Below are 56719 nucleotides of genomic sequence, written 5' to 3' on the forward strand. Positions count from 1 at the left end.
CGGCACAGAGGTTGTAAGCTGGTATGTGATGATGGGGATTGGGCAGGTCGTCACCCTGCGCCTGCCGGCGTCCCGGCTGCGCGAAGTGAACCGCGTGCTCGAGGACACCGCCTGGGGCGTCTATCATACCGAGTTCTTCCCGACCTACGATTACAAGGCGGTCGGAGTTTCACAGCATGAACACGCGAAGTGATCCCTTCCAAATTCCCTCTCTCACGTCTCAAGATGAGGCTCGGGGCAATGACAGGCAGGCGGTGAGCGAGATGCTGGCGCAAGGCGGGCAAAGTGGCGCCGGTGCGCGGACTGTTCCGGAGATTCTCGCCGCATCGCAATTGTCCGTGCTCAGATCGGCATCGTCCCGCCTGGGTCCGTATTGGGAACGCCGGCGCCATCCGCCTCGGGCGCTTCCTCCGGCAGCCGCTCGCCCAGCAGCGCGCGGCGCTGTCCGAGCCAGACGCCGTCGAGGAGATGGTCCCGGCGCGGGAACCGGGTGTTCGGATGGATCAGGACGCTCAGGCCCTGATGATTGAGCATCAGCCAGGGCACCAGCGTCGCGAACCGCGCGGTCTCGAAGGCGATCTGATACATCGGCAGCGTATGCGGCCCGACCGGAACCTCGTGCCAGCGTCCGAGCCGCACCACGAAGCGATCGGCGATGGCGGCGCGCAGGCGCTCGGCGGCCGCGCGCTCGTCCGGGCCGTCGAAATAGACATGGGCATGGTAGCTGCCGATCGTCCCGATCGGCCGGATCGGTGCGGGCATCGGCTTCATTTGGCCTTCCACTGCGCGGTTCGTTCGGGCCGCGCATCCGCGAGCGCCTGTTTTACGCCCGCTGCGTCCAGATCGGCGGCATCGACGGGCGTGCCGGGCTGCTGCCGCCAGGATTCGTCAAGCCCCCCGGCATCGACCGGATCGAAGCCGAGGTCATTCACCAGATCCCGCACGATCGCCTTCGCGGCAGGATCGTCGCCCGCGACCGGGAGGGCGATGCGTCCCGGTGTCCCTTGCGACTTGCCCTTCTCCAGCAGGTGGCGGGCGTAGATGTTGTTGAAAATCTTGATGACCGGATGTCCGATCGCCTTCTCGACCCAGCGGCTTTCCGGCAGGCCCATTTCGATCGCCGCGATCCGGCCGTCCCGCTGTTGCGGATAATAGTTCCCGGTATCGATGACCGGCACCGCGCGCGGTACATCCGCGAAGAGATCGTGGGGCAGGTCCGGAATGTTCTTCTCCGGGATCGTCACCACGATCAGGTCGACGCCCTTCACCGCTTCGCGCGGCGTCACGGCGGTCGCCCCGGTCTCTGCCTCGAGATCGCGCAACGTCGCCGGACCTCGGGAATTGGCGACCAGAACCGTGTGCCCCAGCGCCGTCAGGCGCCGGGTCAGCGTGCCGCCGATCTGGCCGGCGCCGATAATGCCGATCTTCATGTGCGTCCCCGTTGGCTGATCGTCCGTCGTATCCGTTGAGCTATGAACGATTCACCGGTGGGGCAAGGGCCGCCTGGCATCCGGCATTCCGGCCGAGGATGGCTCGCTGGCCGCAAATACCCAACGCAGCCCCGCTGTGCCCGCTCGACCGCCCCTGCTGCTGCCGGCCCGCGATGCGCGCCTCCGCGACCGACCATCCAAACTGGCATGCATCGGACCTGGCTGGCGCCCCAGGGCGTTTTCCCGGCTTATCGTCGGAGGAGCCAGAAGATCAGCGAAAGGACCACGCTGACCACGACGCAGGTTGCGATCGGGGCGTAGAAGGTGAAATTCGGCCTCTGGATCACGATGTCTCCCGGCAGTCGGCCAAGCGGCAGCCGCGACAGGACTGGCCATAGTACTCCGGCCAGGACAAGAACGACGCCGAGGGCGATGAGGGCTCTGGACATACTGGTCTGTTATCGCTGCGCGAGTTGGCCTGCGAGCTTTTTCTGCTGGGCGGCGACGCGAGCAGGAGCCTGCGCCAGTGCACCGAGCGGAGTGGGATCGAGGCCAGTCGCTGCGCAGGACGTTGCGCGCTTCCCGCATTGCCGGGCGAGGGAGAGGGCGGCGTCAGCCGCGCCGGGCCTGCAATGGCGGAGACCGGTTATTTTCCGCTGTGCGCCCACCATCGGCTTCAGCGGAGAAACGGGAAAATCCATAATCTCGGCCAGCCGATCGGAGGCCCATTGCTGCCGGTCAAGGCGAATGCCGGTGTCGATGCCGTAGAGCACCTTCATCGCGTCCGGCGACAATGCGCTGGTCGAGTCCATCAGATCCAGTCGCGAGGCGCGCGCCGCGATGGCGACGTTGCAACCACGGATCATCGATTCGAAGTCCCGTCGGCCAGCCGGTGACAGACAGCGTCGATTGCGCTGCCACACCATCCTCAACGGGTGGTTCAGTGAAACAAGAAGATGAAATAGTGCCTGACCGGGCCTGCCCGATCACGTACTCCCCAGCAGCTTGTCCAGCGTTATCGGCAGGTCGCGGATGCGGCGGCCCGTGGCGTTGTAGACGGCATTGGCGACCGCCGCGCCCACGCCGGTGATGCCGATTTCGCCGATGCCATGCGCGCCGAGCGGCGCACGGGGATCGGGGGTGTCGGTCCAGATCACGTCGATCTCGGGCACGTCCAGATGGACCGGCACATGATATTCCGCGAGGCTTGCGTTCATGATCCGGCCCGTGCGCTCGTCAAACAGCGTTTCCTCGGTCAGCGCGAGGCCAAGCCCCATGATGATGCCGCCGCGAAACTGGCTGGCGGCGGTGCGGGGGTTGACGATGCGGCCGGTATCGAACGCGCCGAGGAAGCGGCTTACCCGCGTTTCGCCCGTTACCGCGTTGACCCGGACCTCGCAGAACTGCGCGCCGTAGGAATGCATCGCGTATTTCTGGACCTCGAGGGGCATCGGCGCTTCGGCCTCGGCCGAAACCTGGTCGCGGTTTGCGCGCGACAGGATGGACACATAGCTTTCGAACCGGTCGGCGAGGGCCCTGTGGCCCAGGCCGCCGTCGCGGGCCACGATGTCGCCCGCTTTCAGGCCGGCCAGCGGCGAGGCATTGCCGACCAGCTTCAGCAGTGCGGAAACCAGCTTCTCGCCGGCGGCGGTCACGGCGGCGGCGATGGACGCCGTCTGTGACGAGCCGCCCGCGATGGTGCCCGGCGGCAGCGCCGTATCGCCATAAGCGAAGGTGACGTGCGTGAGGGGCAGGCCGAGCCGGTCGGCCGTGGCCTGTACCTGCACGGTGGCGGTACCCATGCCCATCTCGTGACTCGCCATCGCCACACAAGCGTGACCGGCGCGCGTCAGCGTGATCCGTGCGGTGCCGCCGGGCATGCGGTAATAGGGGTAGGTCGCGGTGGCGACGCCCATGCCGATCAGCCATTCGCCCTCGCGGCGCGCGCGGGGCGTGGGGCTGCGCGCCGACCAGCCGAACCGCTCGGCACCCCGCGCATAGGCGTCGAGCAGATGACGCGAGGAAAAGGGGTGATCGGATGTCGGGTCTTTCGCGGGTTCGATGCGGCGCCGCAGTTCGATCGGGTCCAGCCCCATGTCGTCGGCCAGCTCGTCGATCGCGGATTCCAGCGCGAACGTGCCGACGGATTCGCCCGGTGCGCGCATGAAGGTGTTGGCGACCATGTCGATGTCCGCCACCTTCTGCTCCAGTTTGAAGCTGCCGGCGGCGTAGAGATGCCGGGCAGGGAAGCTGAACTGTTCGGGGCAGTTGTTATAGGCCGTCATCGCGGCGATGCCGGTGTGGATCAGCGCCGAGAGCGTGCCGTCGGCCCGGGCGCCCAGCGCCACGCGCTGCCGCGTCGTGGTGCGGCCGCCGGAGACACGAAACACGCCTTCGCGCGACAGGGCGACCCGTACCGGCCGGCCCGAAAGCCGGGATGCGGCAATGGCCAGGATCTGGTGATTCCACAGCGCCTTGCCGCCGAACCCGCCCCCCACGAACGGGGAGAGGATGCGGATCTGCTCTTCCTTCAGCCCGAAGATGCCGGCGAGGGTCCAGCGCGTGCCGTTGAGCATCTGTGTCGCGTCATGGACGATCAGTTGCCCGTCCGCCTCCCACCACACGGTGGCGGCGTGGGGTTCGATCGCGGCATGGCTGTAGCGCGGGGTATGGTAGGTCCGGTCGATCTTGTGCGCCGCTTCGGCCAATGCCGCCTCGGCGTTCCCGATTTCGATCACCGCGGGTTCGCCCAGCACATTGTCGGGACGATGCGCGTGGGCGGCGGCGTATTCGAACGACGTGCTGGCCGCCTCCTCGGTGTACGTGACGCGCACCAGCGTGGCGGCATGGTCCGCCTGTTCCTGGGTTTCGGCCAGGATCACTGCGATCGGCTCGCCATTCCAGTGGATGGCGTCGTCCTGCATGACCGGCAGGCTGCTCGCGCCCGCCGCGCGCGGATCGGACATGAAGACGGCGGGCGGCGCCATGCGCGGCGCGTTGCGGTAGGTCATGACCAGCACGACGCCGGGCGCCGCCTGCGCCGCGTCCGTCTCGAGGGTCGCGATGTGGCCGCGCGCGATCGTCGAATAGACCAGCGCCGCATAGGTCATGTTCCTCGCCGGAACCTCGGCGGCAAAGGGCGCCTCGCCCTTCACCTTGCGCGGGCCGTCGACGCGCGGCACGGAACTGCCGATCGCGCCGTGCCGGCCGATCAGCGGGTCGGGCGTGCCGCCGGGCAGCCAGCGTTCCGGCGCGAGGCCGATGGCGGTCTGCATGATTTTCTGGGCGGCGTCCCGGATCGTGGTCATGCCGCCTCTCCCGCCAGCTCGTTCAGCACGGCGACAATGGTCCGTCTGGTAAGTTCGATCTTGAAGCCGTTGTCGCGCAGGGGGGCGGCGTCCGCGAGTTCGGCCTCCGCCGCGGCCCGGAAGCAGGCTTCATTCGTCGGCCTGCCGCGCAACGCGGCCTCGGCGGTGAAGGCCCGCCACGGCTTGTGCGCGACGCCGCCCAGCGCCAGCCGCACGTCGCGGACCATCCCGTCGTCGGACCGGTCGAGTACTGCGGCAACCGACACCAGCGCGAAACTGTAGCTGGCCCGATCACGCACCTTGCGATAGGTCGAGCGCACCGCGCAGGGCAGCTGCGGCAGTTCGATCGCGGTAATCAGTTCGCCCGGCTCCAGCAGCGTCTCGACCTCGGGCCGTCCGGCGGGCAGGCGGTGCAGATCGACCAGCGGCATGGTGCGTGCGCCGGTTGCGTTTTCAAGGTGGACGACCGCGCCCAGAGCGGCGAGGGCCACGCACATATCGGAAGGATGCGTCGCGACACAGGTGGGGGAGGCGCCCAGGATGGCATGGGCGCGGTTGAACCCGTCGATGGCATCGCAGCCCGCCCCCGGCGTCCGCTTGTTGCACCGCGCGGCGTCGTCGTAGAAATAGAGGCAGCGCGTCCGCTGGAGGATATTGCCGCCGACGGTCGCCATGTTGCGGATCTGCCCGCTGGCGCCTGCAAGAATCGCGCGGGCCAGCACGGGATAGCGTTCCCGGACCGCGCGATGCTCGGCCACGGCGGTGTTGCGGACCGCCGCCCCGATCATCAGGCTGCCGTCGCCGCGTTCTTCGATCGTGCGGGAAAGACCCGTCACGTCGACCAGCGTGTCGGGCCGTTCGATCGTCTCGCGCATCAGGTCGACAAGGTTGGTGCCGCCACCAAGATATTTGGCCCCTGCGGCGACCCCCAGATGGGTCGCGGCGGTGGTATCGCCCGCGCGGGCGTAGCTGAAGGGAGTCATGCCGCCGCCTCCGTCGTGCAGATTTCGGTGATCGCGTCGATGATGCCGTTATGCGCGCCGCAGCGGCACAGGTTACCGCTCATCCGCTCGCGCAGTTCGTCGCGGGTGGGCAGGATGGTTATGGCGGCAAGGTCGGGTGTGACGGCGCTGGGCACCCCGCGTGCGATTTCGGCCGCCATCCCGATCGCCGAACAGATCTGCCCCGGCGTGCAATAGCCGCACTGGAAACCGTCATGGTCGATGAAGGCCTGTTGCAGCGGATGGAGCGTGCCGTCGCGGGCCAGCCCTTCCACCGTGCTGATGGATCGGCCCTCGTACTGCACGGCCAGCGCCATGCAGGACAGGATGCGCTCGCCATCCGCCAGCACGGTGCAGGCGCCGCAGGCGCCCTGGTCGCAGCCCTTCTTGGTGCCGTGGAGTTCGAGGTGCTCGCGCAGCAGATCCAGCAGTGAGGTGCGCGGATCCAGCGCGACCTCCATGCCCCGTCCGTTGATGGTGATGAGCATGATGCCTCCGTCCGGAAAGCTGCCGCGATTTTAAAGGGCCGTGGCTGCTGCTGTCATCTGAATCGACGTCACAATCGCGCGTCGTCGAAACGGCCTGCGTCCGGGAACGTCTGGCGGCCCCCATTCGTATAGGGATCACGCTGAATTTCGGAATGGGGGATCGAGCATGAACGTCAGCGAATTCGTCTGGCATCGTCTGGGGGAATGGGGTCTGCGGCGCGTCTACGGCTATCCGGGCGACGGTGTGGGCGGCCTGGACGTCGCCCTTCAGAAGGCGCTGGAAAAGGGGACCGAATATGTTCAGGTGCGCCATGAGGAAATGGCGGCGTTCATGGCCAGCGCCCACGCCAAATTCACCGGCGAGGTCGGATTATGCTATGCCACGTCGGGGCCGGGCGCGATCCATCTGCTGAATGGCCTGTATGACGCGAAGCTGGACCATGTGGGGGTCGTCGCCATTGTCGGGCAACAGGCGCGTTCGGCCATCGGCGCCCAGTATCAGCAGGAAGTCGACCTGCAATCGCTGTTCAAGGACGTCGCCTCCGAATTCGTCGCCACGGCCTCGGTGCCCTCCCAAATCCGGCATCTGATCGACCGGGCGGTCCGGATTGCGGCGGCCCGGCGTGCGCCTACCTGCGTGATCATTCCGAACGACCTGCAGGAACTGCCCTATACCGAACCCCCGATGGCGCACGGCCACACCCATACCGGCATCGGCTACCCCGATGAAAGCAAGGTGCCGCCCGGCGACGGGCTGCGGCGGGCCGCCGCCGTGCTGAATGCGGGCAAGCGGGTCGCCATCCTGGCCGGCGCCGGCGCGCTGAACGCGACGGACGAGCTTCTGGCCGTGGCCGACCGGCTGGGCGCCGGCATCGCCAAGGCGCTGCTGGGCAAGGCCGCCGTGCCCGACGACCTGCCCTTCGTCACCGGTTCGATCGGGCTGCTGGGCACCGAACCGTCGTGGGACATGATGAAGCAGTGCGACACGCTGCTGATGGTGGGCTCGTGTTTTCCCTATAGCGAATTCCTGCCCGCACCGGGGGATGCGCGCGGCGTGCAGATCGACATCAACGGCGCCAACCTGTCGCTGCGCTATCCGATGGAGGTCAATCTGGTCGGGGATTCCACGGCAACCCTGCGCGCGCTGCTGCCGTTGCTGACCCATAAGGACGACAGATCGTGGCGCATGAAAATCGAAAAGAATGTCGCGTCATGGTGGAAGACGCTTGAAGGACGGGCCCTGCAGGCGGCTCGGCCGCTCAATCCGCAGCGCGTGTTCTGGGAACTGTCTTCCCGCCTGCCGGAGAATGCGATCGTTACCTGCGATTCAGGCTCGGTCGCCAACTGGTACGCGCGCGACCTGAAGGTGCGCCGGGGCATGAAGGGGTCGCTGTCCGGCGGGCTTGCGTCCATGGGCGCGGGCACGCCCTACGCGGTGGCCGCAAAGATGGCCTATCCCGCCCGGACGGTGATTGCCTGCATGGGCGACGGGGCGATGCAGATGAACGGCCTGAACGAGATGATCACCATTTCCAAATACTGGAAACATTGGGAAAATCCGCGCCTGATCGTGCTTGTGCTGAACAACCAGGATCTCAATCAGGTCACGTGGGAGGAACGTATACAGGGCGGCGCGGGCAAGACGGAGGCAACCCAGAGCATTCCGGACTTTCCCTACCATAAATACGCGGAACTGGTCGGCCTGCGGGGGATCTGCGTCGATGACCCTGCACAGGTCGGCGCCGCCTGGGACGCGGCCCTGTCCGCCGACCGGCCGGTGATTCTGGAAGCGCGCACCGACCCCAACGTGCCCCCTCTGCCGCCGCATATCACGCTGCAACAGGCGAAGGCCTTCCTGTCCATGCTGCCGGAGGAACCCGAGCGGGGCAGCGTTCTGAAAAACACCGCCAGGCAGATCATGGCGTCCCTGCTGCCGGCGAGGAAGGAATAGCCGCCGCACTGCATCGCGGCCCGGCAGCAACCCCATGGACGGCGGCTCGTTTCCCTTCAGAGGTTCACGACGGAGGGAATGACCATGAGGCACGAACCGCAAACGGCCGCCTGGCCATCGGGCGACGACGAAAAGCGCCGTCCGGCCCCGGGTGTCAGTTCGCCGCCCGAGGCCCAGCCGGATCCCGACGCCGAAGTTCCTCCGTCACCCAGGAAGGAACCCGAGGATCTGCCCGAACCGCTGACCCTGCCGCAGCATGACGGTGCGCGGGACAAGGCGGAAGCCGGCAAGGCATAGGCGCAGCAGATGGCAGCTATCGGAAAAAACGGTTCAACCTGACTGCTTTCCGCTCGTTTGGAGTGGATCCACAGCAGATCGCAGGAGACGAAGATGCCCACGCACGACGCACGCCCCAGCAATCCGCCATCCGGTCGCATCCACGACAAGGTTGCCGTGGTCACCGGTGCGGCCAGCGGCATGGGCCGCGCCACGGCCGAACGTTTTGCGATCGAGGGCGCGCGGCTGGTCCTGGCGGACCTCGATCGGGAAAAGCTGGAGGCGGTCGTCAAGGATATCCAGGCCGTCGGCGCCGAGGTTGTGGGCGTGCCCGGCGACGTCTCCAGCGAGGCCGACGTGCGGTTCCTGATGGGCGAAGCCGTGCGCCATTTCGGCGGGATCGACATCCTGATCGCCAACGCCGGGGTCATCCCGGAGGCGGATCTGGCGTCGGCCACCGTGGACCTGTGGGACCACACGATGGCTGTCGACGGGCGGGGCATGTTCCTGAGCTGCAAATACGCGGCGGCCGAGATGGTGAAGACCGGGAAGGGGGCGATTGTCTGCCTGTCGTCCATTTCCGCGTTCGCGGGGCAGAAAGGCCAGGCCGTGTATGGGCCGGCGAAATTCGTGGCGTCCGGGCTGACGAAGCATCTTGCCATCGATCTGGCCGACAAGGGCGTGCGCGTCAACGCCGTGGCCCCCGGAACGATCGATACGCCCGCCGTGGCCAAGCTGGGCAAGGAAGGCATCGAGAAAGTCATTTCGATGCACCCCTTGGGCCGGATGGGCAAACCGGAGGAAGTCGCCAGCGCGATCCTGTTCCTGGCGTCCGACGAAGCCTCGTTCATCACCGGCGCTGTCCTGCCCGTGGACGGCGGGTACCTGGCCCAGTAAACGGCCCCGCGTATTCGCCCCGGCAGGTTTCCCGCGAAACGCAGAGGAAACCTGCCCGACAGGGCGACCATTCCATTGAACGAAGACAAGCAGGACGCCTGCAGGGCCTGCTCTTGCCGCCGGCGGCGCGTGCCGCTCCGGCCATCGGATCATGCTGCGCCTGAATGACGAAGCGAGGAGAAGCCGTCTTGTTCCCATCGCGATCCACACCTGCCCTCATCTACCTCACGGGGGTTGCGCTGATCCTCCTGGGCGTGGCCCTCGCGGCCCCGGGCGTCTGGCTGATCGCGCTGGGTGACAGCAGTTACTACGCCGTTGCAGGGGCATTGATGGTCGCCAGCGGCATTCTGATTGCCCTGGGGCGGCGCGCGGGGCTGTGGGTCTATGCCGCCATGCTGGCCTATACCCTGATCTGGGCCCTGTCCCGCGTGGGCCTGGATGGATGGCGCCTGCTTCCGCCGCTGGCGCTGCCTTCGGGCATCGGTCTGTGGGTGTTCGGCCCGTGGGTCGGGGGACGCATGAACGACCCGAGCGGCCGTATCCGCGTCAACAGGGCGGTACTCGGCGGCATGGGCGGTTGCGCCGCGCTGTTCGCGTGCATGTTCGCCTGCGGATGGGCCATTACGGCATCGCGCACCATTCAGCATAATCCCTTTCCGGCGGATCGCGTGGGCGGTGCGCTGACCAATGCTGAATCCCTGGCGAACAATGAATGGCGATATATGGGCGGCACCTCGGCGGGTGACCGGTTCGGCGTTGCGACGCAGATCACGGCGAAAAATGCACACAATCTCAAACCCGCATGGATTTTTCACACCGGCGATCTGCCGCGCCCAGGCGAGAATGCACGTGGCCGCGAATTCAGTTTCGAGGCCACGCCGCTGAAGGTCGGCGACAATCTGGTCTTCTGCACGCCGCATCGCGATGTCGTGGCGCTGGATGCCACCACCGGAAAACAGGTGTGGCGCTACAGCCCCCATGGAAATTATGGGCAGAATATCTATCAGGCCTGCCGTGGGGTTTCCTATTTCGAGGCGCCTGCGGGATTGCTGTGCCCGCATCGCATCATTTCGACGGATTCCGGATCGCCGCCGACCTTGTTCGCGCTTGATGCCGATACCGGACGCCTATGTCCCGCCTTCGGCACCGACGGCATCGTCGATCTGCGGCAGGGCATGGGCACCATCCCGGCGGGATTTCATTTCATCACGTCTCCACCCATGGTGATGAATAATCGCATCATGCTCAGCGGCTGGGTTTACGACAATCAGACCGTCGACGAACCCTCAGGCGTTATCCGGGGCTTCGATGCCACCACCGGTCAACTGGCCTGGGGCTGGGATATGGGGCACACGCCGGCCAACCGCCCTTTGAATCCCGGTGAAATCTTCACGCGCGGCACCCCCAATGGCTGGGGCGTCTATACCGCCGATCCGGGCCTGAACATGGTGTACGTGCCGCTTGGCATCGCCACGCCCGATTATTACGGCGTCAAGCGCCGCGCCTTCGACGAACGGTACGACACGTCGCTGGTCGCGCTCGACATCACGACGGGCGAGGAACGCTGGCATTTCCAGAGCGTCCATCACGATCTGTGGGATTTCGACCTGCCCGTCGGCCCCTCGCTGGTCGATCTGCCGGACGGCAGCGGCCGGATGACGCCCGCGCTGGTCCAGACCACCAAACAGGGCGAGCTTTTCGTGCTGAACCGTCGCACCGGCAAGCCATTCTACCGTGTGGAGGAACGGCCGGTGCCGGGGGGCACCATTGCGAACGAACGGTACTCCCTCACGCAGCCTTATTCACCCGATATGCCGAATCTGCGCCGGCCCGACCCGTCGACGGACGATCTGTGGGGGATCACGCCCTTCGACCAGATGGCCTGTCGCATCGCCTTCAAAAGAATGAATTTCCAGGGCCTGTTCACGCCCCCCAGCCTGCAGGGCACCATCGGCTTTCCGGCGTTCGATGGCGTGGACGACTGGTATGGCGCGACGATCGACCCCACACGCGGCGTGCTGTACGTCAATACGACCTACATCCCGTTCACCATGCAGCTTGTCCCGCGCGAAAAGGCGCTGAAGGAAGGTCTGTTCAAGCCGTGGGACGGCTGGAACCAGCCTTATCCCGAGCCGCCTTTCGCGAATAATCCGCAGCATGGCCTGCCTTATGCCGCCGTCATCAAGCCCTGGCTGGGCTTCCTCGGCGCCCCATGCCTGGCGCCGCCCTGGGGCCGGACACAGGCCATCGACCTTGTGCACCATCGGGTGATCTGGGAACGCGCATTGGGTACGACCCGGAATGTCGGCCCCACCAATACCCTGCGCATGCCCGTGGGGCTGCCGACGGGCATCTTCAGCATGGGCGGCACGCTGACGACGCCGACCGGACTGGTGTTCATGGGGGCCACCGCCGACCAGGCGTTCCGCGTCCTGGACGGCCGGAATGGCCATATCCTGTATGAAACCGCACTCGATGCGGGCGGGAATGCGACGCCGATGACCTATATGGGCCAGGACGGGCGCCAGTACGTGGTGCTTGCGGTGGGCGGACACGGGGGGCTCAAGACCCGGAACGGCGATGAAATCGTTGCTTTCGCCTTGCCACAACAAGGCAAGTAAGCGGACCGCTCCTTACTGCCGCGAAGGTGCGGAAGGCGGGCCCGCCGAGGGCCCGCCTGTGCTGAAGGTCACTTCTTGTCGTGGCTGTGCTGCCCGCCCTTTCGCCCGGCCTCCGCCGCGCGTTCTGGATCGTCGGCGAAATTCCCCGAACGATGCTGGCCGCCTGTATGGCCGGATTCCGAGGCCTTCGCGGGTTCCTCCGCAGCATGCCCCGAGCGGTGTTGTCCACTCTTGTGGCCCGCTTCGGATGCTTTTTCCGGATTGTTGGCGAAATTGCCCGGATTATGTTCCTTGCCGCCACCCCCGCGGCTGTCGGCGGGAGCCATGGCGGAGGCATGGATATGCGGAATGCAGATACGATCGATCATGATCGTTCTCCTGGAAAATACATTAATATTATTGTGATTTTTATGATGTTCCTCATTCCCGTCAGGGCGTTCAATGAGGAAGAAGCCCAGCCGATCCGACCGGGATGGACTCAACGGTGCCCCCACGAGTTCCCCCGCAGGGGATGCGTCAGGTGCGCGACCATCGGCCAGGCAAACCACAGGCCGAACAGGATTGCGGCTACGGCGGTGGCCACGAGCGTTCCCGCAGTACCTGACCCGACGATGCGGGCAGCCACCACGTAGCTGTCCCCGGTCAGGCCGAGGGCCAGCGGCACCAGTGCCGTCGCCGTGATGTTGCCGCCAAGGTGCACAAACCGTTCGCTGTCCTGGCCCGCCCAGACGATGCGGTGCAACGCGGCGGGCATGACGAGCAGGATGACGGCCAACGCGACGCAGAACAGGGCGCCGCCGTGCATCAGGCGCGACAGGACGGGCAGTTTCTCGAACGCGGCGGTCAGGACAATCGCGAGTTGGAACCCCAGCAGCGCCTGCGCGCCCGGCAGGATCACCCGGGCCTCGGTCAGCATCTGTTCGACCCGCGCATGCAGCGGCGCGACCTCGCGCCGGTCCTGCCGTGCGCGCGCCGTGCGGTGCGCGGCGGCGGTCTGCTGCTTCATCACCATGCCCGCTCCATACCAGCCGGCCAGGGCCAGCGCGGTTATGCCCGCGCCGGCCGCCTCGCCTGCGCGGATGTCGCCACCCAGCATATGTTCGGCTGCGATCGCCACGTCGAGGCCGAAGGCGGCAGCGAACGGCAACAATGCAGCGGCCGCCAGGCGACCGGTCAGCAGTTGAATGCGCCCGGCGCTGCGGCCCTGCCCGGCGATGCGGTGGTAGGCGGATGGCGCGATCAGCAGGCCTGTTGTCAGCAGCATCAGGCCCAGTGCCCCGGTCGCCATGACGCGTGCGTGCCGGGGCAGCGTGTCGAACCGATCCTGAAAGGCAAGCTGGTATTGAAAGCCGAGCAGGATCTGCGCCCCCAGGATCAGGGTGCGCGTCTCGTCCAGCGCGGTCTTCACACGGTCATGCAATGCCATTTCCGGTTCCCTCGCCCGACCCGTCCCGTTTCGACAGTCGGCCAAGGAAGAAAGAGGCGACCGGGAACTGTGCCGCCGGTTGCCGGGGTGTCCCGGTTTTAGAAAGCGTCTCTCCGCCGACCGCCGATCGCACCGGACACGCAGGCTATGAATGCGCCGACCAGCATTGAAAAGAACGTGTAGAGCGCGAATGACGAGACGGCTTTACGGGCGACGTCGGCAATGTGCTTGGCTTTCGCGATGGCCTCCCTTTCGGTGGCGACCGCCTGATCGACCCGTTTTCCGGCGTCCTCGGCCGAAATGCCTGTTCGGGTGGCGATCAGCTGGGCCAGGTAATCATGGTCCGCCGGCGTGATTTCGCCCGTGGCGGCCGTGGCCAGGATCCGCCCCGCTTCGGTTTTCACGTCCTGGCTGGAGGACGATGTATCCGGCTGGGTGGTACGGAACAGGGTATCAAGCATATAGTCGCTGGGATTCGACGCGGATTGGCTGAGGGCGCCCGCGCCCAGCCCGGCGACCGTTGCAGCGGCGGTTTTCCCTACGCCGCCGGCCGCCGACCACGCGGTTGAACCTGCCAGCCCCACCACAAGAACGACCGCGACCGCCCAGGCGACGAAACCGGCCGCCGTATCGCGGAACATGACTTCATGGCGATGAACGTCACCTGCGGCCGGGCGCAGCCGGCCGGCAAGGTATCCCCCGAAGAACGAGGAAACCCATTGGACCACGATCAGCCAGATCGCGGTCATCACGGTAAACGTCATACCCGACGGGTTATTCCCCGAAACAGGCGAAACCCACGCGAGGCCAAGACCCGAGCCAAGCGACATCAACATGATGGCCACCGCCGTCGCGACGATGGCGCCACCAAGAACGGCTGCCCACGATATCCCCGCACGCGGTGATACGACAGCCACATCATCCCTCAATATGGGCATGGCGGATTCTCTCAATGATAGAGTAGAAGAATGAGAATGATGATCGGAATGGGAATGCCAAGGAGCCAGAGCAGAATTGGCATGATGTGATCCTTCTGTGAAGATTTCTGGAACGTGCCGCGTTCCGCGAAGTTCGCTGCAGAATGCCCGCTTTCCCGATAAGGGAAGCCGGTGTCGGCCGGATTCGGGAAAAAATCATCCGCGCTTCGACCTCGCCGGGCTGTCGCGAGAGAAACTCGCGGTGAGCAGAAACCATTCATGAAGACACGCGTAGTTTGAATGGGGTTCCCGACTGGGGGCCGTATCAGCGTTGGCGCTACGCGACACCTCACGCATGATCGTCGGGATATCGCGGATACGGGCGGACGCCTGCATGTGACGGCTGCGCGGGAGGCATCCCTGGCGGATGATGTTGCAAGGCCGGAGTGCATCGGCCGGCATCCCGCCGATACAACGTCGCTTTCTCAAGAAAAAATCGCAGACGTAAAGGCGGTCTTTCGGGACGATAGGCAGGTCGGTGCTCCAGCGGATATGATTTCCGCATCCGCCTCCGTCGGCCCGAACCCCGTCGGAATGATGTCTGCCGGCCCCTTGCGTGGCCGTAAATGGAAAGGAATTCATCATGGCGACCCAGGAAAAGACTCTGTCCGATGCGTTTTACGAGACGCTGAAGGACATTTATTTTGCCGAAAAGCAGATCTTGAAGGCGCTCAGGAAGTCGGTGCGCGCCGCTCATGATCCCGAACTCAAGGAGGCGTTCGAAACCCACGCAACCGAGACCGCCCATCACGTCGAGCGATTGAACGAGGTGTTCGGAATCATCGGCAAGGCGGCCCGCGGCAAGACCTGCGAGGCGACGCAGGGCATTCTGGCCGAAATGGAAGAAGATCTCGAAGACTTCGGGTCGACCGGAGCGGCGGACGCGGTCCTGATCGGGGGCGCCCAAGCCATCGAACACTACGAGATTTCCCGGTACGGCACGCTGAAGGCGTGGGCCGCCAATCTCGGACTGGCGGATGCCGAGAAATTGCTGGGGGAAACGCTTGAAGAAGAAAAGCGGACCGACGCTCTGCTCTCGGAAATCGCCGGCCGTGAGAGCAATCCGAAGGCCCAGCGCCAGACGGCATGACCCCACGCTGCCCCTGACGTCGAAGGGAGTCGCCAGACCGGCGACTCCCTTCGGGTATGAAAATATTATGTTACCCACAACAGGGATCGAGCCGAATATGAAGAATACAGCCCATGCCTGTCAGATCGACGATGTATCCGATCCGCCGTCACCCTACCCGCCGGAACAGCCGGCTCCGCCCCCGCCGCCGGGCCAGCCGCCGCCGATGCCGCAGGACCCTGGAAACCCGTTGAATTGAGACCCGCAGACCCTTCGGGCGATGGTCCGGATTCGAGCCGAGCGGGGACACCCGCCCGACTCATTCGGGGTCTCTACTGCCCCTGTGTCATCAAGGCTTCATGACGACCTTGATGCATCCATCGCGTTTGTCGCGGAACGTCTTGTAAAGTTCGGGTCCGTCTTCCAGCGTGGCCCGATGCGTGATGACGAAGGACGGGTCGATGTCGCCCTTGACGATCCTGTCCATCAGCATCGGCAGGTAGTGCTGTACGGGTGTCTGGCCCATGCGGAACGTCAGGCCCCGGTTGATTGCCGACCCCATCGGAATTTTGTCGAGAAGACCGCCATAGACGCCGACGATGGAAACAGTTCCGAAATTCCTGCAGCACATGATGGCCTGTCGCAGCACATGGGGGCGGTCGGTTCCCAGGAAGGTCGCCGTCTTGATGCGGTCCACCACCGCGTCGATGCCGCTCCAGGTGTCGGGCTCGGTGCCAACGGCATCGATGCATGCATCGGCGCCACGGCCACCTGTCAGGTCCTGGATGCGCTCGTAGACGTTTTCGGTCTTGAAATCGATCGTCTGAGCACCGGCGTCGCGGGCCAGGGCGAGCCGTTCGGGGATGGTATCGACAGCGAGAACCCGTTCGGCGCCCAGAAGAAAGGCGCTGCGGATTGCCATTTGTCCCACGGGGCCGCAGCCCCAGATGGCAATCGTCTGTCCGGGCTGGATATTGCAGAATTCCGCAGCCATGTAGCCCGTGGGAAAGATATCCGACAGAAACAGCGCCTGTTCGTCCGTCAACTGGTCCGGCACCTTGATCGGTCCGACATCGGCGTAGGGAACGCGCAAATATTCCGCCTGTCCGCCCGCATAGCCGCCCAGAAGGTGGGAATAGCCGAACAGGCCGGCCGGCGAATGGCCCCAAAGCTGCTCGGCCTTGGCATGGTCCGGATTGGTCCGTTCGCAGCCCGAGTAAAAGCCCTTCATGCAAAAGAAACATTCCCCGCACGCGATGGTGAAGGGGACCACCACGCGGTCCCCGACCTTGAGATCCCCGGCGTTTTTTCCGACCTCCATCACCTCGCCCATGGTTTCATGGCCAAGGACGTCGCCCCGGTGCATCTCCGGTATCATTCCGTCGAAAATATGCAGGTCCGACCCACATATTGCGCAGGCGGTCACCCGTATGATCGCATCCCGGCTGTTTTCAAGAATGGGGTCCCGGACGCTTTCGCAGCGGATGTCGCTCTTGCCGTGCCATACCAGTGCTTTCATGGATCATCTCCTTGCCGGGGCGGCGGGCCGCCCGGACGGCGTTTCCCACGGTCACAACATCGGCCGCCCCCCGGTGACGGGGACGATGGCGGAGGTCATGTAGCTTCCCTCGTCCGACGCCAGCAGGACGTAGGCCGGCGCGACCTCGGCCGGTTGTCCGGCGCGGCCCATCGGCGTGTTCTGCCCGAATGTCCGCACGGCCTCGGGCGGCATGGTCGAGGGGATCAGCGGCGTCCAGATCGGCCCAGGTGCGACGGCGTTGACCCGTATGCCCTGCGGCGCCAGAAGCTGCCCCAGACCGGCCGTGAAGTTCGCGATGGCGCCCTTGGTCGCGGCATAGGCCAGCAGGTGCGGAGACGGTGACGTCGCATTGATCGAGGTGGTGTTGACGATCGCGGCGCCAGGCTTCATGTGCGGCACCGCCGCCTGGCAGAGAAAGAACATGCTGTAGATGTTGGTGCGGAACGTCGAGTCCCACTCGGCCTCGTCGATATCTTCCAGCTTTTCGATGCTTTTCTGATGCGCGGCATTGTTCACCAGGATGTCGATGCCCCCGAAGGCGTCGACCGTGCGCTGGACGAGCATGATGCACTGCTGCTTGTCCGCCACGTCGCCGGGCAGAAGGATGGCCTTGCGACCGGCCTTTTCCACCCATGACGCGGTCTCGCGCGCGTCATCGTGCTCGTTATAATAGGCAATGGCGATATCGGCACCTTCGCGCGCGAAGGCGATCGCCACGGCCCGGCCGATTCCGGAATCCGCGCCGGTAATCAGGGCGCGCTTACCCGCCAGCCGTCCCGAACCGTGGTAGGAGGTTTCGCTGTGGCCGGGCTTCGGCCGCATGGCGTCGGTGCGGCCCGGTGGCTGCTGTTGCTGCCCGGCGAAGCTCTCGTCGCTGTTCTCTGTCATGCGGCCTCTCCATCGTGGTGAAGATGCGTCCGGCCGGTTTTCATGCCTTGCGTGGGGGCGGCCGATGACGTGCATGCCGTTCATCCCCGACCGCTATGTCGCGCCGAGGCGTGCTGTCTACGCGGCAGGACAGGAGGGGTTTCTCCATACCGTTCCAAGGATTTGGCAAAAGCAGGATGGTGCGGGGAACCGGTTGGGGCACCGCGCCGTTGAGTTCGTCCCGGCTGCATCCGCCGGGCTGCTTCCTCGTGGGACACCCGGAAGGGAATGAGGAAAAACGATGATATTACAACAATAATATGAGGATATATGAGGATATACGGGAGGATCGATCATGTTGATCGTATCTGTATCCAGCAGGCACGCTTCGCGCGCGAAGGCTCCCCCGACAGCCGCGGCGGAGGGGGCGGGCACATAATCCCGGAAAATTTCGTCAATAATACGAAAAAAGCGTCCGAACCCGGGCATAAGGAATGCCGCGTACAACCCCTTGAAGGCTTCGGCTCATGAAGGCTTCGGAGGCCAGCCGTAAAGGCGGCAGAGGCCGGACGAAAGGGCGGGCCGCCAGCCACGGCAAAGCTTGACATCCAGCGTCGGCGCAGCCCCCGGGGACCCCGTCTTTCTGCCGAATGCTCACGACACGACAATGGGGGCGCGCAGGGCATGCTTGTCGTTCCGTTGCCGCCCGACAGAGGACGCAAAGCACACAGGAGGCACAAGATGCTGACAGTCGAGCAGGCCGTGCAGGCCAAGGCCATCGCGTTGGGAAAACTGGCCGTTCGCGCCACCACCGCCGCCAAGGCCGGACACCCTACGACGGCATTGTCGCTGACCCATCTGGTGACGGAACTGCTGTATCGCGTGATGAGATGGGATCCGGCGGATCCGCGGGCTGCGGGATCGGATCGTCTGGTGTTGTCGGAAGGGCATGCGGTGCCGATCCTCTATGCGGCATGTGCCGACCTTGGCGTGACCATCACCCCACATGGGCAGGCCCGCCCGATGACGCAGGACGACCTGATGGCGCTGCGTGACATTGACAGCCCGGTTGACGGACATCCCAACCCCGAGCTGGGGTTTCCTTTCTTCGACGCGGCCACGGGGTCCCTGGGGCAGGGGTTGTCGGTCGCGGCCGGGCTGGCTGCCGCCGCGCGTCTGGATGGGATCGACAAGACCATCTACTGCATTATCGGGGACGGAGAATCGCGTGAAGGACAGATCTGGGAGGCGATGGATTTCATCGCGGACCATGAACTGACCAACGTCGTCGCCATCTTCAACTGCAACACCCTGGCGCAAAGCGATTATGTCTCGCCCGCGCAGGATTGGGTGCATTTACAGCACAAGGCCCAGGCATTCGGCTGGATCGCGCTTGAGATCGACGGACACGACCCGGCGAAGATCGACGACGTTCTGCGCAACCGGACGGCCCTGGCGAAGGGCAAGCCGCTTTGCGTCGTCGCCCGCACGGTGAAGGGCTGGGGAGTGCCCGACTTGGCTGGGATGGGCCATCACGGGACGCCTGTGAAACAGGAACAGCTTGAGGCTGTTCTGGCGGCTCTCGACAGGCTTGGGCGGGAATTTGGCGTAGACGGTGCCCCTGCGGAAGATATCGCGCAATTGCTTCGCATCACGCCCCCGCTCGAAGTTCCGCCCGCGCAGGTGGATGTCTCGACACCCGCGTCCCTCGGTGCGGTCGCGCAGGGGAATGCGAAGATTGCCTCGGCCCTGCGCGACAAGAAAATGATGTCGCCCCGCCGCGCCTTCGGCACGGCCCTCAAGATGCTGGGGGCCGCCAATCCACAGGTCGTGGCACTGGATGCGGACGTCAAGAATTCGACCTATGCCGAGGATTTCGCCCAGGCCTTTCCCGATCGCTATTTCGAGGCGCGGATTGCCGAACAGAACATGGTATCGGCGGCGGCGGGGCTGGCCAGCGGCGGAAAGATCCCGTTCGTCAGCACGTTCGGCCGCTTTCTGGAACGTGCCTTCGACCAGATCGAAATGGCGATCATCGGTGGCGCGAACCTGAAACTGGTCGGGACCCATGTGGGCGTGACGCTGGCCTCGGACGGTCCCAGCCAGATGGGGCTGGCGGACGTCGCCTTCATGCGTACCTTCGCGCATGTGCGTGACAGCCACGGCAACCCGGCGATGACGATCCTGACACCAAGCGACGCGGTCAGCGCCTATGGCCTGGTCCTTGCCATGGCCGAAACCTCCGGCGCCTGCTATTTGCGCGCGGTCCGGTCGGACCTGCCCGTCCTCTACCCGGAAGGTGAGAATTTTCCCCTTCGTTCGCATAAAGTCGTGCGGCCTGCGCTGCAGGGGAGTGCCGGTCGTCCGCTCGTGTTCGTGGCGTGGGGATATCTGGTGCATAGCTGCCTGAAGGCCGCTCAGATGTTGGAGGAGGACGGCGTCAGCGCGGCGGTCGTGGACGCCTATTCGTTGCCGGCGGACGTGCCGGCCATCCTGGCCCTGGCCGGAGATGAGGGCTGCATCATTGCCGTGGAGGACAATTATGTCGGCGGCCTGGGCAGCGAGCTTGCGGAAACCGCGGCCACGATAGAGGGCGCCCCCCCGATCTACCCGCTGGTCGTCGGAAGGATTCCCAAGAGCGGCCGGTCGGCGGACGACGTCCTGCATTATGTCGGCCTGGGGGTCGAGGATATCGTCGAGGCGGCACGGCACCACATGCACGTGGCGGGGTGAGAAACAGCTGCCCCGTCTTGTGGATCACGCCGGGACGCTGCCGTGGCGGTGCGGGAATGACGGCAGAAATCCGCCATTTTTGGAACCCGGCTGATGGCGCCTTATTGAAGAAGGTGCCGCGTCCTCACATCGCCCACGGGGCCGGAGACCGCGCCACGGCTCGCATGTGCCCGAACCGTCCGGAAGGCGCGCGGCAAACCGCGCGCAGGACGGCCCGCGGGCATTATGTCAATAAAATCAAAAGGGAAAATGGTGCCGACACTCGGAATTGAACCGAGGACCTACTGATTACGAATCAGTTGCTCTACCCCTGAGCTATGTCGGCTGGCCGACGAGGGCTATATCCGACCTGTGGCATGGCTGCAATATGCTGAATGACTATCTATCCCCCGAAATTGAATTATATGTGGGGGGGTGATGAGCGAGACGATCTCTGCCCGGACCTCCCGCCTGGTCCGCGGGGCCGGCTGGCCCCGTCGGAAGGCGGCTTTGCGCCATGTCTGGACCATCGACGGCCTGGTCGAATGCTCCGGATGCGGTCTGTTCCAGCGCATGCCGGCGCTGCAGCCGGGGCATCTGGCGTCCTGTGCCCGATGCCAGCAGACGTTGGAATGGCGGCGGCGCACGTCGCCTCTGCAGACCCCCCTGGCATTCTGCATCAGTTCCTGCGCGCTGTACCTGGCGGCGCTGGCGTCGTCGCTGATGACGCTGGACGTCTATGGCCGCGAACGGACCGTCAGCCTGCTGACCGGGCCGATGGAACTGCTGCACGAGGGCTGGGGCGAGGCCGGGTTGCTGGTGGGCATCGTCACCATCGTCGCGCCGGCTATCGTCATCGGCATGATGTTCGCGATCCTGTATGCCGCCAGCCGCCGGCAGATGCCGGACTGGGCGCCCCATCTGCTGATCTGGTACGAAAAGCTGCGTCCCTGGTCGATGGTCGAGGTCTATGTCCTGGGCATCTTCGTCGCCTATACCAAGCTGACGGACCTGGCCCATGTCGATGTCGGGCCGGCGGTCTACCTGATCGCGGCGCTGATGCTGACGATGGCCGCCAGTGATTCGACCCTGGATACCGAACTGATCTGGCAGCATCGGCGCGTGGATTCCATCACCCGGATGGAAAACGGCGAACGGGTGCGGGTCCGCCATGTGCGGATAGACGAGATTTCCATGCCGCCGGTGGACCATCTGGTGGCATGCCCCGCCTGCGGCCTGGTGGGCGAATTGAGCGCCCCGGTCAGCAACCTGCGGTGCGTGGGCGTGTGTCCGCGCTGCGACCACCGCGTCTGGCGCCGCGCGCCCCAGGCGCTGGCGCGGCCGACGGCGTTCCTGATTTCGGCGGTGATCTGCTATTTTCCGGCCAATCTCTTTCCGGTCATGACCTTCTTCAAGATCGGCGGCGGGGGCGGGCACACCATCATCGAAGGCGCGATCGAGCTGTGGCAGGACGGGATGGTGCCGCTTTCGCTGCTGGTCTTCTTCGCCAGCATCGTCGTGCCGATGCTCAAGATCGTCAGCCTGGGCTGGATGCTGATCGCGACCTGGCGGGGATCGTCCTTCGCGCTGGTGCAGCGGACGCGACTGTTTCACGTCGTTGACATCATCGGGCGCTGGTCGATGATCGACGTGTTCATGGTGTCGATCCTGGTGGCGGTGGTGCGGTTCAATTCGCTGGCCAACGTCACGGCCAACGCCGGGATGGTGTCCTTTGCCGCGGTGGTCGTGCTGACCCTGTTCGCGGCATGGAGTTTCGACCCACGATTGATGTGGGACGCGGCCGGAATGAACCGGCCGTCCTCGAACGGCGGGCAGGTGTCCGCGGCGGTGCGTACGCGCGACGGCCACGCCGTGGCGGCAACTGAGATGATGGAGCCAAGGCAGGCGTGACGGACGACCCTCAAGATCATACCGGCGGACGATCCTCCGTTCCGCCGGAAGCCTCGGAGAGGCGGTTTCGGTTCTCGATCGTCTGGTTCGTTCCCATCGTGGCGATCGGCATCGCCGGCTATCTGGGCTGGCGCGGCTTCATGGGGCGCGGGCCGGAAATCACGATCACCTTCGACACCGCCGACGGGCTGACCAGCGGCCAGACCCAGGTCAAGAACAAGGCCGTCCCGCTGGGCACGGTCGAGGCCGTCACCCTGACCCCGGACATGCGCCATGTCGAGGTCCGCGTGCGCATGAGCGCGCATGCGGCGCCGATCCTGACCGATCATGCGCGCTTCTGGGTCGTCCGGCCCCGGCTGAACGGCGCCAGCATCACGGGCCTGGAGACCCTGATGTCGGGGGCATATATCTCGGTGGATCCGGGCGAGCCCGGCGGCCAGCGCACCACCGAGTTCAAGGGGCTGGAATCCCCGCCGGGCATCCGTTCCGACCAGCCGGGCAATACCTATACCCTGATCAGTTCGACCCTGGGGTCGATCGGGCAGGGGGCGCCGGTCTTCTTCCGCGACATCGATGTCGGCGAGGTACTGGGCTACACCATGCCGCCGGGCGGCGAGGGGCCGATCCTGGTACAGGTCTTCATCCGCGAACCCTATGACCGCTATCTGCGGACCGATACGCGCTTCTGGAACGTCTCGGGCGTGCAGGTCGGGTTCGGGGCCGGCGGGCTGAAGGTCAAGCTGCAATCGCTGCAGGCCCTGTTCTCGGGCGGGGTGGCGTTCGGCCTGGCGGAGCGGCGCGAGGCGCAGGGCGTCCCCACCGCCCCCAAGAATTCGGTGTTCCGCCTGTACGAAAGCCAGGAAGCCGCCGACAACGCCGGCTATCGCGAACGGCTGTCGCTGGCGACCTATCTGACCAGTTCAGTGTCCGGCCTGGCGGTCGGCGCGCAGGTCACGATGTTCGGCATCCAGGTCGGGACGGTCACCAGCGTGAAGCTGGACCTGGACCCGAAGGTCGGCACGGCCCGCGTCCGCGTGGGCATGGAGATCCAGCCCGAGCGCATTCTGGAAGAGGACGAAATCCATCACGACGCCATGGCCGGCATGGTCCAGGCGCTGGTGGACAACGGCCTGCGCGCCTCGGTCGATACCGCCAGCTTCCTGACCGGCGAGTCGGTCATCGGCCTCAATTTCGTGAAGAACGCCACGCCGGCCGTGGTGCAGGCCGAAGGCACGACGCTGGTCATTCCCGGCAAGGCCGGCGGCATGGGCGGCATCATGGATTCGCTGTCCACCGTCGCGGACAAGATCGCCGCGATGCCGCTGACGCAGGTGGGCGTGAACCTGAACAATCTGCTGGCCCATTCCGACGCCCGGATCAACAGCCCCGAGGTGCGGCAGGCCATCGCCGCCCTGCGGGATTCGCTGCGCAGTGTCCGGGGCCTGGCCGGCGACGCGCGCACGGGCATGCATCCGCTGTTCCAGCGCCTGCCGCAGATGAGCGACCAGTTGGACAAGACGCTGAAAAACGCCAACGTCCTGCTGGCCAGCTATGGCGGGGACACCGATTTCCACCGCGACCTGCAACATATGCTGGTGCAATTGGACGAGGCCGCGCGGTCGCTACGCTTCCTGACCGATTTCCTCAATCGCCATCCTTCGGCGCTGCTTACGGGACGCTAGTCGATGACATTGCCTGGGTACACATCGAACCTCCGCCCCGCGTCGCGCCGGGCGGTGCTGGGGCGCGGTCTGGGCCTGCTGGCGGTCGCGGCGGTCGCCCCGCTGGCCGGCTGCTCGTCCGACCCGGCCTTCTATACGCTGGCCCCCTGGCCCGGCCCGGCCCAGGGCGGGGCGCCCGCGGTGATCGAGGTCCGGACCCCCACCGTTGCGCTGTCGCTGGATCGTGACCGGATCGTGGGCAGCGACGGCGATTATCGCATCAAGCTCAGCAGCGGCGATGCCTGGAGCGAATCGCTGCCGACCATGATCGCCCATGTGCTGACCGCGAACCTGCAGCAACGCCTGCCCGGCAGCGCGGTGTTCGCGCAGAACGATTCGGCGGCCGGCGTGCCGCTGGCGGTGGTGGAACTGGATGTGACGCGCTTCGCGCGCGACGGCGCGGGGCGTGCCGTGCTGGCGGGCAGCCTGGCCGTTCACCCGGTCGGCGCGCCCGGATCGTCCAATGTGCTGGCCCTGACCCTGCCGGTGCAGGGTGGGGGGACGCCCGGCATGGTAGCGGCGCTGAGTGGCCTGCTGGGGCAGGTGGCCGATGAGGCGGCAGTGCGGCTGCGCACCCTGGGCGCAGGCCTCAGGGCTCTGCCCTGAAACCCGCCAAAGGGCACTGCTCTTTGGAAACCCGGTCGTTTCATTCATGATCGGGGTCCAGGGCCTCAGGCCCTGGTGGGCTCGGGCAACGCCCGATTTTTTACGCTCGACGCAGCGGAAATGAAGAAGGGCGCCGCAAGGCGCCCTTCGTTCGTCCGGGATCGTCGGGGACGATCAGAGCTTCTCGACCTGGCTGTATTCCAGATCGACCGGCGTGGAGCGGCCGAAGATCGAGACGCTGACCTTGAGGCGCGCCTTTTCCTCGTCCACTTCCTCGATCGTGCCGTTGAACGAGGTGAACGGGCCGTCGGAGACGCGCACCTGCTCGCCGATCTCGAAGGTGACGGAGGGACGGGGGCGTTCCACCCCTTCCTGCGCCTGCTTCATGATCCGCTCGGCCTCGGCGTTGGGAATCGGCGACGGACGGGTCTTGCTGCCCAGGAAGCCGGTGACCTTGGGCGTGTCCTTGACCAGATGCCAGGCATCGTCGGTCAGTTCCATGTTGACCAGGACGTAGCCGGGGAAGAATTTCCGCTCGGAACTGACCTTCTGGCCACGCCGGACCTCGACGACCTCTTCGGAGGGCACCAGGACGTCGCCGAAATGGTCGGACAGCCCCTTCTGGGCCGCCTGCTCCTTGATGTGCTGGGCGATCTTCTTTTCGAAACCTGAATAGACGTGAACGACGTACCAACGTTTTGCCATGGTCCGTTCCTCAGCCTCCAAGCCCAAAAAGTTCACGTACGCCGAGGCCGATGATCTGGTCGACGACAAAGAAAAACGCCGACGTCAGGGCGGCCATGGCCAACACTGCCCCGGTCGTCACCAGCGTGGCGCGACGCGTGGGCCATGTGACCTTGCCCGCTTCCGCACGGACCTCTTGCACAAATTTCGCGGGACTGACCGACACGAAACACCCTTCTTGTAACACCACGCCACCGTCCATCCGGCGAGAATGGCGGACGGGGCTGAAAAACGCCTCAACTGCATGTCGGGGCACCGTAATGCACCGCACGGGGTCAACCCGAACGGGGCGGTTGGCAGGGGTGGAGGGTCTCGAACCCGCAACCTCCGGTTTTGGAGACCGGCGCTCTAGCCAATTGAGCTACACCCCTGCATGCCGCCTTCGGCGCCGACCAAGAGATAGCGGAAAGCTGTCCTCTTGGCCACCCGTGCGAACCCGGCGCAGGCAGCGGAAAAAAGTATGCCCGGCCGGCAAAGTCAAGGGGGTGCGTGCGATTCCCGTGACCGGGACCCCGATGGCAGGGCGGCGGCGGCGTATTGCGCGCGGGCAGGGACTTGCCGCGGGGCGGGGTTCGGCGTTATGAACGTTGCCATGGGCGGGCGTAGCATAGTGGTAATGCAGTAGCCTTCCAAGCTTCTGAGGAGGGTTCGATTCCCTTCGCCCGCTCCATTCCCTTATCCTGAAAAATGATCCCGGTGTGGTGGTGCGGCAGGCTCGCGCGTTCGTGCGCCGGGGAAATTGTCGGGGCCGCATGTCCGATTCGCCCCTTCGCCCCAACGTGGTCCTGGCGACCTGTTGCCTGAGCCTGCTGCTGGTGATGATGGACGTGACCATCGTCAACGTGGCCCTGCCGTCGATTCGCGCCGATCTGGGCGGGCGGTTCTCGACCCTGCAATGGGTTGTCGACGCCTATACGCTGGTGGTGGCCAGCCTGCTGGTGCTGGCGGGGTCCACCGCCGACCGCATTGGCCGCCGGCGGGTCTTCGTGACGGGAATCGCGACCTTCTGCACGGGCTCGGTCCTGTGCGGCCTGGCGCCGTCCGCGCTGGCCCTGGTGCTGGCGCGGGGGTTCCAGGGGCTGGGGGGCGCCATGCTCAACCCGGTGGCGCTGTCGATCATCGCCAATGTCTTTACCGCCCCCGGCGCGCGGGCGCGGGCGATCGGGATGTGGGGCGCCATGTCGGGCGTGGCGCTGGCGCTGGGGCCGCTGGCGGGCGGCGTGCTGACGACGTACGCGGGGTGGCGGGCGGTATTCTGGGTCAACGTGCCGGTCGGCCTGCTGGCGATCTGGCTCAGCCTGCGGTTCATCCCGGAATCCCGTGCCGTACGGGCGCGGGCGATCGACGTCCCGGCGCAGCTCCTGGTCGCGCTGACCCTGGCCGCCGTCACGGCCGCCCTGATCGAGGTGCGGGATTACGGCTGGGGGGCGCCGGCGATCGACGCGGGCCTGGTGCTGGCGGGGCTGGGCGTGGCGGCCCTAGTCGTGGTGGAACGGCGTCGCGCGCAGCCGCTGCTGGATGTCCGCTTCTTTCGCGCGCTGCCGTTTACCTGCGCGATCCTGATCGCGATCTGCGCCTTTGCGATCTTCAGCGCCTTCCTGTTCCTCAACACGCTGTACCTGCAGGACGTGCGGGGCCTGTCCCCCCTGCATGCCGGCCTGTGCACGCTGCCGTTCGCGCTGGGGGTCATGGTCTGCGCGCCGCTGTCGGGCCGGCTGGTGGCCGCGCGGGGCGCGCGCCTGCCGCTGCTGCTGTCGGCGGCGGGGCTGGGGGGCGGGGCGCTGCTGCTGACGGGGCTGGCCGATGCGACGCCGCTGGGCCTGCTGGCGGTGTCCTACGGGCTGTGCGGGTGTGGATTCGGCCTGTGCAACGCGCCCATCACCAATGCCGCGGTGTCGGGCATGCCGCGCGACCAGGCGGGGCTGGCCGCGGCCCTGGCCTCGACCAGCCGGCAGGTTGGGGCGCTGCTGGGGATCGCGGTGTCCGGCACAATGACGGCGTCGGCGATGGCCGGCGCGGGCATGGGGGCCGGCGGCGATCGGGTCGCCATGACCCTGCTGTCGCTGGCCAGCCATCGCGTCTGGTGGGGGGTGGTGGCCCTGGCCGGCTTCATTGCCTGGCTGGGCCTGCTGTCGACCGGTGCGCGGGCCCGCGCCAGCGTTCTGGCGGTTCGTGCGGTGCTGGAGAGCGGGGCACCCCCCGCCCGCGGCATCCGCCCCGGTCAGAGGACCGAGAGCACGCCCCCGTCCACATAAAGCGTCTGCCCGTTGACGAAGGACGAGGCGTCGGAGGCCAGGAAGACGGCCGCCCCCTGCAATTCCTCGACCTTCCCCCAGCGGCCGGCGGGGGTCCGCTTCTTGAGCCAGGCGTTGAAGTCCGGGTCCTCGACCAGCGCACGGTTCAGCGGCGTCTCGAAATAGCCCGGCCCGATGGCGTTGATCTGCAGCCCGTGCCGCGCCCAGTCGGCGCACATGCCCTTGGTCAGGTTCTTCACCGCGCCCTTCGACGCTGTATAGGGGGCGATGCCCGGCCGGGCGAGTTCGCACTGCACGCTGCCGATATTGATGATCTTGCCCTCGCCGCGCGGGATCATGTGCCGGGCCACCGCCGTGCCGACATAGAAGACGCTGTCCAGGTTCGTGCGCATCAGTTCCGACCAGTCCTCGGCCGAAAAGCTGTCCAGCGGCGCGCGGCGCTGGATGCCCGCGTTGTTGACCAGGATGCGGATGGGGCCCGAGGCCTCTTCCAGCCGGCGCACGCCGTCCTCGACGGCCAGGCGGTCGGTCACGTCGAACGCGCTGGTCAGGATGGTGCGCTCCACCCCCTTCGGGGCCGCCTGGCGCAGCAGGGCGGCGGCGTCCTCCAGGCGGGCGGCGTCGCGGCCGTTCAGCACCACGCGCGCGCCGGCGTCGGCCAGGCCGGCGGCGATCGCCAGGCCGATGCCGCCGCTGGATCCCGTCACCAGGGCCAGCCGTCCGGTCAGGTCGAAAAGGGCAAGAGAAGACATGTTGGGCGGTTCCCGTTCCTGTTCTTGATCTACCGGTCCGTATCGGGACAGGAACATGGCGGCCTTGTCCATATTTCCGGCGTCCGTTTCGTCTGCCCCGGACTATAAGTTTCCGTGAACGATTCGACGCGGGCAGGCAGGGGGAGGGCGGGCCGGGGCATGGCAGGCAGGACGCGGACAGGGGCCGGCGCGGCCGGACAGGCGATCGAAATTTCCGCCCTGTCCCCCGTGGCCGGGGCGCGGGCGCCCGGCGGGCGCCCCACCATCATGGATGTCTCGGCGCGCGCCGGGGTGTCGCGCATGACCGTGTCGCGCGCCCTGCGCGCGCCCCACCTGGTGCGCGAGGACACGCGCCGCGCCATCGAACGCGTGATCGCCGAACTGGGCTACGTGCCCGATCGGGCGGCGGAGGCCCTGTCCACCCGTCGCAGCGGATTCGTCGGCCTGGTGGTGCCTACCCTGACCAACACCAATTTCGCCGATGCCGCGCGGGGGCTGACGGAAGTCATCCGCCGCGAGGGATATGAGTTGCTGATCGGGTATACCGACTATGATGAAAACGCAATGCTGCGCCATGTGCGCGACATGCTGGCCCGCCGGGCGGAGGCCCTGGTGCTGCCGGCGGGACCGCGCGGCCCCGCCCTGCGGGGCCTGCTGGCGGCGGAGACGATCCCCATCGTCCAGATGGCGGGGCTGGCCAGCCGGCCGGTAAACCGCATGGTCGGCTATTCGAATCGCGAGGCCGGGCGGATGGCCGCGCGGCACCTGATGGCGCTGGGCCACCGGCGGATCGGCGCGCTGGGGGCGGCGGGCGACGGGCTGTCCTGCGACCATCGGGGCGGCGAGCGCCTGGACGGCTTCACCGAGGCGCTGCGCGAGGCCGGGCGGTCCGACGCGCTGGTGCTGCGCATGGGCAATCCGCCCGTCTCGTTCACCCACGGTGCGCAGGCCATGGGCCATCTGCTGGACCAGGCCCCGGACCTGGAGGCGGTGTTCGCCGTGTCCGACCTGGTGGGCGTCGGCGCACTGATGGAATGCCACAGGCGCGGCGTGCGGGTGCCGGACGATGTGTCGCTGATCGGATTCGGCGGGTTCGAGGTGGGGCGGCAGATGGTGCCCGCCCTGACCACCGTCGCGGTCGATTTCCGCGCATTGGGCGAGCGGACGGGGGGCATGGTGCTGGACCTGCTGGCCGGCCGGCCGGACGTGCCCCGGGTCGTCGACCTGGGCGTGACGCTGGTCGAGCGCGAGACGACCGCTTTTCGTCCCGCGGCGTGCGCGCCCCCTTGACAGCCGGCCGGCCGGCCGGCCGGATAACGATGTGGGCAATCGTCTCGGTTGCGTGACGCGGGGCAGCGTGCTAGACGCGCCGCCAGCGGCAACGGGTGCGTTCCGGGGCCTGCCGGCCTGCAGTGGCGACCAAGATCTGGGATGGAAAAACCGACCGTGGTTTCGGGTGGAACGACAACAATACCGATCGCCTCCGTTGCCAATGGCCTGCCGGGTCGTTACGCAACGGCACTCTATGAACTGGCCGCCGACCGGTGGCTGCTGGACGAGGTTCTGCCGCAGGCCATTGCCCTGCGCCGACTGATCGACCGCAGCGCCGACTTCCGGGCCGTCCTGACCGACCGCACCCTGGACATCCGGGATGGCACGCGTGCGGTGCTGACGGTGCTGGAAGCCCAGGGCTTCGGCGAGACCATTCGCAATTTCGTGGGCGTCATCGCCCGCAACCGCCGCCTGTCCCGTCTGGCCGACATCCTTGACGCGCTGTCGGCGATCGCCGCCGCCAAGCGCGGGGAAGAGGTGGCCGAGGTCGTTTCGGCCCAGCCCCTGACGGACTTGCAGCGCATCCAGCTTCAGAGCCGCCTCGCCGAGGCCGGCTATTCCAGGGTCAACATTCAGGAGCGTGTCGATGCGGCGCTGCTGGGCGGTCTGGTCGTGCGCGTCGGCGCGCGGCTGTACGATACCAGTCTCAGATCCCGCCTGACCCGCCTGCACCACGCCATGAAGGGAGCCGCGTGATGGAAATCCGCCCCGCAGAGATTTCGGATATCCTCAAGCAGCAGATCGCCACGTTCGACACGCCTGTCGATATCGCCGAGACGGGAACGATCCTGTCGGTCGGCGACGGCATCGCCCGGGTCTACGGGCTGCAGAACGTGCAGTCCGGCGAGATGGTCGAATTCCCGGCGACCGGCCAGCGCGGCATGGCGCTGAACCTTGAAAACGACAACGTCGGCGTCGTCATCTTCGGCGATGACGCCGACATGCGCGAAGGCGACCCGGTGTCGCGCACCGGCGCGGTCGTCGAGGTGCCCACCGGCAAGGCCCTGCTGGGCCGCGTGGTCGACGGTCTGGGCAACCCGATCGACGGCAAGGGGCCGCTGGTCGGCGACGTCACCATGAAGCGCGCCGACGTCAAGGCGCCGGGCATCATGCCGCGCCAGTCGGTCAGCGAGCCGATGCAGACCGGCATCAAGGCCATCGACGCCCTGGTGCCGATCGGGCGCGGCCAGCGCGAACTGATCATCGGCGACCGCCAGACCGGCAAGACCGCCATCCTGATCGACACCATCGTCGCGCAGAAGTCGGTCAACGCGCTGGGCGACGACAAGAAGTCGCTGTACTGCATCTATGTCGCCATCGGGCAGAAGCGCTCGACGGTCGCGCAGCTGGTCCGCACGCTGGAGGAAGCCGGCGCGATGGAATATTCCATCGTCGTCGCCGCCACCGCCTCGGAACCCGCCCCGCTGCAGTACCTGGCCCCCTACGCCGCCTGCGCGATGGGCGAGTATTTCCGCGACAACGGCATGCACGCGCTGATCGTCTATGACGATCTGTCCAAGCAGGCCGTGGCCTATCGCCAGATGTCGCTGCTGCTGCGCCGTCCGCCGGGCCGCGAGGCCTATCCGGGCGACGTGTTCTTCCTGCATTCCCGTCTGCTGGAACGCGCGGCCAAGATGTCGGACGCCTATGGCGCCGGCTCGCTGACCGCCCTGCCGGTCATCGAGACGCAGGCCGGCGACGTGTCCGCCTACATCCCGACCAACGTGATTTCGATCACCGACGGTCAGGTGTTCCTGGAGACCGACCTGTTCTACCGCGGCATCCGTCCGGCGGTGAACGTCGGCGGCTCGGTCTCGCGCGTCGGCTCCGCCGCGCAGATCAAGGCGATGAAGCAGGTGGCCGGCAAGATCAAGCTGGAGCTGGCGCAGTATCGCGAAATGGCCGCGTTCTCGCAGTTCGCCTCGGACCTCGATCCGGCGACGCAGAAGCAGCTGGCCCGCGGCGCGCGCCTGGTCGAGCTGCTGAAGCAGCCCGAGACCTCGCCCCTGGTGGTCGAGGAGCAGGTGGTCGTTCTGTTCGCGGGCACCCGCGGTTTCGTCGACGCCGTGCCGGTGGACAAGGTCATCGCCTACGAGCGTCAGTTGCTGGCCGAGATGCGCACCGCCGGCAAGGAGATCCTGGCCTCGATCCGCACCGAGCGGCAGATCACCAAGGAAAACGAAGCCCGTCTGACCGAATTCCTGACGTCGTTCGGCCGTCAGTTCGCGGGCTGAGGGACAACAGGCACCCATGGCTTCCCTCAAGGAACTCCGCGCGCGGATCGGAAGCGTCAAATCGACGAAGAAGATCACCAGCGCCATGAAGATGGTGGCAGCGGCCAAGCTGCGTCGGGCCCAGACCCGCGCCGAGGCCGCGCGCCCCTACGCCACGGCGATGCGCCGGATGCTGTCCGAACTCGGACGCAGCACGAAGGGCCAGTCCGGCCAGCCGGTGCTGCTGACGGGAACGGGGAACGACAAGGTCCACCTGCTGGTCCCGATGACCAGCGACCGGGGCCTTGCGGGCGCCTTCAACGCCAATATCAACCGCGTGACGCGGAACCTGATCCGACGTCTGCAGGCCGAGGGCAAGACCGTTCGCCTTCTGCCGGTCGGGCGGAAGGGGCATGATTACCTCACGCGCGAATTCGCGGACCTGATCGTCGATCACATCCATGGTTCGGGCGGCAAGGAAATCCCGTTCTCGGCCGCGGCCGAACTGGGCGAGGCGATCACCAGCCGGCTGGAAAAGGGCGAATTCGACGTCTGCACGGTGATCTACAACCGCTTCAACAACGTCATGTCCCAGACGCCGACCGAGTTGCAGCTGATCCCGCTGGCGATGCCGGAGAACGACGACGTCGCCGCCGCGCCGGACGCCCCGGTCTACGAATTCGAGCCCGGCGAGGAAGAACTGCTGTCCCGCCTGCTGCCGCGCAACCTCCAGGTCCAGCTCTATGCGACCATGCTGGAGAGCGCGGCCGGCGAGCAGGGCGCACGCATGACCGCGATGGACAGCGCCACGCGCAACGCCGGCAAGGCCATCGACCGCCTGACACTGACGTACAACCGTACCCGTCAGACCAACATCACCAACGAACTGATCGAGATCATCTCGGGCGCCCAGGCTGTCTGAGATCGGGTCTCCTCGCCGCAGGAGCTGACTATGTCGGAAACCACACAAAACGAGGCTCCTGCCGCCGCGCAGGGCCAGCCGCAGAAGAGCAACGTCGTCGGGCGCGTGACCCAGGTGAAGGGCGCCGTCGTCGACGTGCAGTTCGAGGGCACGCTGCCGCACATCCTCGACGCGCTGCATGTCACGTTCAACGGCCAGACCCTGGTGCTGGAAGTGGCGCAGGAGATCGGCGAGCATGAAGTGCGCTGCATCGCCATGGATTCGACCGACGGCCTGGTCCGCGGGACCGAGGTGGTCGACACCGGCGCGCAGATTTCCGTGCCCGTCGGCCCCGGCACGCTGGGCCGTATCCTGAACGTCATCGGCGAGCCGATCGACGATCGTGGTCCGGTCAAGTCCGACAAGCGCTACCCGATCCATCGCAAGGCCCCGGCGTTCGACGAGCAGGCCGCCGCGACCGAGATCCTGGTCACCGGCATCAAGGTCGTCGACCTGCTGTGCCCGTACCTGAAGGGCGGCAAGATCGGCCTGTTCGGCGGTGCCGGCGTCGGCAAGACCGTCATCATCCAGGAACTGATCAACAACATCGCCAAGGCCCATGGCGGCGTGTCGGTGTTCGCCGGCGTCGGCGAGCGCACGCGCGAAGGCAACGACCTGTATTACGAAATGCAGGACGCGGGCGTCATCAAGCTGGGCGAGGACACCACCGAGGGGTCGAAGGTGGCCCTGGTCTACGGCCAGATGAACGAGCCGCCGGGAGCCCGCGCGCGCATCGCCCTGTCCGGCCTGTCGCTGGCCGAGTATTTCCGTGACGAGGAAGGCCAGGACGTCCTGTTCTTCGTCGACAACATCTTCCGCTTCACGCAGGCCGGCGCCGAAGTGTCGGCGCTGCTGGGCCGCATTCCCTCGGCCGTGGGCTACCAGCCGACGCTGGCGACCGAGATGGGCGCGCTGCAGGAGCGCATCACCTCGACCAAGAAGGGCTCGATCACCTCGGTCCAGGCCGTCTACGTGCCGGCCGACGATCTGACCGACCCGGCGCCCGCCGCGACCTTCGCGCATCTGGACGCCACGACGGTGCTGAACCGCTCCATCGCCGAGATGGGCATCTACCCGGCCGTCGACCCGCTGGATTCGACCTCGCGCTCGCTCGACCCCAAGATCGTCGGCGAGGAGCATTATCAGGTCGCCCGCGACGTGCAGCGCATCCTGCAGACCTACAAGTCGCTGCAGGACATCATCGCGATCCTGGGCATGGACGAACTGTCCGAGGACGACAAGCAGGTGGTGGCCCGCGCCCGCCGCATCCAGCGCTTCCTGTCGCAGCCCTTCCATGTCGCCGAAGTCTTCACCGGCGCGCCGGGCAAGCTGGTGTCGCTGGAAGACACGGTGCGTTCGTTCAAGGCGATCGTTGCCGGCGAGTACGACCATCTGCCGGAAGGCGCGTTCTACATGGTCGGTTCGATCGAGGAAGCGGTGGCGAAGGCCGAGAAGATGAAGGAATCGGCCTGAACGGTCGGATCCGGCGCAAGGAAGACAGCCCATGCCGATTGAGGTCGAGATCGTCAGCCCCGAGAAAGTCCTGTTCTCGCGTGCTGTCGATATGGCGGTAATGCCGGGCCTGGAGGGCGATATCGCCGCCATGCCCGACCACGCGCCGATGATGCTGCTGCTGCGTGGCGGCGTGGTGGAACTGTATCAGGACGGGTCGGTGACCGACCGCTTCTTCGTGGCCGGCGGTTTCGCCGACATGACGGCGACGCGCTGCACCATCCTGGCCGACCAGGCGACGGCGCTGTCCGACCTGTCGGTCGATGCGGCCCAGACCCGCCTGACGGCGCTGGAGGCCTCGTACGAGGCCGCCGACAAGATGAACGTGCCGGCGCTGGACCTGCTGATGGAAAAGATGCAATCCGCCCGCGCCGAGATCGAGGCCGCCGGCGGCCCGGCCGCCTGAGCGGGCCGACGGCGATCCGGACGACTGGAACAGCACCCCTCGGGGTGCTGTTTTCGTATGTAGAAGTAAGGTCGGGCTCTGCCGGAACCCGGCAAGGGCCTCGGCCCTTGCATCCCATTCGTTTATAAAGTCCTGGGTTTCCAAAGGGCTAGGCCCTTTGGTGGGGCAAGGGCAAAGCCCTTGCCTTACCCTCATCCCCGTCCGCGATAGCCGGGCACATCCTGGGGCGGAATCCACACCCCCTGGGGCGGCTCGCCGCTCTGCCAGAACACGTCGATGGGCATGCCGCCGCGCGGATACCAGTAGGCGCCGATGCGCAGCCACACCGGCGACAGCAGGTCGACCAGCGTGGTCGCGATCTGGACCGAACACGATTCGTGGAACGCGCCGTGGTTGCGGAAGCTGGTCAGGAACAGCTTCAGCGACTTGCTTTCGACGATCCACTGGTCGGGGACGTAGTCGATGACCAGATGCGCGAAATCGGGCTGGCCGGTCACGGGGCAGAGCGAGGTGAATTCCGGCGCGGTAAAGCGGACCAGATAGCGGCGGTCGGGATAGGGGGCGGGAACGCGCTCCAGCGTCGCCTCTTCGGGGCTGGCGGGCTGGGTCGTGGCCTGTCCAAGCTGGGTCAGCGTCTGGCTGCCGTCATCCGGGCGGGGGGGTGCGCTCACGTCGCGTGTCCTTTGTTGCCGAGGGGCGGCAGGGCCGCCATGTCCGGACCGGGTGATGTCAGAGCGGCGTTCCCGCCGTCAAGCGGCAGTTTTTCGCCCGCCAGAGCCTTCGCGCCGGTATCGGGCCATGATAACAGGACGACATGGCACGCGCATCCTCAGCGGGTTTCCCCGATCCTGTCCTCATTACCACCACCGATGAACTGACGGCCGTCGTCGACAGGCTGCGGCAGGAGCCCTTCGTCACCATCGACACGGAATTCGTGCGCGAACGGACGTACTGGCCCGAACTGTGCCTGGTGCAGCTGGCCGGCCGGGACGAGGTGGTGGTGGTCGATACCTGCGCCCCGGACCTCGACCTGACGTCGCTGGGCGTGCTGCTGGACGACGCGCAGGTGGTCAAGGTCTTCCATGCCGCCCGGCAGGATCTGGAGATCTTCCTGCATATCTTCGGCCGTCTGCCCGCGGCGCTGTTCGATACGCAGGTGGCGGCGATGGTCGCCGGCTTCGGCGACCAGGTGGGGTACGACAATCTGGTCGCCTCGCTGGTGGGCGCGCATATCGACAAGGCGCACCGGTTTTCGGACTGGTCGGCGCGGCCGCTGTCCGCCGCCCAGATCAACTACGCCGCCGCCGACGTCACCTACCTGCGCACCGTCTACGAACTGCTGCTGGACCGTCTGGAGCGGGAAGGCCGGATGGGGTGGGTGTCCGCCGAACTGGCGGTGCTGTCCGACCCCGCGACGTTCCGCCCGGACCCCGAGACCCTGTGGGAAAGGATGCGGCCCCGGACGTCGAACCGGCGCATGCTGGGTACCCTGCGCGCGATCACCGCGTGGCGCGAGCGCGAAGCCCAGCGGGTGAACGTGCCGCGCCAGCGCCTGCTGAAGGACGAAAGCCTGCTGGAAATCGCCGCGACGGCGCCCGCCGACGCCGACGCCCTGGCGCGCATCCGCGGCGTGTCGCGCGGCTTCGCCGAGGGCCGCAGCGGCGCCGGCCTGCTGGAGGCCGTGGCCGCCGCCCGGGCGCTGCCCGACGCGGCCCTGCCGCGCCAGGCCCGGGGCAAGGACGGCCCCCGGCCGTCGCCCGCGCTGGTGGCGTTGCTGAAGGTGCTGCTGGCTGCGTGCTGCGAACAGCATGACGTGGCCCCCCGCCTGGTGGCCTCGTCCGAGGATCTGGACCGCCTGGCGCTGGAGGCCGAACCCGACCTGCCGCTGATGACCGGCTGGCGCCGGGAGGTCTTCGGCGAGGACGCGCTGGCGCTGAAGGCCGGGCAGATGTTGCTGGGCGTCGATGGCAGCCGTGTGAAACGCATTCGCCCCTGACGATCCGCACACCGGTTTTACCGGGGTTGTGAACAGGTTATGCCCAGCCTTGTCCACAAGATTTTGTGGTCGAATAGTTGAGTCGACCACAAGATAAGCCTAATTTCCGCTTATTCTTCGTCAGGAGAGGCGGCATGGCAATGGAATGGACCGAGGAGACGATCACGCGTCTCCGCGAGCTCTGGCAGCAGGGACTGTCGACGGCTGAAATCGGTCGGCAACTGGAAGTGACGAAGAACGCGGTGGTGGGCAAGGCGCATCGCCTGGGCCTGCAGGCGCGTCCATCCCCGATCCGCAGGCCGGCGGCATCGGCCCGTCCGACAGTCAAGGCGCCTGCGACACCGGCTGCTTCCGTCCCCACCCCGGCGCAGGAGGTGACGGCCGCGTCTGTTTCGACGCCGGTAGCGCCCGTTGCGGCGACCGACGTGCCGTCCGTGCCGTCCGTGGCGACCCAGCCGCCGCAGCCGGTGGCCGAGGTCCGTCCCGTGGCGGCCGCCCCGGTTCCGCCGGCCCCTCCGGTCGTCGCTCCTCCCGTCGCCGCGCCGCGGGCCGAAGCCCCGGCTGCCTCCGCGGCGGACAAGGAAGCCGTACCCGCTGCCCGCGCCGAGGTCCGCGTGCCCCTGCGCGCCGTCGCGCCGCCGGCCCCGCGCCGCAGCGGCCTGACATGCTGCTGGCCGCTGGGCGATCCGGGAACGCCGGGCTTCCATTTCTGTGGCGCGACGCCGGTGCCGGGCAAGCCCTATTGCGTGGAGCACGCCCAGCTTGCTTACGTGAAGCTGCGCGACCGGCGCGACAACGTCGCCTGAAGATGTCTTCCGCCCCGGTCGGGGCGCGGAATGAAAAAAGCCGTTGCGGATTCCGCAACGGCTTTTTTTTGAGGCGCGGCGTCGCCCGCCGGCGGACCGGCGGGCGAAATCGGGTCAGGGAGTTGCCGGCTCGGCCGGTTCGGGTGAGGCGGTCACCGGGGCGGGGGCGGTGTCCACGCCGCTGGGCAGCGGGGTGGCGCCGGTGATCATCTCCAGCTGGCCGGTGACCTGGCCGCCGTCCTCGACCTGCAGGCGGCGGCACTTGGCCTTGCCGATCAGGCGTCCGGTGGCGCGGATGGTCAGGCTGCCCCGCACGGTCAGCGTGCCGTCGATGGTGCCGGCCAGGTCCGCGTCCTCGACTTCGATCTCACCCCGGAACATGCCGCCCTGGGCGACCTGAAGCTCCGTCGCGTGGATCATCGAGGATTCGACCGTGCCCTCGACGACCAGGCGCTCGGCGTCCTGGATGGTGCCCTGCACGCTGATGCCGCGCCCGACCACCAGTGTCCGGCGCTCCACGCTGTCCTTGCGGCCGGTCGGGGACGCGCCCGGACGGGCCGGGGGCTGCGCGCCGGGGGTGCCGGGGGCGCCGGGGGCTGCGGGGGACGGGGCGGGCGGGAACGGGGCGCGGGCCATGGGGGCGGTCTCCTTGGACGGAACGGAAGAGGGGAATGCGGCGGCGGGACGCGGGGACGGAGTCCCCGACGGCGGCGGCGGGAAACTCGTCTGCGGATTGGCCGGGCGGACCGGTTTCTCGTCTTCGGGCTTGCGTCGTTTGAACAAGGGTACCCCGCTGAATGAATTCTGTGATGCTGCCGGGCGGGGCCCGGACGGGCTGGGACATTAGGTTTCAAAAACCGCTGAGCGGTACAATTACACGCACGAGTCGGGGTGGAACAAGGGCGAAGCGCCAAGTTTACGGACATGAAATGTCCGCCATTGCGACCGTTCCGCCCCGGTGTTAGCGAAGGGGCTTGTGATTGACGATATTGGTTATTTGATGGCGCGGCGACCGGAAAGATTCGGGCCGCCGACAGGGGGAACGAACATGAACGCGATGGACGGTGGCGCGGGGTCGGAATGCCGTTTCGACCTGCTGGGGATCGGGAACGCGATCATCGACGTCCTGGCCCCGGTCGATCCGTCATTCCTGCTGGATCACGACATGGTCCCCGGCAGCATGGCCCTGATCGACGCGGCGCGGGCCGAGACGCTGTACAACCTGATCCACCGCGAAAAGGAAATGGGCGGCGGATCGGCCGCGAACACCTGCGTGGTGGCGGCCAACATGGGCGCGCGGGTGGCGTATCTGGGCAAGGTCGCGGATGACGCGCCGGGCCGGGCTTTTGCCGCGGATCTGCAGGCGTCGGGCATCTTCTTTCCCTCCAGCTTCCTGACCGGGCATGCCGCCGACGGCCAGCCGACCGCGCGCTGCCTGGTGCTGGTGACGCCGGACGGGCAGCGGACGATGAACACCTACCTGGGGGCCTGCGTCTCGTTCGGGCCGGAGGACGTGCTGGCCGACCTGGTGGCCAGCGCCCGCGTGACCTACCTGGAAGGCTATCTGTTCGACCCGCCGCACGCGCAGGACGCCTTTCGCCGGGCGGCGTCGCTGGCGCACGAAGCCGGACGGCAGGTCGCGCTCTCGCTGTCCGACCCGTTCTGCGTGGCGCGCCACCGCGCCGCCTTCCGCGACCTGGTGCATGGGCATATCGACATCCTGTTCGCCAATGAGGAGGAAGTCTGCTCGCTGTACCAGACCGAGGATTTCGATGAGGCGATGGAACATGCCGCCGCCGACACGCACTTCGCGGTCCTGACGCGGTCGGGCAAGGGCAGCGTCGTCATCCGCGGCGGCGAACGGATCGACGTCGCGCCGGTGGCGACCCAGGTGGTGGATACGACGGGCGCGGGCGACGCCTATGCCGCCGGCTTCCTGGCCGGATGGACCTCGGGCCGTTCGCTGGCCGAATGCGGCCGGCTGGGCAGCGTCGCGGCGTCCGAGATCATTTCCCATTATGGCGCGCGGCCGCTGGTCAACCTGCGCCAGGACATGGAACTTTAAGAGCCTGAGCGGAAATGCGCGCTGGCGGCGATCCGACGCGCGTTTTCTGCGCTCCGCTTCGGTGCTCGAAGACACACGCCGGGCGCTTCACTGCGTTCCGCTCTCGCTCGCCAGCCCATATTTCCACTCGGGCTCCAACATGTTTTCCGTAGGCTGATCCGTCCCGGGATCAGCTTCCGCTGGAAGCATGGCGCCGTACCGCGCGGTGCCAGTACAGCAGCATCGCCCCCAGGAAGACGAACCCCAGGCCGGGGGCCAGGGGGGCCAACGCGGGCGGCGGCGTGCCGGGGCGGTCGAGAATGGCCAGGACAGGATAATAGGTGACGGCGCCCAGCGGGACGATCCATGTCATCAGCACCCGGAACCATCCGGCATAGAGGTCGAACGGATATTGTCCGGCCTCGACCCCGCCATAGGTCAGCACATTCGCGATTTCCAGGCTTTCGAGCGTGCGGAACGACAGGGCGGCCTGGCCGATCAGCACGCCCAGGAAGAAGGCGACGCCTCCGCCCACGGTCCATGCCAGCATCGGCACGGTAAACAGGGCCGGCCGTACCGGCGTCGCCGCCAGGCCCAGCGCCAGGACCGCGTCCCCCTGCGCCAGCCGCGCCAGGGGGCGCAGGCGGACCTCGTGCCCCAGGATCTGCAGCACCGTCCAACGCGGGCGCAGCAGGATGCGGTCGAATTCGCCCGTGCGCAGGAAGGCGTCGCCGAAGATCTCGAACCCGCGCCCGACCATTTCGGCGACGGCGAATTCGATATTCACCAGCCCGTAGAACAGCGCGACCTGTCCGACCGTCCAGCCATGCAGGGTGCCGAACCGGTGGAACAGGATCCAGATGCCGGCGAACGCCATGAGGGTGGTGGCGAAATGCCCCGCCAGTTGCAGCAGGAAGGCCCCCGGATAGCGAACCTGGCCGGCCAGCGACGCGCGGGCGTAGCGCAGCCACAGCGACAGGCCGGTCATCCCCCCTGGACCTCCAGCCGCCACAGCGTCCGGCGCAGCGCCAGCCGTCCGCCCCAGGTCAGCGCGACGATCCAGGCGATCTGCTGCGCCAGGGCCGCCGCCGCCCAGGGACCCTGCAGCGTGCCCAGCCAGAACCGGCAGGGCAGGTCGCCCAACCCGGCGAAGGGTTGCAGCAGCAGCACATGCTGGGCGGCGGCGGGAAACAGCGCCAGCGGCAGCATGTTGCCCGACAGGATCAGCGACAGCGGCGTGATGACGGCATTGGCGCCCAGCGGCGACAGCGTGCGCACGGTCGCGACGTTCAGCAGCACCGTGATGCAGGCCGACAGCACGAGGCCCAGGACGATCGAGGCGGCGAACAGGGCGGCGTCGGCGGGGGCCGGCGGCGGATGCAGCGCCCAGTCGTCCAGCCCCGCCAGCGGCAGGACGATGCCGGCGAACCCCGCCATCAGCAGCGCCCGGGGCACCAGCCGCCCCAGGATGCGGGCCGCAGCCCGGCAGAACCACCACCACCACGGGTCGACGGGGCGCAGCAGGTCGTGCGCCATCGCGCCGCTGCGCACCGCGTCGGCGATGTCGGGGTCGCATCCCCAGGGCATCAGCGCCAGGGTGCCCTGCATGATCCAGACATAGGATATCGTCTGGTTCAGGTTCAGCGGGGCGGGGTGCGCGCCGTCGTAGAACGCCGCGTAGACCATTATATTGATCGCGCCCCACCAGATCTGGGTCACGATTCCGGCCAGCGCCGCCGCGCGGTACTGCAAGGTGACCTGCCAGCGCGCGCGGAACGCGGACAGGTAGGCCGTCATGTCCCCAGGCCTCATCCGACGGCCCCGTGGCGTTCATAGAACCGGCTGATGACGTCCTCGATCGACGGGCGGGTGATGCTGACGTCGGACAGGACCACGCCATGCGTCCCGGCCCCGGCCGTCAGGACGCGGATCAGGTCGGCGGCCGCGATCCGCGCCGGATCGAAGCCGATTTCCAGGTTCTGCCCACCTTCCGACAGGCGCGTCGCCCCCTCGGGCAGCGGGAACGGCGGCACCGGGCCGTCGAATTCCGCCGTCAGCCGGCGTCCCGACAGGGTGGTGGCGCGCAGCGTCTCGAACGGGCTGTCGGCCAGCACCCGCCCGTGGCCGATGACGATGACCCGCTCGGCCAGAGCCTCGACATCGTGCATGTCGTGGGTCGTCAGCAGGACGGTCGTGCCCTCGGTCCGGTTCAGTTCCCGGACGAAGGCGCGCACCGCCAGCTTGGACGGCGCGTCCAGCCCGATGGTCGGTTCGTCCAGGATCAGCAGGGGCGGCGCATGCAGCAGCGCCGTCGCCAGTTCGGCGCGCATCCGCTGGCCCGGCGACAGCTGGCGTACCGGCTGGTCCAGGATGTCGTGCAGGCCCAGCCTGTCGACCAGCCGGTCGCGGCGGGCGCGGAACCGGTCGGGGGCACGCGGTAGATGTCGCGCAGCAGGGCGAACCCGGCCGCCACCGGCAAATCCCACCACAATTGCGACCGCTGGCCGAAAACTACGCCGATTCGCCCCACATGGAGGATCCGGTCGGCCCAGGGCACCAGCCCGCCCACCGTGACATGGCCGGCGCTGGGCCGCAGGATGCCCGACAGGATCTTGATCGCCGTCGATTTCCCCGCCCCGTTGGGGCCGATCAGGCCGGTGATCGTGCCGGGTTCGATGACGAAACCAACCCCGGCCAGGGCCTCGATGCTGCGCCAGGCGCGGCGCGCGAACGGCCAGCGGCGGGGGGCGGACCCGGCCCGGGTGGCGATACGGTAGGTCTTATGCAGGTCCTCGACGACGATGCGGGCAGGGGGTGTGGACATGGGCTCCTTCACGGGATGGCGGGGCGGGCAAGGGGGTTTCGCGCGGGCCGCTGCGCGCCGGGCGCGCCCCCGCCGGGCGGTGGGGGCATGAAGTTTCGCGTGCAATCCGCGTGCGTCCCCTCTATCAACCCCGGGAATACGGAATCATCTGTCGGTCCTGTCCGTGACGCAAGGGCGCCCGGGCCGGCCGGCGCGCCCGTCGGGTGCCCCGCGAAGGAAGTCAGGTCACACACGTTATGGATATCCGCAATATCGCCATCATCGCTCACGTCGACCATGGCAAAACCACGCTGGTGGACCAGCTTCTGAAGCAGTCGGGCTCGTTCCGCGAGAACCAGCACGTGGCCGAGCGCGCGATGGACAGCAACGACCTGGAGCGTGAGCGCGGCATCACGATCCTGGCCAAATGCACGTCGGTCGTCTGGAAGGACACCCGCATCAACATCATCGATACGCCGGGCCACGCCGATTTCGGCGGCGAGGTCGAACGGATCCTGAGCATGGTCGACGGCGCGGTCGTGCTGGTCGACGCCGCCGAGGGCGCCCTGCCGCAGACCAAGTTCGTGGTCGGCAAGGCCCTGGCGCGCGGCCTGAAGCCGATCGTGGTCGTGAACAAGATCGACCGCGGCGACGCCCGCCCCGACGAGGTGCACAACGAGATCTTCGACCTGTTCGCCGCCCTGGGCGCGAATGACGAGCAGCTTGATTTCCCGATGCTCTACGCCTCGGGCCGCCAGGGCTGGGCGGATGAGGAGCTGGAAGGCGCGCGCAAGGACCTGTCGCCGATGTTCGACCTGATCGTGCGGCATGTGCCCGCGCCGAAGGTGGACAAGGACGCGCCGTTCGCCATGGTCGCGACCATCCTGGAAAACGACAACTTCCTGGGCCGCGTGCTGACCGGCCGGGTGGAGCAGGGCCGCGCGAAGGTGAACATGCCGGTGCGCGTGCTGCGCCCCGACGGGTCGGTGGTCGAGACCGGGCGCCTGACCAAGCTGCTGTCCTTCCGCGGCCTGGACCGGGTGCCGGTGGACGAGGCCGAGGCCGGGGACATCATCGCCGTCGCGGGCCTGTCCGAAGCCACGATCCCCGAGACCATCGCCTCGCCCGAGGTGACCGAGCCGCTGGCCTCGACCCCCGTCGATCCGCCGACCCTGTCGATGACCTTCCGCCTGAACGACGGCCCGCTGGGCGGCCGCGAGGGCAAGAAGGTGACGTCGCGCCAGATCCGCGACCGCCTGTTCAAGGAAACCGAGGGCAACATCGCCATCCGCGTGACCGACAGCCCCGAGAGCGAGGCGTTCGAGGTTGCGGGCCGTGGCGAACTGCAGCTGGGCGTCCTGATCGAGCAGATGCGCCGCGAGGGCTTCGAGCTGACGATCGGCCGCCCGCGCGTGCTGTTCCGCACCAACGAGGAGACCGGTGAGCGCGAGGAGCCGTTCGAGGAGGCCCTGATCGACGTGGACGAGCCCTATTCGGGCGTCGTGGTCGAGAAGATGGCCATGCGCAAGGGCCTGATGCAGGACATGCAGCCGTCGGGCGGCGGCAAGGTGCGCCTGACCTTCCTGATCCCGTCGCGCGGCCTGATCGGCTATCACGGCGAATTCCTGACCGATACGCGCGGCACGGGCATCATGAACCGCCTGTTCGCGGGCTATCAGCCCTGGGCCGGGCCGATCGAGGGCCGCCGCAACGGGTCGCTGATCTCGTCGGAAGACGGGGCGACGACGCAGTATTCGCTGTACTCGCTGCAGGACCGCGGGACGCTGTTCGTCGATGCCGGCGAGAAGGTCTATGTCGGCATGATCATCGGCGAGCATTCGCGCGAGAACGACCTGGACGTGAACGCCGTCCGCGAGAAGAAGCTGACCAACATCCGCGCCGCCGGCAAGGACGAGGCGCTGCTGCTGACGCCGCCGCGCAAGATGAGCCTGGAGCAGGCGATCGCCTATATCGAGGACGACGAGCTGGTGGAGGTTACGCCGTCGGCGGTACGCATCCGCAAGCGCTACCTCGACCCGCATGAGCGCAAGAAGCGCGGCAAGGGCGTTTCCAACTGATCGGACGGCCAGCCAGACATCATTCGTAATGTTTCAGAAATTGCGATTACGTTGCAATTAAGGCACTAGAAGTTAGGCTGGCTTCAGATTTACAGATTTTAATGCGAGACGCACATGGTCCGGCATGCTAGCAAAAGCATGCCAGACCGTGTGCGGCATCGTGCTTCCTCGAATCGGGAAGCGTCTCCGGGCATCGGTATATAGGCATTGGGATGACGTCCTGATTTCTGGAGAGATTCTATGATTGTTTCGACTCGTCGGTTCCTGGCCGCCCTTTCGACTGTTGCCCTGATGGGCGCAGCCGTTCCGGCGATCGCGCAGGATGCTCCTGCTCCGGCGGCTCCGGCTGCCCCCGCGGCTCCGGCCGCGCCCGAGGCCACTGCCCCCGCAGCTCCGACCGCTCCGGCCGCCCCCACCGAGGCGCCGAAGGCGAAGAAGCATCACAAGCACCACAAGAAGACCACCACGCCGCCGGCCGCCAACTGATCGGTCGCCGACGACGGCCGGCCGGGATTTCGGTCCCGGCCGGTACGAAAAAAAGGGCGGAGACGGGGTAACCCGGCTCCGCCCTTTTTTGTGCCTACGACGCGTAGCGGTCGATCGACAGGTCCAGATGCGGGATGTTGGGTCGCCTGCCCGCGATCAGGTCGGCCAGCAGCCGGCCCGAGCCGCAGGCCATGGTCCAGCCCAGCGTCCCGTGCCCCGTATTGAGCCACAGGTTGCCGAAACGGCCGGACGGCCCGACGATGGGCGTGCCGTCCGGCGTGTTCGGCCGCAGGCCGGTCCAGTAGGTGGCGCGCGACAGGTCGCCGCCGCCGAACAGTTCCGAGAAGGAAAGTTCCAGCGTCTGGCGCCGGTCGGGGCTGAGCCGCAGGTCGTAGCCGGTCAGTTCGGCGGTGCCGCCGATGCGGATCCGGTCGCCCAGCCGCGTCATCGCCACCTTGTAGGTCTCGTCATTCACCGTCGAGACCGGGGCGCGGCCTTCATCGGTCAGCGGCACGGTCAGGGAATAGCCCTTGACCGGATAGACCGGCATGCGGATGCCCAGCGGCCGCAGCAGCAGCGGCGAATAGCTGCCCAGCGCCAGCACGTAGGCGTCGCCGGTGATGCGGCCGGCCGTGGTCCGCACGCCCAGGATCTCGGTTGCGCCGGCATCCAGGGCCTCGATGCCCGTTTCGTAGCGGAAGGTGACGCCCAGTTCCTCGGCCTTCTGCGCCAGACGCTGGGTGAACATGTGGGCATCGCCCGATTCGTCGCCGGGCAGGAACAACCCGCCCTTCAGCAGATGCCGCGCCTGCGCCAGGCCGGGCTCGCGCGCGATGATGCGTTCGACATCCAGCAATTCGTGCGGCACGCCGCTTTCGGACAGCAGGCGCATGTCGTCCTGGGCGTGGGCAACCTGTTCGTCGGTGCGGAACAGCTGGATCAGCCCGCGCTGGCGGTCATCGTAGGTGATCCCGGTTTCGTCGCGCAGCGCGGTCAGGCAGTCGCGGCTGTATTCCGCGATCCGCAGCATCCGGGCTTTGTTGATGTCGTAGGCATGTTCGTTGCAGTTCAGCAGAAGCTGGGTCATCCAGCGGAACATCGCGAAATCGACGCGCGGGCGGATGACCAGGGGGCTGTGCTTCTTCAGCATCCAGCCCAGCGCCTTGCGGGGTAGGCCGGGCATCGCCCAGGGCGTGGAATAGCCCGGCGAGACCTGTCCGGCATTGGCGAACGAGGTCTCCATCGCCGCTGCCGGCTGGCGGTCGATCACCTCGACCTCGTGACCCAGTTTCGCCAGATACCAGGCCGAGGTCACGCCGATGACGCCCGCCCCCAGAACGATGACCTTCACGCGCTTGATCCTTTCTGCATGTCGTCGATGACCGCATCGTCGCCGACGTGGACGCGGTGGTAGCGCGCGCCCAGGCCGGTCAGCAGTTCGTAGCCGATGGTCCCGGCGGCGGCGGCGGCCGGGTCCAGCGGGTTGTGCGGGCCGATCAGGTCCAGTGCGGTCCCGGCTTCCAGCGGGGCTTCGCCCAGGTCGGTCACGTCCACCGCCAGGCAATCCATGGAAATCCGCCCGATGACCGGCAGCTTCACCGCCGGGCGGCTAGGCAGGATGGCGATGCCGCGTCCGCCCAGCGCGCGGGGGAACCCGTCGCCGTAGCCTACGGCCAGGGTTGCGATGTGGCTGGGGCGGTGGGCGATGAAAGCCGCCCCATAGCCCACCGCCGTGCCGGGGCCGATCCATCGTGTCTGCACGACGCGGGCCTGCAGGCGCACCACCGGGCGCATGGGGTTCGGGTGGTCCGGGGTCGGGTTGATGCCGTACAGCGCCGCGCCGGGGCGCACCATGTCGAACTGCCAGTCGGGCCCCAGGAACAGGCCCGACGACGCGGCCAGGCTGGCCGGGGCGTGGGGCAGGCGCCGGCGCAGCCGCAGGAAGGCCGTGCGCTGGGCCTGGTTGGCGGGGTGCGCCGGGTCGTCGGCGCAGGCCAGGTGGCTCATGACCAGCAGGGGGGTGATGCCGGCCAGGGGGGCGGGCCGTGCCATCAGCATGTCCACATCGCCGCCCGACAGGCCGAAGCGCGACATGCCGCTGTCGACCTGCAGGGCGGCGGGCAGCGGGGTTTCCAGCCGGCGCGCCAGATCCTGCCACCGCGCGACCTGTTCCACGCTGTTCAGGACCGGCACCAGGCCCAGCCCGTGCAGGTCGGCCTCGGTCCCCGGCATGGCGCCGTTCAGGACGAAGAGAGTGCAGTCGGCCCCCAGCAGCGGGCGGATGGCCGCCCCTTCGGCCAGGTGCGCGACGAAGAAGACGCGGCAGCCGGCGGCGGCCAGAACCGGGACGATCCGCTCCGCGCCCAGCCCGTAGGCATTGGCCTTGACCGCCGCGGCGCAGGTCGTGCCGGGCCCGACCCGGTCGCGCAGCAGGCGGTAATTGGCGGCGACGGCGCCCAGGTCGACGGTCAGCAGGCCACCGGCCCACGCGGCGGGCGGATCGGGGCGGTACTGTCGCGCACTGGGATGCATCGCGGCCTCCGAAAGGGAGAGAGCGTCATGCTATAACAGGAGCGCGAGGGGATGCCACCCCGTAGGGACGATCCGGATGCAGAACGAGTCCGCATGCCGGGTTGGGGTCCTTACGCCCGGTCGGGGACGCCCTTGCTGGTGGAATATTCGAAATGCAGCGCGGTGTCGGGCCGCACGATCGGGTGGATCGCATGGGCGGCCATCGCGCCCTCGCTGAAGCCTTGCAGGATCAGCTTCAGCTTGCCGGGATAGGTCGCCACGTCACCCACCGCGAACACGCCCGGCAGGCTGGTTTCGCAGGTCGAGGGCACGACGGGGATGGTGCTGCGCACGGAATCCATGCCCCAGTGCGCGATGGGGCCGAGGTCGGTCGACAGGCCGAAGAACGGCAGCAGGCGGTTGCCCGGCAGGATACGGGTGTCGCCGTCCAGCGTCGCGACCTCCACCCCCTCAAGCGCGCCGGCGGCGCCGTGCAGGCCGTGCAGCTGGTAGGGAACGATCTTCTCGATCAGGCCGGCCGCCACGGCCTCGTCCAGCTGGCGCAGGCTTTCGGGGGCGGCGCGGAAGCGGTCGCGGCGATGCACCAGCCAGATCTTCTCGGCGACGTCCTTCAGCGACAGCGCCCAGTCGATGGCGGAATCGCCGCCGCCGGCGATCACGATGCGCGTGCCGGCGAAATCGGCGCGGCGGCGTACATAGTACTGCACCGCGCCCGTGGCCTCGAACCCCTCGAGCCCGGCCAGCGGCGGGCGGTTGGGGCCGAACGCCCCGGCCCCGGCGGCGACGATGACCGCGCGGGCGCGGATGGTGTCGCCGCGATCGGTGCCCAGCACGAAATCGCCCCGGTGGCCGGTCAGGCGCTCCACCCGCCGGCCCAGCAGGCGCGGCACGTCGAAGGGCGCGATCTGCCTGTCCAGCGCCTCGACCAGTGCCGCGCCTTCGATCGCCGGATGGGCGGGAATGTCGTAGATCGGCTTTTCGGGATACAGCGCGGCGCACTGGCCCCCGACCTCGTCCAGGGCGTCCAGCAGCACGCAGTTCAGCTTCAGCATGCCGCATTCGAACGCCGCGAACAGGCCGGTGGGGCCGGCGCCGATGATGGCGACATCGGTCGAAAGGGAAGAGGCGTCCGTCATGGTCGAAATCCGTACTCCGGGGCGGGTCGATACTCGGCAAGGGTTGTGCGGCCTGCGCGGGCCGAGCGCAAGCGTGGCCCTTGTGCCGGCGGTGGCGCCGCGCGCAGAATGCGGGCATGAAACCGCTTGTCATCATGCTGCCCGACCAGGGGGCGACCGAGGATCTGGCGCGCGCCGTCGCCGGGGTGTCGGCGGCCGGTGACGCCATCCTGCTGTCGGGCGTGCTCGGCGCGGGCAAGACCGTGTTTTCCCGCGCCTTCCTGCGCGCGGCCTGCGATGACGCGGACATGGAGGTGCCCAGCCCGTCCTATACGCTGGTGCAGACCTACGATGCGGCGTCGGGTGCCGTTTCGCATTTCGACCTCTGGCGCCTCGACGGCCCCGACGCGCTGCACGAACTGGGCTGGGACGATGCGTGCGAGGGGATCGTGCTGGTGGAATGGCCCGATCGGCTGGCGGAACTGACGCCCCCCGACGCCCTGCGGATCGAGATCCGGGTCATGGACGATGGTGGGCGGCAGGCGGTGCTGGAAGGCTGGGACGGCCGCCCCGTGATGGCGGCCCTGGCGGCGGCCCAGGGGGAAGGGCGGACAGGCACATGAGCATCCCCGTTCCCGATCGCGCCATGGTCTTCGCCGCCGGGGTGGGCGGGCGGATGCGTCCGCTGACCGAGACGACGGCCAAGCCGCTGCTGCAGGTCGACGGGCGCAGCATCCTGGACCACGTTCTGGACCGGCTGGACGGCGCGGGCGTGCGTGACGTCGTGGTCAATGTGTTCTGGCAGGCCGACCGCGTGGCGGCGGTGCTGCGTGCCCGCGCGGCCGCAGGTTCTGGCCCGCGCGCCGCGATCCGGCGCGAGGACGCCTTGCTGGAAACCGGGGGCAGCGCCGCCGCCGCGCTGCGCGAGGGGGATCTGGGCCCCGATCCGTTCTTCCTGCTGAACGGCGATTCGGTCTGGTTGAACGGCCCGGTTCCCGCCTTGCGGCGGCTGGCGGCGGCCTTCGATCCGGCGCGGATGGACGCGCTGCTGCTGCTGGCGCGGGTGACCCGCGCGGTGGGCGAGGTCGGGCGCGGGGATTTCACGCTGGACCCCACCGGCATCCTGGGCCGTCCGTCCGAAAGGGCGATGACGCCTTATGTCTTCACCGGCGTGCAGATTGCGACACCGGCCCTGTTCGCGGATGCGCCGGCGGGGGGCTTCAGCATGAATGCGCTGTGGGACCGGGCGATCGGGCGGGGGCGGCTGGCGGGCATCGTGCATGACGGGCTGTGGTGCCATCTGTCCCGCCCGCAGGACCTGGAGGCCGCGACGCACGCCCTGCGCACCGCGCGCGACCCGGACGCGGCGAACAGGGATGGGGCCGTATGACCCGTGTGGTCACGATCCCGCCGCATGTCCCGTTTCTGGATCAGGTCGCGGCCCGCTGGATGGCCGAGGTGGGGGATGACCCGCAGCGCACCGGGCTGGGGCTGATCCTGCTGCCCAGCCGGCGCGCCGCCCGTGCGCTGACCGAGGCCTTTCTGCGCCGGAGCGACGGCCGCGCCCTGCTGCTGCCGCGTATCGCCGCGATCGGTGCGCTGGACGAGGCCGGACTGGCGCTGTCGGGGCTGGAGGCCCTGGATCTGCCGCCGCCGGTCGAGCCGCTGCGCCGCCTGACCACCCTGACATGGCTGATCCTGCAAGTGGGCCAGGCGTTCGGCGACGTGCGGACGGTGGACCAGGCCTGGCCGCTGGCCGAGGCGCTGGCCGCCCTGATGGACGAGGCCGAGTGGGCGGAATGCGACCTGGCCGAGCGCCTGCCGGCGGCGGCCGAGGGCGATTTCGCGGAACATTGGCAACAGACGCTGAAATTCCTGGCGATCGTCACCGACGTCTGGCCGGCGTGGCTGGCGGAACAGGGGGTGATGAACCCGGTCGCGCGCCAGGTGGCGCTGCTGCACGCGCAGGCGCGGCGGTGGCATGCCGCCCCCCTGCCGGCGGACGAACGGGTGTGGGCCGTGGGCTTTACCGACGCCATGCCCTCCGCCGCCGCGATGCTGGGCGCGGTGCTGGCCATGCCGTCGGGGCGGCTGGTGCTGCCCTGGGTCGATCTGTCGCTGGATGAGGCGGTGTGGTCGGCCCTGCCGGACGGCCATCCGCAGGCCGGTACGGCGCGGTTGCTGGCCGAAATGGGGCAGGACCGCACGGCCCTTGGGGTGTGGGACGACCCGCCGGGCGGCGGCGCGCCGGGGTGTCCTGTGGTCCGGGGCGACGTGCTGGGCCGCGCGCTGCTGCCGGCGGAGGCGTTGGGCGCGTGGCTGCACGACCCGGCGCCGGTGGACCTGACGGGCCTGTCGATCCTGCGCGCCGCCGACCAGCAGGAGGAAGCGGCCGCCATTGCGCTGGTGCTGCGCCAGGCGATCGCCGTGCCCGGCCGGCGCGCGGCGCTGGTGACGCCGGATCGCGGGTTGGCCGGGCGCGTGGCGGTCGAACTGGCGCGCTGGGGCGTGGTGGCCGACGACAGCGCGGGCGAACCGCTGGGCGCCACCCCGCAGGCGGCGTTCCTGCGCCTGGTCGTGCGGGCGGTCACGGCCGGCCTGTCGCCGGTGGCGCTGCTGTCGTTGCTGAAGCACCCGCTGACGGCCTGCGGCCTGTCGCCGGGGGCCTGCCGCGCCTCGGCCCGGTTGCTGGAGCGCGTGCTGCTGCGCGGGCCGGCCCCCCGGCCCGGCATCGGCGGGCTGCGCGAGGCGCTGGCGCGCGGGCGCGACGACCCGCACGGGGCGCTGGCCGACCGACCGGACGCGCCGGAAGATCTGGGCGGATTCCTCGAGCGCGTGGAACGTGCCCTGGCGCCCTTGCAGGCCTGCGTCGAGGGGGGCTCGATGCCGGTCGCCGACATGCTGGCCGGGCTGGTGGAAGCCGCCGAGGCGCTGGCCGGAACCGAGGAGCAGATGGGTGCCGACCGGCTGTGGTCGGGCGAGGAAGGCAATGCGCTGGGGCAGCATCTGGCCGGGCTGATCGCGTTCTGCGACATTTTGCCGCCGCAGCGCGCCGACGTGCTGGATGGGCTGCTGGCCGCGTCGATGGCCGGGCTGGTGGTGCGGTCGCGCCGGGCCCTGCGCGGCCGGAACGAGGCGGCGGTGCATCCGCGCATTTTCATCTGGGGCCTGATGGAGGCCCGTCTGCAGGCGGTGGAGCAGGTCGTGCTGGGCGGCCTGGTCGAAACCGCCTGGCCCCCCGCCACCGACCCCGGCCCGTGGATGAGCCGCCCGATGCGCGCGCGCGCCGGCCTGCCGTCCCCCGAGCGGGCGATCGGGCAGGCGGCGCACGATTTCGTGGCCTGCGCCTGCGCGGCGCCGCAGGTGGTGCTGTCCGTCCCCGGCCGGCGCGAGGGCGCGCCCGCCGTCCCCGCGCGCTGGCTGGTCCGGCTGGAGGCGTTCCTGTCGGGGCGGGGGCAGTCGGTGCCGGCGCATCCGGCCCTGTCGTGGCTGTCGCGCCTGGACCGGCCGGTGGGCGCGCCCCGGCCCGTCGCGCCGCCCCGGCCGTGCCCGCCCGTCGCCTGGCGTCCCCGCGTCCTGGCGGTTACCGAGATCGAGACCTGGATGCGCGACCCCTATGCGATCTATGCGCGGCGGGTCCTGGGGTTGCGGCGCCTGCCGGACCTGGAGGAGGCGGCGGATGCCGCCGATTACGGCACCATCGTCCATGACGCGCTGGACCGCTGGTTCGCCCTGGGGCCGGAGGTCTGGGCCGGCGACCCCGAGGACGGGCTGCGGCGGCTGTTTCTGGAGCATCTGGCCGACGCGCGGCTGCGCCCGGCGCTGGCGGCATGGTGGGCGCCGCGCCTGGCGCGCATCGCCGGCTGGGTGGCGCGCGAGGAAGCCGCGCGCCGCGCCGACGGCCCGCCCGAACTGGTGCGGACCGAACAGAAGGGGCGCGTGGTGCTGAAGGGTTTTGCCGGGGGCGACTTCACGTTGCAGGGCCGGGCCGATCGGGTCGACCTGGACCGGCAGGGGCAACTGGCCCTGTTCGATTACAAGACCGGCACCCTGCCCCGGCGCAAGAGCGTCATCGCCGGCTGGTCGTCGCAACTGGTGCTGGAGGCGGCGATGATGGAACGCGGCGGTTTCGGGCCGGACCTGACAGGTCGGGCCGGGGAACTGATCTATTGGCGGCTGACCGGCGGGTACGAACCCGGCGAGGCGCTGCCGGTGGCGTCGGGCGAGGAACTGGCCGATCTGGTCGCCGCCTGCTGGCTGAATCTGCGCGGCATGATCGCGACCTATGACGAGGTGGAACAGCCTTACCTGTCCCATCCGTATCCCGACGAGGGGCCGCGTTTCGCCGATTACGCGCAACTGGCCCGCGTCGCGGAATGGAGCGCCGCCCGCGACGAGGGCGGGGCATGAGCCCGCGCGACGCCATCGAACTGGCCAACACCCGCCAGGCCGAGGCTTCCGACCCCGAGGCCTCGGTCTTCGTCTCGGCCTCGGCGGGCAGCGGCAAGACCAAGCTGCTGATCGACCGGCTGCTGCGCCTGATGCTGCCGCGCCTGACGCCCGACGGCACGCTGGCGGCGGGGTCCGACCCCGCGCGGATCCAGTGCCTGACTTTCACCAAGGCGGCGGCGGCCGAGATGGCGATCCGCCTGCAGAATCGCCTGGGAAAATGGGTCACCCTGTCCGACGCGGCGCTGGACGCCGAACTGGCCGGCCTGTCGGTCCCGCCGGGCGAAGACACGCGGCAGGCCGCGCGGGAATTGTTCGCCCGGGTGCTGGACCTGCCGGGCGGGATGCGGATCGGCACGATCCATGCCTTCTGCCAGTCGCTGCTGCGCCGCTTCCCCGTCGAGGCCGCGATCAGCCCGCATTTCACGCTGGTCGAGGATACGGACGCCCGGCTGGCGATGGGCGAGGCGGTCGAGGCCGTGGTGGGCGATGGAGGGGAGGCGGTCGCGACCCTTGCCGGGCAGATCGGGGCGGCGGATTTCGCCCGGCTGGTCGGCGGCCTTCAGGCGCGGCCGCGGCAGATGCAGCCGGTCATCCAGGCGATGGACGGCGATCGTGCCGGGGTGGACGCCGCCCTGATGCGGGTGCTGGGGGTGCGGACGCGCGACGCCGCCGCCCTGCGCCGCGCGGCCTGTGCCGATGTGCCGGACGAGGGCGGCCTGCGCGACATGCTGCGGATCGTGGCGGAGCAGGGCGCGGCCACCGTGCGGCGGGCCGCCACGGCCATGCTGGACTGGCTGGCCCTGCCGGTCGAGGTGCGGGCCGCGCGCTGGGACGTCTGGCGCACGGCCCTGGTGAAGCAGGACGGCGAGCCGCGCAAGCGCGGCGGCCTGAACCCCAAGCTGGACGACAGCCGGCCCGAGATCGGTGACGCCCTGCTGGCCGAGGCCGCGCGCATCATCGCGGTGGACGAGGAATGCCGCGCCATCGCCATCCTGCGCGTCAGCGCGGCCCTGCTGGATGTCGCGGCCCCGGTGCTGCGCCGTTATGCCGAGCGCAAGCGGGGGCGCGGGCTGGTCGATTACGACGACCTGATCGAACGGACGCTGGACCTGCTGAAGGATCCGGGCGCGGCGTGGGTGCTGTACAAGCTCGATGGCGGAATCGACCATCTGCTGCTGGACGAGGTGCAGGATACCTCGCCCGACCAGTGGGCGATCGCGGGCGGGCTGACGTCCGAATTCTTCGCCGGCGAGGCCACGCGCGATGCCGCGGCGCCCCCGCGCACGCTGTTCGCGGTGGGCGATTACAAGCAGTCGATCTATTCGTTCCAGGGCGCGGACCCGGCGGCCTTCCGGCACTGGCGGCAATTGTTCCGCCAGCGGGTGGAGCAGGCGCGCTGCCCGTGGAAGGAACCGGCGCTGACCGTGTCCTTTCGCTCCACCGCGCCGGTCCTGAAACTGGTGGACAGCGTGTTCGCCCTGCCTGACGCCGCACGCGGGCTGGTGGAAGGCGACGCGGGCGTGCCCGGCCATCTGTCCGCCCGGCCGGGGCAGGGCGGGCGGGTGGAACTGTGGCCCCTGACGCCGGTCGAGGACGGGGCGGAGGACGCCAATCCATGGATCGCCCCGCTGGAAAACGGGGGCCAGTCCACGGCGGCGCAGCGCCTGGCCGACAGCCTGGCGGCCTGGGTCGTCGCCGAATTGCGGCGCCCCCCCGCGGCGGGCGAGGCGCCGCTGACGCCGGGCGACATCCTGGTGCTGGTGCCGAAGCGGTCGAATTTCGTCCGGGCGCTGATCCGCGCGCTGAAGACGCAGGACGTGCCGGTGGCGACCCTGGTGCGCACCGGACTGGTGGACCAGGTGGCGGTGCAGGACCTGATGGCCCTGTGCGACGCGCTGCTGCTGCCGCAGGACGATTTGACCCTGGCCTGCGTCCTGACCTCGCCGCTGGGCGGTGTCGCGGACGACAGCCTGATGGAATTGTCGGCCGGGCGCGGGGGGCGGCCGCTGTGGGCCGTGCTGCGTGAACGGCACGGCGAGCGGGCGGACTGGCGGGCGGCCTGGACGATGCTGGACCGCCTGTTCCGGCATGTCGATTACGCGTCGCCCTACGGCCTGCTGTCCGAGGCGCTGGGACCGCTGGGCGGCCGGGCGCGCCTGCTGGCCCGGCTGGGCCCCGAGGCCGCCGAGCCCGTGGACGAACTGCTGTCGGCGGCTCTGCGGTATGAATCGCTGCATCCGGCGTCGTTGCAGGGCTTCCTGCACTGGCTGCGCGCATCGGCCGAAACGGTGAAGCGCGAGCCCGACGCCGCCGCCGACATGGTGCGCGTCATGACCGCCCACGGCGCCAAGGGGTTGCAGGCGCGGCTGGTGATCCTGCCCGACACGGTGGGCGTGGCGAAATTCGACGGCGGCGTGGTCTGGGCGCGGGACGAAGACAGCGGGCTGGATGTGCCGCTGTGGGTGCCGCGCGCCGAAATGGCGACGGGCACCACGCGGGAGTTGCAGCAGACCCTCCGCGCGGCGGCGATCGAGGAATATAACCGCCTGCTCTATGTCGCGCTGACCCGGGCCAGCGACCGGCTGGTGATCTGCGGCTGGCAGCAGAAGCGCACCGTGGCGGACGATAGCTGGTACGCGCTCTGCCGGGCCGGCTTCGTGCAGGCGGGGGCCGAGGAACGGCCCTTCGACCTGGACTGGGGCGGCAGTTGCCTGGTGTTGGAAGAGGTCGCATCGGCGCCGTCCAGCGAACGCCCGGCGGAGCGCGGCGATATCGCCCCGGTCGATCTGCCGGAGTGGATGGGGCGCGCGCCGGACTGGGTGGCCCGGCCGCCGGCGCCGGAATCGCCGCTGTTGCGTCCGCTGGTGCCCAGCCGGCCCGATGACGCGCCCCTGGGGCCGCAGCCCGCCGTCCGCTCGCCCCTGGCGGTGGTGGGCGCGCGCCGGCCGGCCGCGCGCGAGCAGGCCCTGCGCCGGGGGCAGCTTGTCCATGCGCTGCTGCAATATCTGCCCGACCTGCCGGCGGCGCGGCGCGCGGAAGTGGCGCGCGGCTGGCTGGCGCGGCCGGGCAATGCGCTGGACCGGGCGGACCAGCAGCGGATCGTGACGCAGGTTCTGGCGGTGATGGACGATGCGCGGATCGCGCCGCTGTTCGGTCCGGGCAGCCGGTCGGAACAGCCGCTGGCCGGGGTGGCCGGCGGGTCGGTGATCGTGGGGCAGGTCGACCGCATGGTGGTCCGCCCCGACGCCGTCTGGCTGTGCGATTTCAAGACCAACCGTCTGCCGCCCGCCGACGTCGCCGCGACGCCGGTGCTGTACCTGCGGCAGATGGCGTCGTACCGTGCCCTGTTGACGGCCCTCTATCCGGGCCGGCCGGTTCGGTGCACGCTGGTCTGGACCGAGGAGGTCCGGATTACGATCCTGCCCGATTCG

General features: G+C 68.2%; 50 protein-coding genes and 3 tRNA genes (2 of these 53 cut by a window edge). 27 read left to right on the forward strand and 26 right to left on the reverse strand.

Annotated features, from left to right (window positions below; all coding sequences use genetic code 11):
• Positions 1-193 carry the end of a hypothetical protein gene (locus tag HLH34_RS10175; RefSeq protein WP_183119467.1) on the forward strand. Its footprint begins 248 nt before the window's first position, so 193 of the gene's 441 nt are visible here — the last part of the coding sequence; its start codon lies off the left edge, out of view; its stop codon occupies positions 191-193.
• 149 nt (positions 194-342) lie between these two features.
• Here HLH34_RS10175 and HLH34_RS10180 read toward each other — a convergent pair whose 3' ends face one another.
• The 7 genes from HLH34_RS10180 to HLH34_RS10210 form a co-directional block, all read right to left on the reverse strand.
• Positions 343-771 carry a DOPA 4,5-dioxygenase family protein gene (locus HLH34_RS10180; RefSeq protein WP_183119468.1) on the reverse strand — a complete coding sequence of 143 codons (429 nt, stop codon included), beginning with the start codon at positions 769-771 and terminating at the stop codon, positions 343-345.
• Complete coding sequence (locus tag HLH34_RS10185) at positions 768-1430, reverse strand: NADPH-dependent F420 reductase (protein WP_183119469.1); 663 nt, start codon at positions 1428-1430, stop codon at positions 768-770. Before HLH34_RS10185 ends, HLH34_RS10180 begins: the two co-directional genes overlap by 4 nt.
• Positions 1431-1678: 248 nt before the next feature.
• Entirely contained in the window at positions 1679-1879 is a 201-nt protein-coding gene (locus HLH34_RS10190) for a DUF2905 domain-containing protein (protein ID WP_183119470.1), read from the reverse strand.
• A gap of 9 nt (positions 1880-1888) precedes the next feature.
• Positions 1889-2296 carry a hypothetical protein gene (locus HLH34_RS10195; RefSeq protein WP_183119471.1) on the reverse strand — a complete coding sequence of 136 codons (408 nt, stop codon included), beginning with the start codon at positions 2294-2296 and terminating at the stop codon, positions 1889-1891.
• Between the two features lie 120 nt (positions 2297-2416).
• A complete protein-coding gene (locus HLH34_RS10200; protein WP_183119472.1) occupies positions 2417-4738 on the reverse strand; it encodes a xanthine dehydrogenase family protein molybdopterin-binding subunit in 2322 nt (773 codons plus the stop codon).
• Positions 4735-5721, reverse strand: a complete 987-nt coding sequence (locus HLH34_RS10205) for an FAD binding domain-containing protein (protein ID WP_183119473.1) — start codon at positions 5719-5721, stop codon at positions 4735-4737. The genes HLH34_RS10200 and HLH34_RS10205 overlap by 4 nt, the downstream gene beginning before the upstream one ends.
• Positions 5718-6227 (reverse strand): 2Fe-2S iron-sulfur cluster-binding protein, encoded by a 510-nt coding sequence (locus HLH34_RS10210; RefSeq protein ID WP_183119474.1) that lies wholly within the window; start codon positions 6225-6227, stop codon positions 5718-5720. The genes HLH34_RS10205 and HLH34_RS10210 overlap by 4 nt, the downstream gene beginning before the upstream one ends.
• 166 nt (positions 6228-6393) lie before the next feature.
• Between HLH34_RS10210 and HLH34_RS10215 the strand changes: the two genes are divergently transcribed.
• The 4 genes from HLH34_RS10215 (at position 6394) to HLH34_RS10230 (ending at position 11972) form a co-directional block, all read left to right on the forward strand.
• Complete coding sequence (locus HLH34_RS10215; RefSeq protein WP_183119475.1) at positions 6394-8178, forward strand: thiamine pyrophosphate-requiring protein; 1785 nt, start codon at positions 6394-6396, stop codon at positions 8176-8178.
• An 84-nt stretch (positions 8179-8262) separates the two neighbouring features.
• Positions 8263-8475 carry a hypothetical protein gene (locus HLH34_RS10220; protein ID WP_183119476.1) on the forward strand — a complete coding sequence of 71 codons (213 nt, stop codon included), beginning with the start codon at positions 8263-8265 and terminating at the stop codon, positions 8473-8475.
• 93 nt (positions 8476-8568) lie between these two features.
• Positions 8569-9351 (forward strand): SDR family NAD(P)-dependent oxidoreductase, encoded by a 783-nt coding sequence (locus tag HLH34_RS10225; RefSeq protein WP_183119477.1) that lies wholly within the window; start codon positions 8569-8571, stop codon positions 9349-9351.
• Between the two features lie 188 nt (positions 9352-9539).
• On the forward strand, positions 9540-11972 hold the full coding sequence (locus HLH34_RS10230; RefSeq protein WP_244959834.1) for a membrane-bound PQQ-dependent dehydrogenase, glucose/quinate/shikimate family: 2433 nt from the start codon (positions 9540-9542) through the stop codon (positions 11970-11972).
• Between the two features lie 68 nt (positions 11973-12040).
• Here the strand turns inward: HLH34_RS10230 and HLH34_RS10235 are convergent, their stop codons facing one another.
• From HLH34_RS10235 to HLH34_RS10245, 3 genes are all read right to left on the reverse strand, one after another.
• Positions 12041-12454, reverse strand: a complete 414-nt coding sequence (locus HLH34_RS10235) for a con-10 family general stress protein (protein WP_240161378.1) — start codon at positions 12452-12454, stop codon at positions 12041-12043.
• On the reverse strand, positions 12451-13398 hold the full coding sequence (locus HLH34_RS10240) for a DUF6328 family protein (protein WP_183119479.1): 948 nt from the start codon (positions 13396-13398) through the stop codon (positions 12451-12453). Before HLH34_RS10240 ends, HLH34_RS10235 begins: the two co-directional genes overlap by 4 nt.
• 98 nt (positions 13399-13496) lie before the next feature.
• Positions 13497-14234: a hypothetical protein gene (locus tag HLH34_RS10245; RefSeq protein ID WP_220792123.1), complete on the reverse strand. Its 738-nt coding sequence runs from the start codon at positions 14232-14234 to the stop codon at positions 13497-13499.
• A gap of 724 nt (positions 14235-14958) precedes the next feature.
• On the opposite strand from HLH34_RS10245, the gene HLH34_RS10250 reads away from it, so the two are divergent.
• Entirely contained in the window at positions 14959-15465 is a 507-nt protein-coding gene (locus HLH34_RS10250; RefSeq protein WP_183119481.1) for a YciE/YciF ferroxidase family protein, read from the forward strand.
• 328 nt (positions 15466-15793) lie between these two features.
• Here HLH34_RS10250 and HLH34_RS10255 read toward each other — a convergent pair whose 3' ends face one another.
• Both HLH34_RS10255 and HLH34_RS10260 read right to left on the reverse strand, forming a co-directional pair.
• Positions 15794-16963 carry a zinc-dependent alcohol dehydrogenase gene (locus HLH34_RS10255; RefSeq protein ID WP_183119482.1) on the reverse strand — a complete coding sequence of 390 codons (1170 nt, stop codon included), beginning with the start codon at positions 16961-16963 and terminating at the stop codon, positions 15794-15796.
• 51 nt (positions 16964-17014) lie between these two features.
• Entirely contained in the window at positions 17015-17872 is an 858-nt protein-coding gene (locus HLH34_RS10260) for an SDR family oxidoreductase (RefSeq protein WP_183119483.1), read from the reverse strand.
• Between the two features lie 663 nt (positions 17873-18535).
• On the opposite strand from HLH34_RS10260, the gene HLH34_RS10265 reads away from it, so the two are divergent.
• Positions 18536-20584: a transketolase gene (locus tag HLH34_RS10265; RefSeq protein WP_264784186.1), complete on the forward strand. Its 2049-nt coding sequence runs from the start codon at positions 18536-18538 to the stop codon at positions 20582-20584.
• A gap of 250 nt (positions 20585-20834) precedes the next feature.
• Here HLH34_RS10265 and HLH34_RS10270 read toward each other — a convergent pair.
• A tRNA-Thr gene (locus tag HLH34_RS10270) sits at positions 20835-20909 on the reverse strand.
• Between the two features lie 92 nt (positions 20910-21001).
• On the opposite strand from HLH34_RS10270, the gene HLH34_RS10275 reads away from it, so the two are divergent.
• From HLH34_RS10275 to HLH34_RS10285, 3 genes are read left to right on the forward strand one after another with little or no spacing between them, the layout of a single operon-like run.
• Positions 21002-22474: a paraquat-inducible protein A gene (locus HLH34_RS10275; RefSeq protein ID WP_183119485.1), complete on the forward strand. Its 1473-nt coding sequence runs from the start codon at positions 21002-21004 to the stop codon at positions 22472-22474.
• Positions 22471-24156: a PqiB family protein gene (locus HLH34_RS10280; protein ID WP_183119486.1), complete on the forward strand. Its 1686-nt coding sequence runs from the start codon at positions 22471-22473 to the stop codon at positions 24154-24156. The genes HLH34_RS10275 and HLH34_RS10280 overlap by 4 nt, the downstream gene beginning before the upstream one ends.
• 3 nt (positions 24157-24159) lie before the next feature.
• Positions 24160-24801 (forward strand): PqiC family protein, encoded by a 642-nt coding sequence (locus HLH34_RS10285; protein WP_183119487.1) that lies wholly within the window; start codon positions 24160-24162, stop codon positions 24799-24801.
• Positions 24802-24975: 174 nt separating this feature from the next.
• On the opposite strand, the gene nusG is transcribed toward HLH34_RS10285, so the two are convergent.
• From nusG to HLH34_RS10300, 3 genes are all read right to left on the reverse strand, one after another.
• Positions 24976-25506 (reverse strand): transcription termination/antitermination protein NusG, encoded by a 531-nt coding sequence (gene nusG, locus HLH34_RS10290; protein WP_182954028.1) that lies wholly within the window; start codon positions 25504-25506, stop codon positions 24976-24978.
• A 10-nt stretch (positions 25507-25516) separates the two neighbouring features.
• Positions 25517-25711, reverse strand: coding sequence for a preprotein translocase subunit SecE (secE, locus tag HLH34_RS10295; protein ID WP_182944231.1), 195 nt, complete (start codon positions 25709-25711; stop codon positions 25517-25519).
• Between the two features lie 128 nt (positions 25712-25839).
• Positions 25840-25916: transfer RNA gene (locus tag HLH34_RS10300), tRNA-Trp, on the reverse strand.
• A 225-nt stretch (positions 25917-26141) separates the two neighbouring features.
• Here HLH34_RS10300 and HLH34_RS10305 point away from each other — a divergent pair.
• Positions 26142-26215, forward strand: a tRNA-Gly gene (locus tag HLH34_RS10305).
• 82 nt (positions 26216-26297) lie between these two features.
• Positions 26298-27800: an MFS transporter gene (locus HLH34_RS10310; protein ID WP_183119488.1), complete on the forward strand. Its 1503-nt coding sequence runs from the start codon at positions 26298-26300 to the stop codon at positions 27798-27800.
• Here HLH34_RS10310 and HLH34_RS10315 read toward each other — a convergent pair.
• Positions 27767-28552, reverse strand: a complete 786-nt coding sequence (locus HLH34_RS10315) for an SDR family oxidoreductase (RefSeq protein ID WP_183119489.1) — start codon at positions 28550-28552, stop codon at positions 27767-27769. The two genes, HLH34_RS10310 and HLH34_RS10315, sit on opposite strands and share 34 nt — an antisense overlap.
• Before the next feature lie 159 nt (positions 28553-28711).
• Here HLH34_RS10315 and HLH34_RS10320 point away from each other — a divergent pair, with 159 nt between their 5' ends.
• The 6 genes from HLH34_RS10320 (at position 28712) to atpC (ending at position 34976) form a co-directional block, all read left to right on the forward strand.
• Entirely contained in the window at positions 28712-29842 is a 1131-nt protein-coding gene (locus HLH34_RS10320) for a LacI family DNA-binding transcriptional regulator (protein ID WP_244959835.1), read from the forward strand.
• Positions 29843-29983: 141 nt separating this feature from the next.
• Positions 29984-30580, forward strand: a complete 597-nt coding sequence (gene atpH, locus HLH34_RS10325; RefSeq protein WP_183119490.1) for an ATP synthase F1 subunit delta — start codon at positions 29984-29986, stop codon at positions 30578-30580.
• The gene (atpA, locus tag HLH34_RS10330; protein WP_183119491.1) at positions 30580-32118 is read left to right on the forward strand and encodes a F0F1 ATP synthase subunit alpha; all 1539 of its coding nucleotides are present in this window, start codon (positions 30580-30582) and stop codon (positions 32116-32118) included. The genes atpH and atpA overlap by 1 nt, the downstream gene beginning before the upstream one ends.
• A gap of 16 nt (positions 32119-32134) precedes the next feature.
• Positions 32135-33019 (forward strand): F0F1 ATP synthase subunit gamma, encoded by an 885-nt coding sequence (locus HLH34_RS10335; RefSeq protein WP_183119492.1) that lies wholly within the window; start codon positions 32135-32137, stop codon positions 33017-33019.
• Positions 33020-33049: 30 nt separating this feature from the next.
• Positions 33050-34531, forward strand: coding sequence for a F0F1 ATP synthase subunit beta (gene atpD, locus HLH34_RS10340; RefSeq protein ID WP_182944238.1), 1482 nt, complete (start codon positions 33050-33052; stop codon positions 34529-34531).
• A gap of 31 nt (positions 34532-34562) precedes the next feature.
• Positions 34563-34976 carry an ATP synthase F1 subunit epsilon gene (atpC, locus tag HLH34_RS10345; RefSeq protein WP_183119493.1) on the forward strand — a complete coding sequence of 138 codons (414 nt, stop codon included), beginning with the start codon at positions 34563-34565 and terminating at the stop codon, positions 34974-34976.
• 191 nt (positions 34977-35167) lie between these two features.
• Here atpC and queF read toward each other — a convergent pair whose 3' ends face one another.
• Positions 35168-35647: a preQ(1) synthase gene (queF, locus tag HLH34_RS10350; protein WP_183119494.1), complete on the reverse strand. Its 480-nt coding sequence runs from the start codon at positions 35645-35647 to the stop codon at positions 35168-35170.
• A 143-nt stretch (positions 35648-35790) separates the two neighbouring features.
• On the opposite strand from queF, the gene rnd reads away from it, so the two are divergent.
• Together rnd and HLH34_RS10360 are read left to right on the forward strand one after the other, a co-directional pair.
• Positions 35791-36972, forward strand: a complete 1182-nt coding sequence (gene rnd, locus HLH34_RS10355; RefSeq protein ID WP_183119495.1) for a ribonuclease D — start codon at positions 35791-35793, stop codon at positions 36970-36972.
• 134 nt (positions 36973-37106) lie between these two features.
• A complete protein-coding gene (locus HLH34_RS10360; protein WP_408871322.1) occupies positions 37107-37778 on the forward strand; it encodes a GcrA family cell cycle regulator in 672 nt (223 codons plus the stop codon).
• 114 nt (positions 37779-37892) lie between these two features.
• Here the strand turns inward: HLH34_RS10360 and HLH34_RS10365 are convergent, their stop codons facing one another.
• Positions 37893-38561 carry a bactofilin family protein gene (locus HLH34_RS10365; RefSeq protein WP_240161375.1) on the reverse strand — a complete coding sequence of 223 codons (669 nt, stop codon included), beginning with the start codon at positions 38559-38561 and terminating at the stop codon, positions 37893-37895.
• 265 nt (positions 38562-38826) lie between these two features.
• On the opposite strand from HLH34_RS10365, the gene HLH34_RS10370 reads away from it, so the two are divergent.
• Positions 38827-39843 (forward strand): adenosine kinase, encoded by a 1017-nt coding sequence (locus HLH34_RS10370; protein WP_183119497.1) that lies wholly within the window; start codon positions 38827-38829, stop codon positions 39841-39843.
• Positions 39844-40012: 169 nt separating this feature from the next.
• Here HLH34_RS10370 and HLH34_RS10375 read toward each other — a convergent pair whose 3' ends face one another.
• From HLH34_RS10375 to HLH34_RS19640, 4 genes are read right to left on the reverse strand one after another with little or no spacing between them, the layout of a single operon-like run.
• A complete protein-coding gene (locus HLH34_RS10375) occupies positions 40013-40810 on the reverse strand; it encodes an ABC transporter permease (RefSeq protein ID WP_183119498.1) in 798 nt (265 codons plus the stop codon).
• Positions 40807-41619, reverse strand: a complete 813-nt coding sequence (locus tag HLH34_RS10380; protein ID WP_220792124.1) for an ABC transporter permease — start codon at positions 41617-41619, stop codon at positions 40807-40809. Before HLH34_RS10380 ends, HLH34_RS10375 begins: the two co-directional genes overlap by 4 nt.
• 11 nt (positions 41620-41630) lie before the next feature.
• A complete protein-coding gene (locus tag HLH34_RS19635) occupies positions 41631-42221 on the reverse strand; it encodes an ATP-binding cassette domain-containing protein (protein WP_304608205.1) in 591 nt (196 codons plus the stop codon).
• Positions 42104-42646, reverse strand: coding sequence for an ATP-binding cassette domain-containing protein (locus HLH34_RS19640; RefSeq protein ID WP_220792125.1), 543 nt, complete (start codon positions 42644-42646; stop codon positions 42104-42106). The genes HLH34_RS19635 and HLH34_RS19640 overlap by 118 nt, the downstream gene beginning before the upstream one ends.
• A 236-nt stretch (positions 42647-42882) precedes the next feature.
• On the opposite strand from HLH34_RS19640, the gene typA reads away from it, so the two are divergent.
• The gene (gene typA, locus HLH34_RS10390; protein ID WP_183119500.1) at positions 42883-44703 is read left to right on the forward strand and encodes a translational GTPase TypA; all 1821 of its coding nucleotides are present in this window, start codon (positions 42883-42885) and stop codon (positions 44701-44703) included.
• Between the two features lie 240 nt (positions 44704-44943).
• Positions 44944-45189, forward strand: coding sequence for a hypothetical protein (locus tag HLH34_RS10395; protein ID WP_183119501.1), 246 nt, complete (start codon positions 44944-44946; stop codon positions 45187-45189).
• Between the two features lie 94 nt (positions 45190-45283).
• Here HLH34_RS10395 and HLH34_RS10400 read toward each other — a convergent pair whose 3' ends face one another.
• The 3 genes from HLH34_RS10400 to HLH34_RS10410 all read right to left on the reverse strand — a co-directional run bounded on the left by HLH34_RS10400 (position 45284) and on the right by HLH34_RS10410 (position 48857).
• Positions 45284-46540, reverse strand: a complete 1257-nt coding sequence (locus tag HLH34_RS10400; RefSeq protein ID WP_183119502.1) for a D-amino acid dehydrogenase — start codon at positions 46538-46540, stop codon at positions 45284-45286.
• Complete coding sequence (gene alr, locus HLH34_RS10405) at positions 46537-47721, reverse strand: alanine racemase (protein ID WP_183119503.1); 1185 nt, start codon at positions 47719-47721, stop codon at positions 46537-46539. The genes HLH34_RS10400 and alr overlap by 4 nt, the downstream gene beginning before the upstream one ends.
• A 110-nt stretch (positions 47722-47831) precedes the next feature.
• Positions 47832-48857: an NAD(P)/FAD-dependent oxidoreductase gene (locus tag HLH34_RS10410; protein ID WP_183119504.1), complete on the reverse strand. Its 1026-nt coding sequence runs from the start codon at positions 48855-48857 to the stop codon at positions 47832-47834.
• A gap of 116 nt (positions 48858-48973) precedes the next feature.
• Between HLH34_RS10410 and tsaE the strand changes: the two genes are divergently transcribed.
• The 4 genes in view from tsaE to addA are tightly spaced (each overlapping or abutting the next) and all read left to right on the forward strand, a layout consistent with a single transcriptional unit that may run on beyond the window.
• The gene (gene tsaE / locus HLH34_RS10415) at positions 48974-49459 is read left to right on the forward strand and encodes a tRNA (adenosine(37)-N6)-threonylcarbamoyltransferase complex ATPase subunit type 1 TsaE (RefSeq protein WP_183119505.1); all 486 of its coding nucleotides are present in this window, start codon (positions 48974-48976) and stop codon (positions 49457-49459) included.
• Positions 49456-50226, forward strand: coding sequence for a nucleotidyltransferase family protein (locus tag HLH34_RS10420; protein ID WP_183119506.1), 771 nt, complete (start codon positions 49456-49458; stop codon positions 50224-50226). The genes tsaE and HLH34_RS10420 overlap by 4 nt, the downstream gene beginning before the upstream one ends.
• Entirely contained in the window at positions 50223-53246 is a 3024-nt protein-coding gene (gene addB / locus HLH34_RS10425; protein ID WP_183119507.1) for a double-strand break repair protein AddB, read from the forward strand. Before HLH34_RS10420 ends, addB begins: the two co-directional genes overlap by 4 nt.
• Positions 53213-56719: the 5' portion of a double-strand break repair helicase AddA gene (addA, locus tag HLH34_RS10430; RefSeq protein WP_408871323.1), read on the forward strand. It continues 108 nt past the right edge of the window; only the first 3507 of its 3615 coding nucleotides appear in the window; the start codon lies at positions 53213-53215; its stop codon lies beyond the right edge, outside the window. The genes addB and addA overlap by 34 nt, the downstream gene beginning before the upstream one ends.

The organism is Gluconacetobacter azotocaptans, from assembly GCF_014174355.1.
Classification (GTDB): domain Bacteria; phylum Pseudomonadota; class Alphaproteobacteria; order Acetobacterales; family Acetobacteraceae; genus Gluconacetobacter; species Gluconacetobacter azotocaptans.

Bases quoted from the DNA above. Each gene is read 5' to 3' on its own strand.
- HLH34_RS10180 (WP_183119468.1), bottom strand. From the start codon at position 771: ATGAAGCCGATGCCCGCACCGATCCGGCCGATCGGGACGATCGGCAGC.
- HLH34_RS10185 (WP_183119469.1), bottom strand. From the start codon at position 1,430: ATGAAGATCGGCATTATCGGCGCCGGCCAGATCGGCGGCACGCTGACC.
- HLH34_RS10190 (WP_183119470.1), bottom strand. From the start codon at position 1,879: ATGTCCAGAGCCCTCATCGCCCTCGGCGTCGTTCTTGTCCTGGCCGGA.
- HLH34_RS10195 (WP_183119471.1), bottom strand. From the start codon at position 2,296: ATGATCCGTGGTTGCAACGTCGCCATCGCGGCGCGCGCCTCGCGACTG.
- HLH34_RS10200 (WP_183119472.1), bottom strand. From the start codon at position 4,738: ATGACCACGATCCGGGACGCCGCCCAGAAAATCATGCAGACCGCCATC.
- HLH34_RS10205 (WP_183119473.1), bottom strand. From the start codon at position 5,721: ATGACTCCCTTCAGCTACGCCCGCGCGGGCGATACCACCGCCGCGACC.
- HLH34_RS10210 (WP_183119474.1), bottom strand. From the start codon at position 6,227: ATGCTCATCACCATCAACGGACGGGGCATGGAGGTCGCGCTGGATCCG.
- HLH34_RS10215 (WP_183119475.1), top strand. From the start codon at position 6,394: ATGAACGTCAGCGAATTCGTCTGGCATCGTCTGGGGGAATGGGGTCTG.
- HLH34_RS10220 (WP_183119476.1), top strand. From the start codon at position 8,263: ATGAGGCACGAACCGCAAACGGCCGCCTGGCCATCGGGCGACGACGAA.
- HLH34_RS10225 (WP_183119477.1), top strand. From the start codon at position 8,569: ATGCCCACGCACGACGCACGCCCCAGCAATCCGCCATCCGGTCGCATC.
- HLH34_RS10240 (WP_183119479.1), bottom strand. From the start codon at position 13,398: ATGGCATTGCATGACCGTGTGAAGACCGCGCTGGACGAGACGCGCACC.
- HLH34_RS10245 (WP_220792123.1), bottom strand. From the start codon at position 14,234: ATGTTGATGTCGCTTGGCTCGGGTCTTGGCCTCGCGTGGGTTTCGCCT.
- HLH34_RS10250 (WP_183119481.1), top strand. From the start codon at position 14,959: ATGGCGACCCAGGAAAAGACTCTGTCCGATGCGTTTTACGAGACGCTG.
- HLH34_RS10255 (WP_183119482.1), bottom strand. From the start codon at position 16,963: ATGAAAGCACTGGTATGGCACGGCAAGAGCGACATCCGCTGCGAAAGC.
- HLH34_RS10260 (WP_183119483.1), bottom strand. From the start codon at position 17,872: ATGACAGAGAACAGCGACGAGAGCTTCGCCGGGCAGCAACAGCAGCCA.
- HLH34_RS10265 (WP_264784186.1), top strand. From the start codon at position 18,536: ATGCTTGTCGTTCCGTTGCCGCCCGACAGAGGACGCAAAGCACACAGG.
- HLH34_RS10275 (WP_183119485.1), top strand. From the start codon at position 21,002: ATGAGCGAGACGATCTCTGCCCGGACCTCCCGCCTGGTCCGCGGGGCC.
- HLH34_RS10285 (WP_183119487.1), top strand. From the start codon at position 24,160: ATGACATTGCCTGGGTACACATCGAACCTCCGCCCCGCGTCGCGCCGG.
- nusG (WP_182954028.1), bottom strand. From the start codon at position 25,506: ATGGCAAAACGTTGGTACGTCGTTCACGTCTATTCAGGTTTCGAAAAG.
- HLH34_RS10310 (WP_183119488.1), top strand. From the start codon at position 26,298: ATGTCCGATTCGCCCCTTCGCCCCAACGTGGTCCTGGCGACCTGTTGC.
- HLH34_RS10315 (WP_183119489.1), bottom strand. From the start codon at position 28,552: ATGTCTTCTCTTGCCCTTTTCGACCTGACCGGACGGCTGGCCCTGGTG.
- HLH34_RS10320 (WP_244959835.1), top strand. From the start codon at position 28,712: ATGGCAGGCAGGACGCGGACAGGGGCCGGCGCGGCCGGACAGGCGATC.
- atpH (WP_183119490.1), top strand. From the start codon at position 29,984: ATGGAAAAACCGACCGTGGTTTCGGGTGGAACGACAACAATACCGATC.
- atpA (WP_183119491.1), top strand. From the start codon at position 30,580: ATGGAAATCCGCCCCGCAGAGATTTCGGATATCCTCAAGCAGCAGATC.
- HLH34_RS10335 (WP_183119492.1), top strand. From the start codon at position 32,135: ATGGCTTCCCTCAAGGAACTCCGCGCGCGGATCGGAAGCGTCAAATCG.
- atpD (WP_182944238.1), top strand. From the start codon at position 33,050: ATGTCGGAAACCACACAAAACGAGGCTCCTGCCGCCGCGCAGGGCCAG.
- atpC (WP_183119493.1), top strand. From the start codon at position 34,563: ATGCCGATTGAGGTCGAGATCGTCAGCCCCGAGAAAGTCCTGTTCTCG.
- rnd (WP_183119495.1), top strand. From the start codon at position 35,791: ATGGCACGCGCATCCTCAGCGGGTTTCCCCGATCCTGTCCTCATTACC.
- HLH34_RS10360 (WP_408871322.1), top strand. From the start codon at position 37,107: ATGGCAATGGAATGGACCGAGGAGACGATCACGCGTCTCCGCGAGCTC.
- HLH34_RS10370 (WP_183119497.1), top strand. From the start codon at position 38,827: ATGAACGCGATGGACGGTGGCGCGGGGTCGGAATGCCGTTTCGACCTG.
- HLH34_RS10375 (WP_183119498.1), bottom strand. From the start codon at position 40,810: ATGACCGGCCTGTCGCTGTGGCTGCGCTACGCCCGCGCGTCGCTGGCC.
- HLH34_RS10380 (WP_220792124.1), bottom strand. From the start codon at position 41,619: ATGACGGCCTACCTGTCCGCGTTCCGCGCGCGCTGGCAGGTCACCTTG.
- HLH34_RS19640 (WP_220792125.1), bottom strand. From the start codon at position 42,646: ATGTCCACACCCCCTGCCCGCATCGTCGTCGAGGACCTGCATAAGACC.
- typA (WP_183119500.1), top strand. From the start codon at position 42,883: ATGGATATCCGCAATATCGCCATCATCGCTCACGTCGACCATGGCAAA.
- HLH34_RS10395 (WP_183119501.1), top strand. From the start codon at position 44,944: ATGATTGTTTCGACTCGTCGGTTCCTGGCCGCCCTTTCGACTGTTGCC.
- alr (WP_183119503.1), bottom strand. From the start codon at position 47,721: ATGCATCCCAGTGCGCGACAGTACCGCCCCGATCCGCCCGCCGCGTGG.
- HLH34_RS10410 (WP_183119504.1), bottom strand. From the start codon at position 48,857: ATGACGGACGCCTCTTCCCTTTCGACCGATGTCGCCATCATCGGCGCC.
- tsaE (WP_183119505.1), top strand. From the start codon at position 48,974: ATGAAACCGCTTGTCATCATGCTGCCCGACCAGGGGGCGACCGAGGAT.
- HLH34_RS10420 (WP_183119506.1), top strand. From the start codon at position 49,456: ATGAGCATCCCCGTTCCCGATCGCGCCATGGTCTTCGCCGCCGGGGTG.
- addB (WP_183119507.1), top strand. From the start codon at position 50,223: ATGACCCGTGTGGTCACGATCCCGCCGCATGTCCCGTTTCTGGATCAG.